The organism is Oryzomonas japonica (assembly GCF_008802365.1).
In the GTDB taxonomy this organism is placed as follows: Bacteria; Desulfobacterota; Desulfuromonadia; order Geobacterales; family Pseudopelobacteraceae; genus Oryzomonas; species Oryzomonas japonica.
Map to the genome: position 1 here is coordinate 169,260 of NZ_VZQZ01000004.1, position 56,841 is coordinate 226,100.

The window sequence follows — 56,841 nt, forward strand, 5'->3', positions numbered from 1 at the left end:
GGTGAACCGGCTGGCCCGCGCGGTCTCCCACGAGGCCCACAGGTTCACCGGGTTCGTGCGTTTCCGGGAGGTGGCGTGGCCTGTGGGGGATTCGTGGGGTGAGGGAGATGGGGAGAAGGGCACTACGTTCCTCTACGCCCGGATCGAGCCGGCGGTCGATATCCTCGCCTTCATCGCCCCCTTCTTCACGGAGCGGCTCAACGACCGCGACTGGATGATCCACGACCTGCGCCGCTCGCAGGCGGCGGTGTTCAACCGGGAGACGTGGCGGTTGGTCAGGGAGGTGGAATTGACCAGCCCGCCCGGCTACACCGCCGACGAGGAGGTGTGCAGCCGCCTCTGGCGCAGCTACTTCCAGCGCATGGCCATACCGGAGCGCCACAACCCCCGGCTCCAGCAGCAACTCGTGCCGTTGCGTTTCCGCGCCCACCTGGTTGAGTTCGGCGGGGAGGAGTCCTGAAGCCGTGACGCCTTCACGGCTCCTCTCGCCCGGCATGCCTCTGACGTCCGTGTCTCCACCAGAATAGTTCCAATAATGGCCGTTGACACATCATATAGTGCTGTGATATTGATGATGCGCTAAATATAGCCGATAAAGACAAAAAACGAATACCGGATCACGGTGCCCGCAAGGGCTTGATAGGGAAGAGGGGTGCAGCTCGAAGAGCCATTCCCCCGCGGACCCGCCGCTGTAAGCGATGACGAAGGGTATTATACGTCACTGGTCGAAAGATCGGGAAGGCGCCCGGAGGATGAATCGCGAGCCAGAAGACCTGCCCTGATCTCAGCACTCGAAAATTCCCCGTGGTAAGGGAAGAGTGAATCCATTACCAGACTTTGAATACGAAAAGTCCGCTTGATGCTTCGGCACATGCGGACTTTTTTTATGCCGTAACCCGTCGCGCCAAGCGCGAAACAGCCACGGGGAGCAATCCCGGGAAGGCGGGCGAGTAGGTGGCCCTGAGCCGGAAGACCGCTCCATTCGCACCTTCGAGAGAGGAATGTCATGAAGAAGAACGTTGTAAACCTGTTGTGCGTACTGTTGCTGGCTACCCCGGCCTTTGCCGAACCGCCCGATGCCGTCCTGCCGGAGATCGTGGCAACCGCTTCCCGCTGGGAAGAGTCCGTGGAGCGCGTCCCGCAGGATATGGCCGTCATTACCCGGGCCGATCTGGAGAAACGGGGCGTCCCTTTTGTCGTTGACCTCTTGAGGCTCCAGCCGGATGTGCAGGTCGTGCAAAACGGCGGCCCCGGTACGAACGCCACCCTGCTCATGCGTGGCGGCGGCAGCAATCAGGTGCTGGTGCTGGTCGACGGCATCAAGTTCAACAGCCCCTCCACCGGTTCCGCGGACCTGTCCACGTTGCTGACCACCGATATCGAGCGCATCGAGATCATCAAAGGCCCCCAGAGCACCCTCTACGGCTCGGAGGCCATGGCCGGCGTGGTCAACATCATCACCAAAAAAGGGGAAGGCAAACCGAAGGCCGACCTGAGCGTCGAGGGGGGCTCGTTTTCCACCGTCAGGACGGCAGGGTCGGTTTCCGGTGGCACGGACAGGACGAGTTACCGGCTGTCCGCCACCTACTTCGATACCGACGGCATCCCCACAGCCAAAAACGGCTCAATGCCGAACGGCACCACGAACAAGTCGGTATCGGCCCGGCTCGGCGCCAACCCGGCCGACAACGCCTCCATCGAACTCAACCTGCGCTACGGGGCGGACAAGACGCAGCTCGACAATTACGCCTTCGGAACCGGGCCGGTGGACACTCGGAACTACATCCAAAAGCACGAGAACTATCTCGTGGCCGCCACCGGGAAAATCTTTCCCTGGGAGAAGTACGAACAGAGCCTGACCCTCTCATATCTCCGCGATAACCTGAACACCACGGACCCTGTCACCGCCTACAATAATTACCGGATCAACGCGACCACCGAACTCCTGGACTGGCAACACACGCTTGATCTGCACCCGTTGACCATAACCGGGGGATTTGCCTACCGCTACGAATCGGCCAACAATGAGGGGGCGTTCGACGAGTCGATTGACAACAGGGCCGGTTATCTCAACGCCAAACTCGGCCTGATCGACGATGCCCTGATTCTCAACGCCGGGTTGCGCTATGACGACCATTCGGCCTTTGGCGATGCCGTGACCTACCGGACCGGCGTGCTCTATAACCTCAAGCCGCTGGCGATGAGATTCAAGGCAAATCTCGGCAGCGGATTTCGGGCGCCATCGCTGAATGAGCTTTACTATCCGAACTACGGCAACCGCGATCTGAAACCGGAAAGAAGCATCGGCTACGACGTCGGTGTCGAAAAGGACCTGCTCGGCAAGAAGCTGGTGATCGGCGCGACCTGGTTCTGGCAGCGTTACCATGACCTCATCCAGTCGGACCCGACTACCTTCACTGCCGTCAATATCGGAAACGCTCTGACCGAGGGGGTGGAGGTCACGGCAACCGCCCTTCCTCTCGCCGATCTGAAATTGAATGCCGGTTACACCTACCTTAACGCGGTCGACAAGGACACCGGTGCCTCTCTTACGCTCCGCCCACGGAACAAATTCACGTCATCCGTTGAATATACCCTGGCCAAACTGACGGTGATCGGTGAATACCGGTATGTTGCCAAACGGTACGATGCGACGCTGAACCGTGACCTGTCCCCCTATGCCCTTGTCAATCTGAAGGGCTCGTATCTCCTGCACAAAAACCTTTCGCTCTTTGCACGAATCGACAATCTTTTGGACAAGTCGTACGAGGAGGCCGGCGGCTATGGCACTCCCGGAATCTCCGCCTTTGGCGGCGTCAAGGTTGCGTTTTAATGGCGCGGAAGCTGTGCGGCGTAACGCGGTGGGCTCTCTGCCTGCTCGTCCTCTGCGGATGGCATCGGGCCGCGTATTGCACTCCTCGGCCCCCGCAGCGGATCGTCTCCCTCGCCCCGGCCATGACCGAGATCATGTTCTCCCTTGGGGTGGGGGAACGGATCGTGGGGGTGACCACGGTGTGCGACCGGCCCGACGCGGCCCGGAGCAAGGCGAAGGTCGGCGGCATGGCGAACCCGTCCATCGAGGCGATCGCCGCCCTGAAGCCGGATCTGGTGGTCATGACCAGCGACGGGAACCCGAAGGCCGTGGCCGAACGGCTGGCCCGGCTCGGTATCCGAACCTATGTCTTCACGTCCCGGCGCCTGACCGAACTGCCCGGCGGCATCCGGGAGATGGGCCGGGCTTTGGGGGCCTCTCCCGCCGCCAACCGCCTTGCGGGACAACTGGAGACGGCAATCCGGGACGTCGCGGCGTCGCACTGGGGGAAGCCGCCGCAAACAGGCGCAGGCGGGGGGGGCAGAAAGGCGATCTTCGTCATCTGGCCCAGTCCCCTGATCGTGGCCGGGCCCGGTACGATCCTGGACGATGCCATGCGGATGAGCGGTTTGCACAATATCGCCGCCGACGCCAAGGCCGCCTATCCCCGCTTCTCCCTGGAGGCGGTCATCGAACGGAGGCCCGATGTGATCCTGATCGGTAAGGGGCACGACGACATGCGGGCGCTTTCCAAGGGATTCCTGAAGAGTATCGGCATGCTCGAAGCGGTGCAGAAGGGGCGGGTCTGCTTCATGGACGACGCCCTGTATCGCCCCGGCCCGAGGATACCCACGGGTCTGGCGGAGTTGGACCGTTGCGGGAGGATGCCGTGAAGCGCGCCCGTGGCACCGCTCTCGTGGCAACGGCACTGTGCGTTGCCTCGTTGTGCGTCATCATTATCTCGATAGCCAGCGGCCCGCGACTGTTGAACCCCTTCACCATGGACCGGGAAACCTGCCGGACACTCCTCGCCATCAGGCTCCCCCGGACCGCCGCCGCCCTGCTCATGGGGGGCGCCCTCGGGGCGTCGGGCGCCATTCTCCAGGGGATCTTCCGCAACCCCCTGGCTGACCCGTACATCCTGGGCATTTCCAGCGGCGCATCCTTGGCCGCCTCGTTCGGGCTCATGTTCGGCCTCTCCCTGTTCGCGCTCAGCGTTCCCCTGCTGGCGTTTCTGGGGGCCATCGCAACGGGCGTCGCCGTCGTCATCCTGGGGCGCGGCTGGAAAGGGTTGCAGCCCGACCGGCTCCTTTTGGCCGGTGTGGGCGTCGGGTTCTTCCTCTCCGCCCTGCTCATGCTGGTCATGACTATTTCCGTGGACGATGGCCTCAGGCGGGCCATCCTCTGGATGTCCGGCGATCTCTCCCTGGTGGATTGGGGGCTGCTCCCCGTGGGGTTTCTCTTCATCCTTGCCGGGTTGGGTCTTGCCGTGGCACGGCGCAAGGGGCTGAACGCCCTGACCCTGGGGGACGACATCGCCTACAGCCTGGGCTTCAACCCGGCGCGGGAGCGGCTCGCTCTCTTCATTGCCGCGTCGCTCATGACCGCCGCGTCGGTCGCCCTGGGGGGCGTTGTCGGCTTCATCGGGCTCGTGGTCCCCCATGTAGTCCGCCGCCATGTGGGCTCGGACGCCGCCGTGGTGCTGCCGCTCTCGGTGGTTGCCGGGGGGACCCTGCTCTGCGTCGCCGACGCCGTCGGCAGGACCGTCGCCGCGCCGCTGGAACTTCCCGCCGGGGTGATCGCCGCGCTTATCGGCTCCCCCTATTTCATCTTTCTCCTGGGGCGGAGGAGGATCTGCTGATGCCGGAGGATGCCGCCATGACCACGCTCGAATTCGCCAACGTCTCGTTCTCCTACAACCCGCACGGATTTATGGAGCAGCTCTCCTTTGCCGTGGCCGGTGGGGAACTGGTCGGTCTCATGGGGCCTAACGGCGCGGGGAAGTCGACGATCCTCAAGCTTGCGGCGGGGCTTCTCTCCCCGCAACAGGGGGAGGTGCTGGTGGGCAAACGGGCGATCCGCTCCTATGGCGGGAACGAGCGGGCGCAGCTCGTGGCCTACCTCCCGCAGACACTGGATACCCAGGTCCCGTTCCGTGTGGCCGAACTCGTGGGGATGGGGGCGTACCCCCGTAGCGGGGAGGCGGCGCTCACCGTGGGGGAAGCGCTCCACCTCACGGGGCTGGGGGGCAAGGCGACGGCGTTCCTTACCGAACTGAGCGGCGGGGAGCAACGGCGGGCCTATATCGCCATGACCCTGGTCCAGGGGGCGCGGGTGCTGCTCCTGGACGAGCCGTTGGCGAGCCTGGACATCAGGTACCAGTTCGACCTGTATCGGCTTCTGAAGGACATTGCCCGGGATAAAGGCGTGTCCGTATGCCTGTCGCTGCACGATATCGGCATGGGGGCCCTGCTGGACCGGCTCCTCCTGCTCAAGCGCGGGCGGGTGGTCGCCGAGGGCGATCCGGGCAGCGTCCTCACGGATGAGATGGTGCGGGACGCCTTCGACCTGGACGATGCCGCCGACAGCTACACGGCGGCGCATCGCGCCGTGGGCCTGGCCCTTGAGCGGCAACCCCGGTGAGGACGAGATGACGGCCAAAGGGCTCGGCACCTGCCTGATCGGGTCGCTCCTCCTCCACCTCGCCCTGGGTATCTTGGCGACGCGCAGGCCGCCCGGGACGCCTGCCGCGGTGCGTGCCGTCGAGGTCTTTGCCGTCGAGCCGTCGGACTCACGGTTGCCGAGGACGGGGGCCTCGAAGCCCGCGCATAGCGGTAACGCTCCGCAACGGCCCGGCCCGGAAACGGACCGGGAGCAACCGCGGCCCCCGGTCGTCAAGCCTGCTGCCTTCCATGACGACCGGAGTGCAGGGGCAAAAGTCCCTATGGCGGCCGCCCCTCCGGTGCCGCCGGCTCCCCGCGCCGTATCCGTCGGCATACCAGTTGGCATACCGGCCGGCCCGCTGCCCGCCCGTCCCCCCGGGGAAAAACCGGGAGGCGCGCCGCCCGGGCCGACCGGGCAGGAGCCGGCAGCGGGGCGGGTCATGGCGTTGGGGGATGTGGGGGCGCCGCGCTTCATCCATCGGGAAGCGCCGCTCTACCCGCTCATTGCCCGTAGGCTGGGGAAAGAGGGGCGGGTCGTCGTGCGGCTGTCGCTGGATGCCCAGGGAAGGGTACAGGGGATCGAGACCGTCGAGGCAAACGGTTTCGGTTTTGCCGAAGCGGCGAGCGCCGCCATCAGGAAATCGTCCTTTGCGCCGGCGGTGAAAAACGGCAGAGGCGTATCGTCCCAGGTCCTGGTGCCGGTGCGGTTTGTTCTGCACGAAGGTGAGTGAAGCCCGCAGCGACCTCAGAACGTGGCGTGTCGGGGGACGGTTTCGGTCAGCGCCTGAACTGGAGCAGGAACAACGCCTCGCGGTAGGCCGGCAGGAGGGCGCGGCAGGCGGGGGAGAGGGCGTCCCACGGTTTGGGGTTGCGCAGGCCCCGCAGCAGGGCGCGTTCCGTGCGGGTCAGCACCGGGGTGGCGCCCCCCAGGCGCGGGGCGATATGCACCGCACCCAGGCTAAACGGGGCGACGGCCCGGGAGAGGCAGGGGTTGAGCATGACGAGGGAGCCGCGGTCCACGGGGCAGGGGCCGGAAACGTTGCGGCCCGCGTAGAGGATGAAGTTGCCGGGGGAGCGCCGGGAGGCCTCCAGGGCCGTGAGCCGTCCCGCCTCCAGCCCCACATCCTCCAGGGCGTCGTGGTGGGCGAACAGGAGCGGCTCCAGGCCGCTTTGGCGGACCAGGTCCAGCAGCCCGCCGACCCGGAAGGTATGGACCCGGGGGTGGAGCAGGGCATCGGCCAGCCCGTTGTCGAAGGCGGCCTCGTCGGACGCCTCCACGAACCGGCGCAGGCGCGACCCCGGTTTGGCCCGGGTGATGAGCCGCCGCGCCGCGGCCGGGTCGGTAATCCCCAACAGGCGGAAGGCGCGGCGGATGGACTCCTCTTCCCGGCGGGCGTAGCGGCTGTAGACCATCAGCCGCAGCACCCCTCCCGGTGCGAGGCGTCCCGCCAGGGCTTTGAGCCCGGCCAAGGGGTCGTCCAGGTGGTGGAGCACGCCGTAGGCGTCGATCAGGCCGAAGGGGCCGCCGGTCAGGGGGGCGTCCAGCAGGTCGCCCCGGCAGAAGGTGACGTTGGTGCGGCCGTGGAGCAGGCAGTGCAGCCGGGCGCGGCGGAGGCTGCGCTCCGACAGGTCGAGGGCGGTGATGGCGGCATGGGGGTTGGCCAGGCTAAAGGGGTAGGGGGAAAAGCTGCCGCATCCTGCGATCAGGATGCGCTGGGCCTCGGGGGGCGGCAGGGCGCCGTTGAAGCGGGCCCATACGGCGGTCAGGTTAAGGGCGTAGGTATCGCAGCGGCGCACCGAGGCCAGCAGGGGGTAGTGGGGATAGGGGTAGAGCTCGTAATGGGTGCGTACGTCGTCGGCCATGCCCCACTGTAGCAAGTCTCGCGGTTCCTGACAAGCGCGTGCTGCCCGGGGTGGCGAGTCAGGACGGCACGGGGGTCACCCTCGGAGGCTCGCTTCCTCCTGCTCCACCAGGGCGACGAGTTCCTCGTACATGGCGATCATCACGCCCGATTCGAGCCATTTGCGGGCGATGTGCCGCATCAGGGCGAAGCCGTGGACGATGGTGCCGGCAAAGATGCAGATGCCGCACAGGCGGGTGGCCTCGTCCTGCATCAGCCAGCAGCTGACCACCGCAACCACCAGCATGGTGGATAAAAAGGCCATCTCGATGCCGCGGAACGGATTCTCGAACACCTTGGTCACGTCTATGTAATAGCGGGTCAGCCCGGTCACGTGGCGCATGAATTCGCCGATCTCGCTGCCGGTGCATTTGAGATGGGCGTAGCTGAGAAAGCGCGAACTGGCGTGCTCCCGTCCTGCCGTCATGCGTTCACTGACATATCGGTCAATGGCTTCGTCGATAAGATTGGTATTCATGGTAATGCTCCCTGGTGCAACGGTGTTGAACATGACTCCTGTCGCTTGCCTATCATTTTGAATCAAAGTCGCCATGATATACAAGGATAATTAACGGATATACATAATGCGTGCCGGGATGGGGCAAATTGTTAAACCTAATGATGCCGAACGGTTGCGATGATGTTATGCGGTGTGAGGGGTGGGGGACGAGGTAAAAATGATGCAGGGGTGCATCATTCTGGCGGGGGTTGCCTTTTTTCTCGGCACCAGGTTCAACGTCTGCGTCTTGTGGCGGGATAGAAGTAAAAAGCCCCTCCGGTGAGGGAGGGGCTGGTGTGACGGGCTCTGTTGAGCGGCTGCTATTTGCCGATGGTGGCGTTCTCGATGATCACGCTGTAGCGATAGCCGTACCCGAAGTCCCGGTCCTTGGCCAGGGTTCCCTTGACCGTAATCACGTCGCCCACCTGGGCCGTTGCCGTGGTGGTGCAGACCAGATTATGGGTCCCCTTGGCCTGGGAGCCGCTGCCGTCCTGGATATGTATCCAGTTCTTCTTCATGATCTTGGGGGTGACCTTGACCACCTTGCCCCTGATGGAGACCTGCTTCTTGTTGAGCTTGGCGCTGTTGCGGTACGCCTCGGCAATGGTATAGGCATTGGGGCCGTTTGCCTTTTTGACCGAGATCTTCACCTCCTTGGCCTTTACGGCAACCTTGCTGCCGAGGGGGGCCGTCTGCGCCTTTGGCTGAACCGCCGGTGCCGCCGGCACTTTTGCCGGCGCCGCCGGTGCGGCGGCTTTCGCCTGGGGGATGACGCCGTTGGAGAAGATGATGGAAGCAAAGGTGCGTTTGAGGGTCTTGCTCTCGAAGTCCTTCATGACAAGGCCTTCCTTGAAGCTCATGCGGTCGCCCACATTCACCCTGGTTTCCGCCACGGCCAGCCAGACCTTCTCGCCGTTGTTCTTCTGGAGGTAGATATAGCTGTAGCCGCCGCTGTTCATGGCCTGCAGCACCTTGCCCGAGATTTGAGCCGATTGCTGGTGGGTCGTGGATTGGGCGGGATAGTCGATCTTCGGGTGGCCGGCTGGCACGTTGGGGGTGGAAGTTGCGGCCAGGGCGGCGGAGGCGGCGCAGTAAAAAACGATGAGCGCAAGAGACAGAAAATAATTCTTTTTCATGTGGTCCTCATTTTTGAATTTACCAACTCGAATTTTTTGATACTATCACGAAAGCATGATAACTGGCAGTTCAAAAATAGAGGGGACAGAATACTATGCAACGCAAAGCGGTCGTTCTTTATAGCAGCGGTCTTGATTCAACCACCTGTCTGGCCATGGCCCAGGCCGAGGGTTTCACCCCGTACGCCATCAGTTTTTCCTACGGTCAGCGGCATAGCCACGAATTGGAGGTGGCCAAGGCCAATGCGGTGCGCCTGGGGGCGGCCGAACATCTGGTGGTGGATTTCGATCTGCGCCTGATGGGGGGGAGCGCCCTGACGGCGGATATCGCCGTGCCCAAGGCGGGGGTGGGGGACGAGATCCCGGTCACCTACGTGCCGGCCCGCAACACCATCTTTCTCTCCTTTGCCCTGGGATGGGCCGAGGTGCTGGGGGCCTTCGACATCTACATCGGTGTCAACGCCCTGGATTATTCCGGCTACCCGGACTGCCGCCCCGCCTATATCGAGGCCTACGAGACCATGGCCAACCTGGCCACCAAGGCGGGCGTGGAGGGAACGGGGCATTTTCGCATCCATACGCCGCTCATCGACCTGACCAAGGCCCAGATCATCAAAAAGGGGATGGAGTTGGGGGTGGATTACGGCCTGACCCATTCCTGCTACGATCCGACGCCGGAAGGGCTCTCCTGCGGGGAGTGCGATTCCTGCAGGCTGCGCTTGAAGGGGTTTGCCGAGGCGGGGCTGAAGGACCCGCTCGGGTATGTGAACCGGTAGGATTTGCCCGCCACGGCGCGGCGACTCAAAAGGCGCATCCCATCGCGGGGTGCGCCTTTTGTGTTGTGCGGGACAGTGAACCTGCGGACTACTTCGTGGTGGTGAAGCGGTCGTGGAAAAAGCCCTTGATGGAGTGTCCCGTATCCCTGAACCACTCACCCATGGAACGGCCGGTCTTCCTGGCGGCCTGGCCCGATTCCCTGCCGCCTTCCTTGAAGGCCCGTCCGGTGTCCGTGCCGAGCTTCTTGAAGCCCTGACCGACCTCCTTGCCCCCTTCCTTGAAGGCGTGGCCCACCTCTTTGCCCCCCTCTTTCATGGCCTTTCCCGTGTCCTTGCCCATTTTCTTCAACCCTTGGCCGACCTCCCTGCCCTTCTCACGGATGGGGGTGTTCGCGCGGCAGGGAACGGCAGGCAGCGCTATGAGCAGTATGGCGACAATCCATCTTCCTCTCATGGGCGTCTCCTCTTCACTCAAATTCTATCAGGGATGGGGGGAGAGGTCAAAACATCATCGCGGGTCAGGACGGTACCGTTAGAAACAGGGCTGGTCGGTGCTACACAGGTTCGTTTCGCCGCCGGGGGAAGGGGGGAGGTAGACGGCAATCCGGTTTTTCCCGTCGTTTTTGGAGCGGTAGAGGGCTTTGTCGGCGCGGTCCACCAACTCGGCCGCCTCGGTGAGCCCAGGGGCCAGGGACGCTACGCCGATGCTTACGGTTGTGTGGATCTCCTCCTGGCCGTCTTCGCCGGTCACCGCGCTCTTTTCCACCAGTGAGCAAACCCGTTTCGCCAGTTCCAGGGCCGTGGCACCGTTGGTGTGGGTTGCAATGATACAGATCTCATCCCCGCCATAGCGGGTGATGATGTCCGTATCCCTGACGGATGCGACCAGCAGGCGCCCCAGGTGCTTCAGGACCATATCGCCGGCCAGGTGGCCACTGGTGTCATTGATCTGCTTGAAATTGTCGATGTCGATGAGAAGAAGCGAGAGCGGCAGCTTGTACCGTCGCGCCCGGTCGAACTCCTCTTTCAGCCGCTGTTCGAAATAGCGGCGGTTATGGACGCCCATGGTCGCATCGGTGATATTCTCCTGCTCCAGCAGGGTGATACGGCGGATGCCCCGGGCCGTTTGATGGGAAAGGTAGTTGACGAGCAGGACAAAGCATGCGCCCAGGAAGAAGACGACCGAGACGATGAGGTCGGAAAACCGGCAGGTGCCGCGCCACAGCTCAAAGGCGTAAAAAAGATACCCTGCAATGAAGAAGATGATCAGGCTGGTCAGGGTATACCAGTTGTGTCGGATCTTGCTGCTGGATGGCAACCCCCGGATGAGCCCCTGAACCGGTACCAGGGAAAGGGTCAGGATGCAGGCCCCCAGGATGATTGGGGAAATAACGAGGATTTTGATCGAAATACACGGCATGGCGGTCCCTGTTGGGCATGGAGCATTGGGAAAATATTTCGCGACACTAAAACCGTGTAGAGTGTGACTGAATATCGCTTACACCACTCCACCCATAAAATCAACAAAAATGGTACGTGACATGGCAAACTCCATATGGCCTAACATGATGATATAACTCGATAAATTGCTGTTTCTGTTGGGTGGAGCGAGGGGGGGGGATGATAAGATGGTCCGGCGGTATGTGCCGGCTGCCGGGGGAAGCGATCATGGGTGAGGGGCGACGGCCCGGCTGGCCTCAAGGGTGCGCCGGGCCGCCTCCGTACCCGTTAGCCCTGGGCCGCCTGGACGGCGGTGATGGCGGCGACGTTGACGATATCGTCCACGGAGCAGCCGCGGGACAGGTCGTTGACCGGCTTGGCCAGCCCCTGGATGATCGGGCCGACCGCCTCGGCGCCGGCCACCCGTTCCACCAGCTTGTAGGCGATATTGCCGGCGTCCAGGTCCGGGAAGACCAGCACGTTGGCTTTGCCGGCCACGGCGCTGCCGGGGGCCTTTTTCTCGCCCACCTTGGGGAGCAGGGCGGCGTCGGCCTGGAGCTCGCCGTCGATCTGCATATCCGGCTTGAGTTGCCGGGCGATTTCCAGGGCTTTGGTCACCTTGTCGCAGTCGGGATGGGTGGCGCTCCCCTTGGTGGAGAAGGAGAGCAGGGCCACCCGGGCGTCCACGTCCAGGAAGGCCTTGCAGTTGCCGGCCGTGGCCACGGCGATCTCGGCCAGGGCCTGGGCGTCCGGGTTGGGGTTGACGGCGCAGTCGGCGAACAGGATGATGCCGTTCTCACCGAAGTTCTCGTTCTTGGTGATCATGAGGAAGAAGGAGGAGACGGTCTTGATCCCCTTGGCCGGGCCGACGGTCTGGAAGGCCGCCTTGAGCACGTTGCCGGTGGTGCCGGTGGCTCCGGCCACTTCCCCCCCGGCGTCGCCGTTACGCACCATCATGCCGGCGTAGTACAGGTTGTCCGGCGCGGTCAGGAGGGCGCGGGCCTCCTCGGGGGTCATGCCCTTGGCCTTGCGCAGTTCGACGAAATCGGCCACGTACTGTTCCAGCTTGGGGGATGTGGCCGGGTTGAGCAGCTCTACCCCGGTCAGGTCGACCCCTTTTGCCGCGGCATCGGCCAGGATCCTGGCCGGGTCCCCCAGGATGACGATCCGCGCCAGCCCCTCCCTGGTCACCTTCTCGGCGGCGAACAGCATCCGCTCGTCGTAGCTCTCCGGCAGCACCACGGTCTGTTGGTTCTTCCGGGCCTTATCCTTGATCTGGTCGACAAGATGCATGAGAATAACCTCCTCGGTTGTGAATAGAACAGAGGTATATGTATAGTTGAAACCATGGCAGCGGTCAAACAAAAAAGCCTGACCAATCAGGCTTCCGTAATTTGAATAACCCGAGTTTTAAATAGGTCACTATAAAACACAGGTTGTTCAAAAATAGTCAGATCGTAGCACCCGCTAGACAAGCCCCGCGGAGGCGTAGCAGCGCTACGCCGCACAATTTCACTGGTGAAATTGGACCGAGAAGGCGCCCGAAGGGTGAGGCCAAAGGCCTCAGTCACAAGGTGGCTTTTGAGGATGGCGGCGAGCTGGCTGTTTTTCAACAACCTGCTAAAATTTTACCCCCATGGCGTCGGCTACCGTATGGATATCCTTGTCCCCCCGGCCCGACAGGCAGACCACGATGCTCTTGTCCTTGGACAGGGTGGGGGCCAGCTTCAGGACGTGGGCGATGGCATGGGACGACTCCAGGGCCGGCATGATCCCCTCCTCCCGGGTCAGCACATTGAACCCCTCCAGGGCCTCGTCGTCGGTGATGGAGACGTACTCGGCGCGCAGGGTTTCCTTCAGCCAGGAATGCTCCGGCCCCACGCCGGGATAGTCCAGGCCGGCGGAGATGGAGTGGGCAGGCGTGATCTGGCCGTGCCCGTCCTGGAGCAGGTAGGTCTTGTTGCCGTGCAGGATGCCGGGGGAACCGGCGCTGAGCGAGGCCGCGTGCTTGCCGCTCTCGATGCCGAAGCCGGCCGCCTCCACCCCGACCATCTTGACCTTGTGGTTTTTCAGGAAGGGGTGGAACAGGCCCATGGCGTTGCTGCCGCCGCCGACGCAGGCCACCAGGTAGTCGGGCAGGCGCCCCTCGATCTTCTGGTGCTGCTTCTTGACCTCGAGGCCTATGACCGACTGGAAGTCGCGCACCATCTGGGGGTAGGGGTGGGGGCCGGCCACGGTGCCGATGACGTAGAAGGTGTCCGCGATGGTGGTCACCCAGTTGCGCATGGCCTCGTTCATGGCGTCCTTGAGGGTCGCCGTGCCGGCGGTGACCGGCGTGACCGTGGCCCCCAAAAGCCGCATGCGGAAGACGTTGAGGGCCTGGCGGCGGGTATCCTCCTCGCCCATGAATACCTCGCACTCCATGCCGAACAGGGCGGCGATGGTGGCGGTGGCCACCCCGTGTTGCCCCGCCCCGGTCTCGGCGATGACCCGTTTCTTGCCCATGCGTTTGGCCAGAAGCCCCTGGCCGATGGTGTTGTTCACCTTGTGGGCGCCGGTGTGGTTCAGGTCTTCCCGCTTGAGGTAGATCTTGGCGCCCCCCAGTTTTCGGGTCAGTTTTTCGGCATAGTAGAGCGGATTGGGGCGACCCACGTACTGACGCAGATAGTACTGGAATTCTTCCTTGAATTCCTTGTCGTGGCGGTAGTGCTCGTAGGCCTTTTCCAGTTCCAAAAGTGCCGGCATGAGGGTCTCGGGGACGTAGCGCCCGCCGAATGCACCAAAGTGTCCATATTTATCGGGGAGTTTCAAGGAACAGCCTCCTTAGCCAATCTGATGAATTCTCGTATCTTGTCCGCATCCTTCTTGCCCGGCCCGGATTCCACTCCGCTGGAAACGTCCACAGCATAGGGACGCACCTGGCGGGCCGCCTCCACCACATTCAGGGGCGTCAGTCCGCCGGCCAGGATGATGCGGTTGGACTGGGCCACGCAGGCGGCGATCTCCCAATTGAAGGTCTGCCCGGTGCCGCCGTGGGCGGCCGGGGACCAGGCGTCCAGCAGAAACGCCGCCACCCGGTAATCCCGCATCGATTCCAGGGAGGTGATGTCCTTCACCCGGAAGGACTTGATGACCCTGCGCCTGACCGAGTCGCAGTACCCCGGCTTTTCCTCGCCGTGCAGCTGGACGAGGTCCAGGCCGCACAGATCCACGGTGGCATTCACCTGCTCCAGGGGGTCGTTGACGAACAGGCCCACGGTCTGCACAAAGGAGGGCAGATGGCGGATGATGGCGGCGGCCTGTTCGGGAAACACGTGCCGGGGGGATTGGGGGTGAAAGACGAAACCCAAGGCGTCGGCCCCGGCGTCGATGGCCGTCAGGGCGTCCTCCAGGTTGGTTATGCCGCAGATCTTGACTTTTATCATATGGTTTTTGCCACGATCAATCCTGCTACGGAAACAGACACAATCAAATCTGCCACAGAGACACGGAGACACAGAAGAGGACGTCAAAGCCAAAAAGATTTTACATGGATGAACAGGATGAAGGGGATAAAACCTTGAATACGGTTACCGACAAAAGCCTAAAAACTGTTTATGCTTTTATCCTGTTCATCCCCTCCATCCTTGTAGATACGCTTTTGACTTTCTCTGAGTCTCCGTGTCTCTGTGGCAGATTGTCCGTTATTTACAATTCAACCTTGGGCAGCCGCTCCAGCGCTTCGCGGATCTTCTGCTCCGGGTACTCGTAGTCCTCCAGGTTGCCCGAGAGATAGGCGTCGTAGGCGCCCATGTCCAGTTGGCCGTGACCCGAGAGGCCGAACAGGATGGTCCGTTCCTTCCCCTCCTCCTTGGCCATTACCGCTTCGTCGATGGCGGCGCGCACGGCGTGGGACGACTCGGGGGCCGGGACGATCCCCTCGCTGCGGGCGAAGAGCAGGGCGCCCTCGAAGCAGGCGTTCTGCTTGTAGGCCTTGGCCTCGATCTGCCCGGCGTGGTGCAGTTGGGAGACCAGGGGGGACTCGCCGTGGTAGCGCAGCCCGCCGGCATGGATGCCGGGGGGCATGAAGTCGTGCCCCAGGGTGTACATCATGGAGATGGGCGCCATCTTGGCGGTATCGCCGTAGTCGAAGGCGTAGATCCCCTTGGTCAGGGTCGGGCAGGAGGCCGGTTCCACGGCCAGACAGCGCACGTTTTTGCCGGCGGCCCGGTCGGCGATGAAGGGGAAGGCCAGCCCGGCGAAATTGGAGCCGCCGCCGCAGCAGGCGATGACCACATCCGGGTAGTCGCCGGCGATCTTCATCTGCTCCCGCGCCTCCTGGCCGATCACGGTCTGGTGCAGGCAGACGTGGTTGAGCACGCTCCCCAGGGCGTAGTTGGTGTCGGCGTGGGTGGCGGCGTCCTCCACCGCCTCGGAGATGGCGATCCCCAGGGAACCGAGGCATTCCGGGTCGTGGGCCAGGATGGCGCGCCCCGCGTTGGTGAACTCCGAGGGGGAGGGGATGACCTGGGCGCCCCACAACTGCATCATGCTTCTGCGGTACGGCTTCTGGGTGCAGGAGATCTTGACCATGTACACCGTGCACTCAAGCCCGAACAGGGAGCAGGCCAGGGCCAGGGAGCTGCCCCATTGGCCGGCGCCGGTCTCGGTGGCCAGGCGGCGGATGCCGGCCTGCTTGTTGTACCATGCCTGGGGAATGGCCGAGTTGGGCTTGTGGGAGCCTGCCGGGGAGACCCCTTCGTACTTGTAATAGATCTTGGCCGGGGTGCCGAGCGCCTTTTCCAGGCGATGGGCGCGGTAGAGCGGCGACGGTCTCCACAGTTTGTAAATCTCCCTGACCTCGTCCGGGATGTCGATCCAGCGGTTGGGGGACATCTCCTGCTCGATCAGCGCCATGGGGAAGATGGCCAGCATGTCGTCCGGGGTGATCGGCTTGAGGGTCTGGGGGTTGATGACCGGGGCCAGGGGGCCGGGCATGTCGGGGATGATGTTGTACCACTGACGGGGGATTTGGTCTTCGCTGAGGAGGATCTTGGTGTTCATGTGGTTGCTCCTGAATTGAAGTCAAACCAGGGAGAGGGGGGAGGTTCTATGGGACTTATGGGTCTCATGGAACTTATAGGACTCATAAGTCCCATGAGACCCATCCCCTCCAATCTCTCCCTGGCAAAATTTGCAGCCGCTACTCCAGATTATCCTCGATCCTGATGAAGCCGGTCTTCTGGCTGATGACGTCGAAACGGTCGATCTCCGCCAGGGCGGCCTGCACGGCCCCTTCCCGGGCCTCGTGGGTCATGATCACGATGGGCACCGGCGCCGCGTCGTCGGCCTGGTGCGAGGTCTGCACCATGGATTCGATGCTGATGCCGTGCCTGCCGAGAGCCCCGGAGATGGCGGACAGCACGCCCGGCTGGTCCAGGGCGCTGAAACGGAGCATATACTTGCTGACGATCTCGGACATGGGCTTGAGCGGCAGGGTGGCCACCTGGTCGTCCATGAAGCCCAACGGCGCCATCCTGCGTCCCGCGCCGGCCATCATGCTGCGGGAAAGCCCGATCAGGTCGCCCACAATGGCGCTGGCGGTGGGGTTCTGCCCGGCGCCCCGGCCGTAGAACATCACCGGACCTACGAAATCGCCGTGCAGACGGATGGCGTTGAACACGCCGTTCACCTCGGCCAGCGGGTTCTGCAGCGGGATCATGGTGGGGTGGACCCTCGCCTCCACCTGGCCGTTGTTCAGCTTGCCGATGGCCAACAGCTTGATGCGGTAGCCGAACTCGCTGGCGAACTTGACGTCCAGGGCGCTGATGCGGGAGATCCCCTCAGTGTAGATGCTGTTGAAGTCGATGCGCGTGCCGAAGCAGAGGGAGACCAGAATGGCCAGTTTGTGGGCCGTATCCACCCCCTCGATGTCGAAGGTCGGGTTGGGCTCGGCGTAGCCCAGTTTCTGGGCCGCCGCGAGCATGTCGGCGAAATCCGCCCCCTCCTGGGTCATGCGGGTGAGGATGTAGTTGCAGGTGCCGTTCATGATGCCGAACACGGAATCGATGCGGTTGGCGGCCAGGTTCCCCTTGATTGAGGTGAGCACCGGGATGCCGCCCCCCACGGAGGCCTCGAACTGCACCTCGACCCCTTTGCGGGCCGCGGCGGCGAAGATCTCGTCGCCGTGCAGGGCCAGGAGCGCCTTGTTGGCGGTGACGATGTGCTTGCCCTTCTCGATGGCCTTGAGCACAAAGGTCTTGGCCGGCTCGTACCCACCCATCAGTTCGATCACCACCGAGATTTCGGGGTCGTCGAAGATGGCATTGACGTCGGTGGTCAGGCAGGCGGGATCGACCGTGACGCCGCGGTCGCTGGTGATATCCAGGTCCGCGATCCTCTTCAGTGCGATGCCGGCTCCGACCTTGCTGCGGATGACGTCCGCGTTCTGCTGGAGCAGCTTGACCACCCCGGCCCCGATATTGCCGTATCCTATCAGACCTACCTTGATGTCGCTCATTGACTAAACCTCGTACTCGTATGAAATCAAATTCCGCCACAGAGATACAGAGACACAGAGGAAACCAAAAGATTTTTAAAATAGATTACGAGAAGGGGCACTTTTGTAATTTGAATACGATTCAAGATCTGAATTACGAAAAGATTTTCTCTGTGTCTCTGCGTCTCTGTGGCAGATTTGAAGTATTTATTCTTCCGCCGGTTCCTCGGTCTTGGCGCACGCCTCGATCTCGTCCAGGATGCCGTTCACGAAGGCCGGCGAGTCCTTGTCGCCGAAACGGCGGGCGATCTCGATGGCTTCGTTGATGGTGACCTTCTTGGGGATGTCGCTTCTGAACATCAGCTCAAAGACGGCCAGACGCATGACGTTCAGGTCCACCCGCGGCATGCGGGCCAGTGCCCAGTTCTTGGAGCGGGCCTTGATGGCCGCATCGATGGCCTCGCGGTGCTGCTGCACCCCGGTCACCAGCCCCTCGGCAAACTCCCTGATCGAGGCCGGGGTTTCATGCTGCTCCTCGCGGAATGTCTGCAGGGTTTCGCGCAGCCCCGTGGTCGTATTGGCATCCAGGGCGTACAGCATCTGCAACGCCAGTTCGCGTGCTTCCCGTCGGATGCCCATTATTTGAGGGCCTTCAGCAGGTTGGCGGTTTCAATGGCCCCTGCGGCGGCCTCGAAGCCCTTGTTGCCGGCCTTGGTGCCTGCGCGCTCAACGGCCTGCTCGATGGTGTCGGTGGTCAGAACGCCGAAGATGACCGGCACGCCGCTCTCCAGGGAGACCATGGCCACGCCCTTGGATACCTCGGCCGAAACGAAGTCGAAATGGGGGGTGGAGCCGCGGATCACCGCGCCCAGGCAGATGATGGCGTCGTACTTGCGGGACTCGGCCAGCTTCTTGGCGGCCAGGGGGATCTCGAAGGCGCCCGGTACGCGGGCCACGTGGATGTCCTTGTCGCTGGCGCCGTGGCGGATCAGGGAATCCAGGGCCCCTTCCAGCAGGCGGTCGGAGATGAAGCTGTTGAAACGGGCGACGACGATACCGACTTTCAGGCCTTTGGCATCGAGGTTACCTTCAAAGAATTGTGGCATGACGATCTCCTTGTGCAGGGTGCCGAAAAACCGCTCCATTCGGGTGATTTTCCACAACCGGGATGTGTGGTGTAAAGAAACACAAATGTTAGCATAATTTTTTGCGACAAGGGAGAAAAAAGTGCACTCAAAGCCCTGCGATACGGCCATGGAAGGCGATGGCCCCGTCGTAGTCGGCCACCAGGAACTGGGGTCTGAGATTCGGCGCATGGCGTTGGGCGGCGGTGATGGCGTGGCCGCAGACCAGTTTCAGCAGGCTCGGGTCGAAGTTTGCGGCGATGGCGATCTCCCGGGCGGTGTTGGCCGGGGCGATGGTGGCGGTGATGGCCTCGGGCAGCCCCGCTTCACCGGCCCACCCCTGGAGGGTGGACAGGTCCAGCTCCGAAGCGGCGGCGTGGGTGTTTTCGTGGCCGCAGGCGATCTTGAGCAGCTTGGCGAACTGGCAGGCCACGAACGGTTGGTCATAGCCCCGTTGGGCGCAGGATTGCAGGGCATAGGCCACGTGGTCCCCCATCATGACGAAGGCCTCCTCCGGGAGGGCTGTTGCGGGATCGGCGGCGCGGTTCAGGTGGTGCTGGGCCGCCAGTTCGCTGGTGCGGCCGGTGGAGAGGACCACGTTTTGGCAGCCGCAGGCGCGGGCCACGTCCAGGGCCGCGTCGATGGTATCGGTCCACGCCTTGGCCGACAGGGGGCGGACGATGCCGGTGGTGCCCAGGATGGAGAGCCCCCCCACGATGCCGAGGCGGGCGTTCAAGGTCTTCTGCGCCCGCAGTTCGCCGTCCGGGATGCTGATGGTGACGTGGAGCGCGGGTGGTGCATCTTGAGGCGTGAATCGTGAATGGCGAAGCGTGAATGGTGAATCTTTAAGCGTGAATTGGGCGTCGTGAATCGCTTCGCGTACCGCCTGCTCGATCATGCGGCGGGGCACCGGGTTGATGGCCCACTCTCCCGGCCCTACGGCTAGGCCCGGTTTGGTGGCCTTGCCGACGCCGGTGCCACCCTCGATGACAATCTCACGCCCGCTTGTGGAGGAGTGGGGCGGGGCGGGGATGACCGCCACCCTGGCGTGCAGTTCGGCCCCGTTGGTCACGTCCGGGTCGTCCCCCGCATCCTTCACCACGAAGCAGGAGGCCTCATGGGCGGTGAACCGCTGGCCGTGCAACGGGAAGGTGGCCGAGACCCCGGCGGGCAGGTCGATGGCGACCTCCGCAACCTCCGCCTGGCGCACGAGCATCAGGGCCGCGCCCTTGGCGGCGGCAGCGGCGCAGGCGCCGGTGGTGTAGCCGTGTCGCAGCGTTTTTTTCATCTGGTACCTTGTAGGTTTAAATATTTCGGAGATTTTCTGCCCTCCTAGTTTAGGAGGGCTCTCTGGGCGCTTTGCACTAGCCAGGTTGTTCAAAAATAGTCAGATCGTCGCACCCGAAGAAGGCCCTGAGGAGGCGTAGCAGCGCTACGCCGCACGAAAGGGGCTTCGAGGATGAAGGCCTGATGGCTGTTTTTCAACAACCTCCTACGCCCCTGCGGCAATGATCGCCAGGGCGTTCACCACCGCCGCCGCCACGTTGGACCCCCCCTTGCGTCCCATGTTGGTGATGAAGGGGATGGAGCCGTCCGTGGCCGCCAGGGCGTTCTTGCTCTCCTCGGCACCCACGAAACCGACCGGCAGGCCGATGATCAGGGCCGGATGGGCTGTACCTTCCCCGACGAGGCGCAGCAGTTCGAACAGGGCCGTGGGGGCGTTGCCGATGACGAAGATGCGGTTGTCCAGGGTTGCCACCGCCTTGCGCATGGCCGCGATGGAGCGGGTGATGCCGTCGTGCCGGGCCGCCTCGGCTACGTCCGGGTCGGCCACGTGGCAGGAGACACGGCAGCCGAAAGGGGCCAGGCGGGCCTTGCCGATGCCGGACAGGGCCATGTTCGTGTCGGTGACGATGGCGCAGCCGCTCTTGATGGCCGCCACCGCCTTTGCCACAGCCCCGTCGGAGAACACCATGGAACCGGCATACTCGAAATCGGCGCTGGTGTGGATGCTGCGGCGCACCACCTGCCACTCGGCCTCGGGCCAGCCGTGCTCCCCGGCCTCCTGGTCGATGATGCGGAACGATTCGGCCTCGATGGCCTCCGGTTTCATGGTCAGGGAGTCCATCAGCGCCACCCCAGGAAGTCCAGCGCCTCGTCGATGCGCTCGCACTCCACCTCGGCCAGCTTGCGGTGCACCCCTAGATGCGGGCCCATCTCCATGATCAGGCCGGGGTGGCGTTTCTGGGCCGCCTCGATCTCCTCGGGCAGGTCGTGGACCACATGGGCGCCCATGAAGAGAAAATAGGGCATGAGAAGGATGCGCTCGGCCCCGCGGTTCACGCAGGCGTCAATGCCGTGCTGGATGTTCGGTTCGTGCATCTCGCGGAACGAGACCTCCACGATCTCGAAGCCGGATATTTCCTGCACCATCTTCGCCACCTCGCGGGCGGCGTCGTTTGCCTGGGGGATGCGGCTGCCGTGGGCCATAAGCAGAATTGCGGTTTTCATTGTTCCTCGCTTTTGTAGGTGAGTGGGGATGATGGGTGGTTTTCTCCCCTCCTAGTTTAGGAGGGGCCGGGGGTGGTAGCCTTTAATCCCAAGCAACTGCTCGACCACCCCCTGGCCCCTTTAGGCCCCAGAGGGTCCTCCTTATCAAGGAGGGGGAACTCCAACTCCTCCACCTCTGCCTCCCCCAGGCGCTGCATGAGGGTGGCAATGAGCCGTTCCGCCGGGGCCACGTTGCCGCCGGGGGCGGCCTTGCCGTGGGTCCGGGGCGGGTGCAGTTCGGGGGTGAGCCCCTTGATGGGGAGGCCGGGGTTCATGACCTTGTTGAAACGTTGGGCGCGCCCCTCGTTATTGACGTAGATCCCCTCCTGCTCCACCCAGGCGGTGGTGGGGAGGAACACCCCGGCCCGTGCCGTGAGCCTCGTAGGCCGCCAGTCGGCGGCGGCCAGCACGTCGATCACCGGCGACAGGTCGCGGGGGAGGTCGGCCTCAAAGGAGATGATCCCCCTGATCCGGCTGTCGGCCAGGGCCGTGGAGAGCGCCACAGTGTTGTGTTGCCGGGCCAGTTCGGCGCAGCCGAAGGCGTTGGGGCCGTCCAGGATAAAGGCCAGCTTGGCTGTGCGGGGGGGTGACTGCACCGCCTCCACTCCTTCCGTGGTGGCGCCGCAGATGACGACCGGGCGCTTGGCTTCCGCCAGGGGCACTGCGGCCAGGGTGGCGACGTGCTCGAATGGGAACGGAAGTTGTCCCCTCACCCGGCCTTCGGCCACCCTCTCCCCTGGGGCGAGGGTATGATTTGTGCCTTCCCCCTCGGGGAGAAGGTCGGGATGAGGGGCAATAACGTACACCTTTGCCCCGCTCCGCCACGCTTGGCGCACGGCCAGGGCCATCATGGGGGCCTCATTCAGCAGGTCGCATCCCACGAGGGCGATCAGGTCGGCCTTGCGCACGTCCTCCTGGGAGGCGCTGCTCTCCGCCGTCAGCAGAGCCACCGCCTCACCGGTCAGGTGGGCCTGGTCCGGGGTATCGAAGTAGCAGAGCGCCCCGGCACCCAGCAGTTCCGCGAGGCGCGCCGCCATGATGTTTCCCCCCAGGTCCATGCGGGGCGAGCCCACGATGGCCAGGGCCTGGGGGCCGTGCAGTTCCAGAAAATCGTCGATGCGGGTCGCCAGGGCATCCAACGCCTCGTCCAGGGTGACCGGCGTGCCGTCCACCAATGCCTGGCGGGGGCGGTCCGGGGCGTTGACCATGGTGTTGGCAAAGCGTCCCTTGTCGCACATGAACCAGCCGTTGACGCGGTCGTTCCTGCGGGCCGTGGTCTTGAGCAGCTCCCGGTAGCGGGCCATGGGGACGGTATTGCACCCCAGGGAGCAGTGGGGGCAGATGGAGGGGGCCATGTCGTAGTCCCAGTAGCGGGCGCGGAAGCGGGCGGTCTTGTCGGTGAAGACCCCGGTGGGGCAGATGTCCACCAGGTTGCCGGAAAAGGGGGATTCCAGCGGTCCCTCCTCCTGGCGGCCGAAGTAGATCGTGGCGGCCCTGCCCATGACGCCGAAGTCGGTGCCCCCGGCGTATTCCTGGTAGAAGCGGGCGCAGCGGTAGCACTGGATGCAGCGGTTCATCTCATGTTCGATGTACTCACCCAGGTACTGGTTAACGTGGGTGCGTTTTTTGCCGTCGTAGCGCCGGATGCCGTGCCCGCCGGCGATGGTGTAGTCCTGCAACTGGCATTCGCCCCCCTCGTCGCACACCGGGCAGTCGTGGGGGTGGTTGATCATCAGCCACTCGATGACGCTCTTGCGCATGGCCACCGCCTCGGCGTCGGTGGTGGAGACCACCATGCCGTCCTGGGCGGGGAGCATGCAGGACATCTGCACCCCCTTGACCGGGCCGTCCAGCAGTTTCACGGCGCAGACCCGGCAGGCGCCGGCCTTGCCCAGGGCGGGATGCCAGCAGAAATGGGGGATGGGGATGTCCACCGACTGGGCGGCTTCCAGCACCGTGGTGCCCTCGGGGACTTCAACCGGTATGTCGTCGATAATGAGTTTGATCATTTCCAATGTTCAATTCCCCAGAGGGCACTTCCCCCCGGTGATATGTTCCCGTACCTCGTCCTCGAACAATCTCAATAGCCCTTCCACCGGACCCATGGCGCCGGGGGCCAGGGCGCAGAAGGCGTAGTTCAGCTTGTGGACGTGTTCCCGCAGGATGTCCATGTCGGCCATCTCCCCGCGACCCGCTTCGATCCGTTCCAGGATATGCTGCACAAAGGGGAGCCCTTCCCGGCAGGGGGTGCACCAGCCGCAGGACTCGCGGGCGAAGAAACGGACCAGGTTGAGGGTGGCGGCCACCATGCAGGTGGTCTGGTCGAAGACCACAACCCCGCCGGTGCCCAGGCGCGAACCGGCCTTGGCCACCGGGTCGAAGTCCAGGGGCACGGTCCTGTGGTCCCTGGTGAAATAAGGGGTGGACGCGCCGCCGGGGATACAGGCCTTGAACGTGCTGCCGGCCCGCATGCCGCCGCAGTGGGTGTCGATGATCTCCCCCAGGGTGGTGCCGATGGGGAGCTCCAGGCAGAGGGGCTTCTGCACATGGCCGCTGACGCAGAAGAGCTTGGTGCCGGCCCCCTCCGGGGTGGCGGCCAGGGCCTTGAACCAGGCCGGGCCGTGGGCGACGATGGCCGGGATGTTGGAGAGGGTTTCCACGTTGTTGACCACCGTGGGCTGGCCCCACAACCCTTTGACGGCGGGGAAGGGGGGCTTGGAGCGGGGATTGGCCCGGATGCCCTCCAGGGCGTTCATGAGGGCGGTCTCCTCGCCGCAGATGTAGCGGCCGGCCGACTGGTGCACGTCCAGCTCCAGATTGAATGTGCTGCCGCAGATGGCGCTGCCCAGAAAGCCGGCCTTGTGGGCTTGGGCGATGGCGCCCTTCAGGTTCTGGGCGGCCAGTTCATAGCCGCGCCGGATGAAGATGAAGGCGCGTTCCACCCCCAGGGCGTAGCAGGCCAGGGCCATCCCCTCCACCAGCAGGTAGGGGTTGCGCTCCAATAGCACCCGGTCCTTGTAGGTGCCCGGCTCCATCTCGTCGCAGTTGCAGATCAGGTAGCGCGGCCCCGGCAGGTTGCGGGGGACGAAGGACCATTTCTTGCCGGTGGGGAACCCGGCCCCGCCGCGCCCCCGCAGGCCCGAGTCGATCACCGTCTGCTGCACGGCGTCGGGCGAGAGGTCGGCCAGGGCTTTTTGCAGAGCCTGAAATCCACCCTCGGCCCGGTATTCGTCCAAGGTCACGGCCCGGTCGGGGCGATTATGTCTGAAGAGGATATCGTTCATGGTTTGCTCGTGCTTTAAATTACCATCATAGTCCCGGCATGGCAAGCGCGGCACACCGAATTCACCTCCCGTGTTACCGGCGCCCCGTAACCGGTCATGCCATATCGTCCCCAGGTACTGAAATGTACCGCTAAATGACGTATATTCTGCAAGTAACGTGGTAAGAGGTTTGTTGCTATTTAATAGAAATTTAATGTAAATTTTGCTAAATGAATTGGAATGATGTACGTTTAATAACATAAAATTTACGTGCCGTGAGGGGGGCGCCATGACGTTGTTCAGGAATATCAATCTGGTTTGGAAATTCACGATCTTTGCCGGACTTGCCACGCTGTTTCTTCTGATTGCCATGGTGGTTTCCTACCGGGGCATGCGGGGGACGAACGAACGTTTCGAACTCTATGCCGACAAGTACCAGACCCTCGGCTCCACCGTGGGCGAGATGCAGGCCCAGGGGCTCCAGGCAGAACAGGCTATCCGCAACGTGATCCTCAATCCCGGCGATGACAAGGCCCTGGCCAACTACAAGAAAGCCTCAGCGGAGTTTCTCAAATTACACAAGGAGGCGACCGCAACCGCCGCAGGAATCAAGGATTATGCCAAGAGACTAGAGCAGGTGCCGCCCCTCTGGCAGGAGGCGGCGGTCATCAAGGATGAGATTATCCGTCTGGCCAGGGACGGCAAGCAACCGGAGGCGATAGAGCTTCTGGTGCAGAAGGAAACCCCCCAGTGGCGCCGGATAAAAGACCGGATCATCGAGACCCAGAACGACATAAAGAAGGATATGAAGGCCGAGCGGGCATCCCTTGATGCATTCACGGTGAAAACTTTTACCATGACCGTTGCCACCCTAGTGTTGACCGTCGTGCTGGTCAATGTGCTGCTGCTCGTTTTCTGGCGGGTCATGCAGGGCTCGTTCAATGAATTGACTGGCCGTCTGCGGGATATCGCCTCCGGCGAGGGAGACCTGAGCAAACGCATCGAGATCAAGGGGAAGGATGAGATGGCCCAAGCGGCCCATTGGCTGAACCAGTTCATGGACAAGCTGTCCCAGACCATATCCGGAGTAGCTGGCACCACCTCCACCCTGGCCTCGGCCACCTTTGAACTGAACAGCACCGCCGAGCAGATGGCCGCCAGTACTGAGGCGGTTGCAGCCCAGGCGGGCACCGTGGCGACGGCCAGTGAGGAGATGGCTGCCACGGGCCAGGATATCGCCAGTAATTGCAATATGGCCGCCGAGAGTGCCAACCGCGCGGTGGCAACGACCCAGAGAGGGTTCGAGGTGGTCAGGAACACCGTTAACGGCATCCGCGAGCGTGGTGCACGGACCAAGGCCAACGCCCGGACAATCGCCTCCCTGGGCGAACGTTCCGATCAAATCGGCCAGATCGTGGGCACTATTGAGGACATTGCCGACCAGACCAACCTACTGGCGCTGAACGCCGCCATCGAGGCGGCCCGGGCCGGCGAACAGGGGCGGGGGTTTGCCGTCGTGGCCGACGAGGTGAGGGCCCTGGCTGAACGTACCACGCGAGCCACCAAGGAAATCGGCGAGATGATCCGGGCGATCCAGCAGGAGACCAGGAGTGCCATTGTCTCCATGGAGGAAGGGGTTGTCGGCACGGAGAAGGGCGCCCAGGAGGCGGCTCAACTGGAGACATCGCTGCAGGAGATCCTGGAGCAGGTGAACGCCGTGACCATGCAGGTAAGTCAGATCGCCACGGCAACGGAGGAACAAACCGCCACGACCAACGAGATCACCAATAACATTCAGAAGATTTCTGAGGTGATCATGGACGCGTCCCGGGGGGCCCAGGACACGGCTGCCGCATCATCCGGCCTTTCCCGCCTGGGAGAGGACTTACGCAGTCTGGTGGGCCACTTCAGGCTGGCCTAGTTGTGTAAGTTGTAAGCCCCCTTATGCGGGGTGTGCCGTCATGGGTCAGCGGGGCGGGGAGTGCGGTGGTCGGCGATGATGGCTGCGGCCTGTTCCGGTGAGACCGGGCCGAAGAGCCGGTCCCCGATCATCAGGGCCGGGGCGTTGCCGCAGTTGCCGAGGCAGCAGCAGGGGAGCAGGGTGACGGCGTTGTCGGCGGTGGTGGAGCCCGCCTCGATCCCCAACATCTGTTCCAGGTGGCGCAGGAGGGTTTCGCCCCCCATGGCCCAGCAGGAGATGGAGTCGCACACGTGGACCACCGTTCGTCCCACGGGGCGGCGGTAGATCATCTCGTAGAAGGTGGCCAGCTCCTCCACCTGAAGGGGGGAGAGCCCCAAAATGGCGGCGGCCTCGGCCACGGCCTCGTCGGTCAGCCAGCCGTAGTGGCGCTGCAACTCCTTCATCACGTCCACCGCCGCTTCCCGGGGGGTGATAGCGTGGGCCACGCGCTGTTCCAGTTCCTGTCTCAGGTGTGTTGGGATCATGGTGCTAGATTATAGATGCTTTGCGGGCCGTGGCAAGGGGAAATCACGGCAGAAAATGCGCGAAGACCTGATTGGAGAGGAGCATGCCGCGCCGAGTGAGGCAGACCCGGTCCCCGGCCGCTTCCAGCAGCCCCTGGGCGGTCAGCTTGGCCAGGGCTACCCCGAAGGTTTCATTCAGGCCGATCCCGAATGCCTGCCGGAACCCGCTCTCCCCGATGCCGTCCGCCATGCGCAGCCCCAGGAACATGAATTCGGCCATGGCGTCCTGCCGGGTGAGGCGCTGCTCCTCCCCGTGGGGCAGATGCCCCTGGGCCACGGCATCGGTATAGGCGTCCAGGTCGGCCGGGTTGCCGAAGCGGACGCCGTACCCCTGCCGCAGGAAGGAGTGGGCCCCGCACCCCAGCCCCAGGTAGCCGTCCCGGCGCCAGTAGCCGCTGTTGTGGGCCGAGCGGCGGCCGGGGAGGGCGTAGTTGGCGATCTCGTAATGCTCGTAGCCTGCGGCGGTCAAGACGTCGTCCGCCTCCTCGAACATGGCCACCGCCAGGTCCTCGTCGGGGAGGAGCGGGCTGTCCACGTCGTAGCGCTGGGCAAAGGGGGTCCCCTCCTCCACGGTCAAACCGTACACGGAGATATGCTCCGGTCCCAGGGCCAGGGCCTGTTCCAGTTCGCTGCGCCACATGGGGAGGGTCTGCTCCGGCAGGGCGTGGATCAGGTCGATGCCGATGTTGGTAAAACCTGCCATCCGCGCGGCCCGGAAGGCCTCCCTGGCCTCTGCTGCGCTATGGATGCGCCCCAGGGCCGCCAGCATGGGGTCGTGGAAGGACTGCACCCCCAGGGAGAGGCGGTTGACCCCGGCGCTGCGGAAGGCGGCCAGCCGCTCCATGTCCACGGTGCCCGGATTGGCCTCCAGGGTGATCTCGGCTTCCCTATCCAGGCCGAACAGGTCGCCCGCCCGTTTCAGAATCCGGCCGATTTGCCGGGGATCGAGCAGGGAGGGGGTGCCGCCGCCGAAGTACACCGACTCCAGCGGCCTCTCCGCTGTGAAGGTGTGGGCCGCCAGGCCCATCTCCGCCAGCAGGGTACGGGCGTAGACGTCCAGGCCGGCGGCGGTGGACTCTTGGGAGACAAAGGCGCAGTAGGGGCATTTGCGGCGGCAGAAGGGGATATGGAGGTACAGGCGTGTGAACATATTATATAGATTGTGTAGGGACCGTGATGTTTCTGTTCCGACTAACGGGATTGTTGCCGGTGAGACGGTTAAGGATTGCAATTTTAACCGGATTGGGTACAATGTGTCCACTTTCAAATTACTTTCAAGGAGATTCGTCATGAAACGTGCAGTTGCCATCCTGGTCGCCTTTGTCGCCGTAGCGTTCGTAACGGTTGCGGCCCAGGCTGAGAGCAAGGGCGAGCAGATCTTCAAGCAGAAGTGCACCATGTGCCACGTCGTCAAGGGTAAGGGCGGTTCCATCGGCCCGGAACTGACCAAGATCGCCGCCAAGCTGAAGGAAGGCGACCTCAAGGTCCAGTTGGAAAACCCCAAGAAGAGGAACCCCTCCACCACCATGCCCTCTTTCAAGACCCTGCCCAAGGCCGATATGGACGCCCTGCTGGGGTATTTGAAGACCTTGAAATAACCGGTGCATCGAAAGGCCTGCCGCGAGGCGGGCCTTTTTTCTTTGGAGGCTTATGCGACTGAGGGAGGATCAGATACACCGCCTGGCGGAAAAGGTGTACAACGACTTGGCCGCCGAGGGACTCATCACGCCCAAGGGCGAGCGGAGCGCCGTGGTTGCCGGGATCGCCAAGGCCATAAGCCACGATTTGACCCGCGAGCAGCTGCTGGAACGTGACGCCGAACGGCTGCTGGACGAAACCGTCGCCGCCATGGGGCGGGGCGCCGCGGAGATCGACCGGCGCAAGATGCTCAGGATGATCAAGGGAAAACTGGCAAAAGAACGGAAGATCGTACTATGAGCCTCTCCGAAGACCGCGTATCCAACATGGCCCACGAGGTCATCAACTGTATCTGGCGCGACGACCTGGCCGATGTGACCGACGAAAGCCGGGCCCTGGCACGGGTCAAACAATCCCTGGGCGCCTTCTTCGGCGCCGTCGAGGAGATCGACGGCACGGTGCGCGCCAAGCTGAGGAACCATGCCCAAGGAAGCCGGGACTGGGAACTCCTCTACCAGAAGTTCTATCAGGAAGAGTTGGCCAAGCGGCATCTTTAAGAGGTTGTTGAAAAACAGCCATCAGGCCTTCGTCCTCGAAAGCCCTTTTGTGCGGCGTAGCGCTGCTACGCCTCCGCAGGGCTTTCTGCGGGTGCGACGATCTGACTATTTTTGAACAACCTGAGTTTTTCAACAGCCTGTTAAGACCTACACAAAACGGAAAGATCACAGCCCATGCTCGATCCCGAACTGACCGCCCAGCTCAAGCGGGTGCTGACCTCGATTGAACAACTCCTGCCACGACCGATTCCACGCATCGACTGGTCCGTCACCGCCGCCGCCAACTGGCACCGCCATTCCTTTGCCGGATACCTGGAACCGCTGGACGTGGTGGAGAGCATCCGCCTGGACGACCTGCTGGGGATCGACGAGCAGAAGAGTGTGGTCGAGGAGAATACCCGGCAGTTCCTGGCCGGGTTGCCGGCCAACAACTGCCTGCTGTGGGGGACCCGGGGCACCGGCAAGTCGTCCCTGGTGCGGGCCATCCTCAACAGCTATGCCCCCCGGGGGCTGCGGGTGATCCAGGTGGACAAGGACGATCTGGTGCATCTGCCGGATATCGTGGACGCCATCACGACGGAGCCGTACCGCTTCCTGGTGTTCTCCGACGATGTCTCCTTCGAAACCGGGGAGTCCAGTTACAAGATGTTGAAGAGCGCCCTGGACGGCTCGGTGTACGCGCCGCCGGAGAATGTGCTGATCTACGTCACCTCCAACCGCCGCCACCTGCTGCCCGAGTACGAGAGCGACAACCGCGGGGCCATGCTCTATAATAATGAAGTCCACCACGGCGAGGCGGTGGAGGAGAAGATCTCCCTGTCCGGCAGGTTTGGGCTCTGGGTGGGCTTCCATCCCTTCAGCCAGGACCAGTACGTGGAGGTCGTCCGCCAGTGGGTCGGCAAGCTCTGCGCCAAGCGGGACACGGCGTCCATCTGGGATGACGAGGCCCGGCAGGCGGCCATCCTCTGGTCCCAGCAAAAGGGGGACCGCAGCGGGCGCATCGCCTACCAGTTCGCCAGCCATTGGGTGGGAAAGCGGCTTTTGGCCCGAGGCTAGGCACAAGAGAAAGAAAGGCGACTTCCGCCACAGAGACACAGAGGTCCACCGAGAACAGCCAGACAGAGTTAAACCGTAGGGGTACATCGAATCTATTACAGCAGGGCCATGGGCACCCGTCCGCGGCCTTTTTTCACGAAAGGCAGGTACATATTGCAGCTCCCGTATAAACCGTTCCTTATCGCCATCACCGGCGTTTCCCTCTTTTCGCTGTCCGTGGTCTCATCCCGTGCCGACGATCTCCTGTCCCAGGCTGCCGCCCAGTTTCGGGAAAAGGATTACAACGACGCCTACGCCCTGGCCAAGAAAAGCGCCGAATCGCCCCAGCGCACCTTTCTGCTCGGCGTGACCGCCCTGCGCCTGGGCAAGGCCGACGAGGCCCTGCCCCTGTTGGCCGGTGTCGAGCAGAAGCTCCCCCTGGCGGGGGACTATGCGGCCCTGTACCAGGCCGAGGCGCTGCTGAAGCAGAAACGGTACACCGAGGCCGCTGCCAAGGCGCAGGCCATTGCCAGGACCTACCCCGGCTCCCAGCTGACCCGCCGGGCCGACAAGCTGGCCGCTGACAGCCTGTTCGGGGCCGCCGACTACCATAGGGCGTTCAAAGCGTACCAGGCCTTTGTGGAGCGGTACGCGGCCGGTAGCGACTCGGTGGACGCCCTGTTCCAGGCGGCCCGCAGCCGGGAGGAAAACGGCGACAAGAGCGGCGCGGCCCAGAACTATCGCAGCATCTGGCTGAACAATCCGACCGCACCCCAGGCGAAACAGGCGTGGGACCGGCTCGCGGACCTGGAGAAGAACGGCGTCAAGAGCGCCCCGTTCACCCCCGAGGAACTCCTGCGCCGCGCCTCCAGCCTGTACACCCAGAACGAGTTCAGCGCGGCCCTGAAGGCGTTGGCGGCAATTCAGACCGATGGCCAGCCCGAGGGTTTTGCCAGCCGGGTGGATTTCCGAACCGGCATGGTTCAGTATCGCCTGCGGAACTTCAAGCTGGCCGAGAAGTCTTTTCTGCGGGCAACCGCTTCCTCCCTGCCGAGCATCCGTTCCGAGGCGCGTTTCTGGCGGGCCAAGTCGTTGGAGCGCCAAGGGCAGGAGCAGAACGAGCAGGCTTTTGCCCTCTACAGGGAGTTGGCGGGCGAAGGGAAACGGCAGGAGTTTGCCGACGACGCCCTGATGGAGGCGGCCGGCCTGCGCAAGAACATGGGGAGCTTTGCCGAGGCGGCGCGCCTGTACGAACAGCTTGCCAAAAACTTCCCCGGCTCCAAGTTCCTGTCCCGCTCCACCTGGGAGGCCGCCTGGTGCCACTATCTGACCGGCGAGTATGCCGTGGCCGCCGAAGCGTTCAAGGCGCAGCTCAAGGATAACAGCGTGCGGGAAAAGGCGCTGTACTGGCTGGCGCGGACCCTGGAAAACACCGCCCCGGCCGATGCCGCCCTCTATTACCGCCAGCTTCTGGACGAATGCCCGGCCGGTTTCTATGCCACCTGGTACCGGGACCGGAAGGGGATCGCCGACCCGCGTGAGCCGTTGGGCAAGCGCAACGCCCTGACGGAGCTGCCCCTGCCTGCCGGCTTCGAGAAACCTCGCCTCCTGGCGGCACTGGGGATGCAGGACGAAGCCCGGGTCGAGATGGCGGCCGCCCGCAAAAAAAACGGCGACAGGAAGGCCCCCTTTCCCGGCCTGGCCCGTATCTATTTGGAGATGGGGGAGTACGGTTCCGCCATCGCCCTGTTCCTGCAAAACCGGCCGATAAAGTGGGAGAAGGCCAGCCTGCCGCTCTGGACGGTCGGGTATCCGGTGGCCTATGCGGATCACATCGGCCAGCAGGCCGCCGCCAACTCCCTCTCGGAAGGGCTGGTCTACGCCCTGGTCCGGGCCGAAAGCGGTTTTTCGCCGACCATCAGATCCGGGGCCGGGGCCATCGGCCTGATGCAGCTCATGCCGGCCACGGCCAAGCAGACGGCGCGGGAAAAGGGGAGTTTCAACCCCCAACGGCTGGTTGCGGCCGATTACAACATAAAGCTGGGAACGAAGCATCTCCGGGAACTGCTCAAGGGGTTTGACGGGGATGTGGTCTACTCCATCGCCGCCTACAACGCCGGGGCAGCGGCGGTCGAACGGTGGAGGAAGAACTTCAAGGGGCTGAAGAAGGACGAATTCATCGAAAGCATCCCCTATCAGGAGACCCGGGACTACGTGAAGAAGGTCTACGCCTCGGCCGCCACCTACCGGCAATTGTACGGCATCAAGTAGACCCGCCCGGCATAGTCTGTATATGAGAAAGGCCTTCCCCCAACGGGAAGGCCTTTCTCATTATATCCTTGCTAGAGAAGGGGGGGGAGGGGATGATCGCCCTCCTCGTCCCGGTACTCTTCGAGCCCCTCGAAGAGGGTCGCCAGGATGGCCGGGTCCAGTTGATTGCCCGACATGGATGCCATGATGCCGCGGGTGTCGCTGTAGGAAAATCCGGGGCGGTAGGGGCGCGAGGAACGCAGGGCGTCATACACGTCCGCCGCCGCCACGATCCGGGCTTCCAGGGGGATGGCGTCTGTCGCGAGCCCTATGGGATATCCCCTGCCGTTATAGTATTCGTGGTGGTGCAGGATGATGTTGACCACGACCGCCGGCATGTTGGCGGCCTCGGCCACGGTCGCCCCCCAGAGGGGATGCTTGCGGATCACCTCCATCTCCCCGTCGGTCAGGCCCCGCTCGGCATTCAGGATGGCTTCCGGGACGCCGATCTTGCCGCAGTCGTGGAGCCAGCTCCCCACCTTGAGGTCGTGCTTTGCCTCCATATCGAGGCCCATCCGGCGGGCGATAATCTCCGCATAGGTTGCGACCCGCTCGCAATGCCCCTTGGTGAGCGGGTCCTTCAGTTCGATGGTCTGCCCCAGGGCGTGGAGAAGGAACTCCATGTCCTCGCTGGAAGCCAGCATCATCCGGTAACGGCGCGCCCCGTCGCGCACGGCGGCAACCATCTCCGCATCCTGCCACGGTTTGGACAGGAACCGGAACACCTCGCCGCCGTTGATGGCGCCCACCGCCATGGCGAGGTCCGCCTTGGAGGTCATGAGAATCTTGACGATACTGTGGGAAAACTCCCGCATGCGGCTGAAGAGCTCAAGCCCGGTCATCTCGGGCATGTAGTAGTCCGAAACCACGATGGCGATCGGCGTTTCCCTGATGATCGCCAGGGCCTCGACGGGAGAGTCGCAGGAGAGGACATTGGCGCCTATGCCGGTCAACAGTTCGGCCGTATAGCCCAAAATGGCTTTATCGTCATCCACGACAAGAACAACTTCCTGCATGCAGCTCCCTCCAAAGACTCATATTTGGGTCACCAAAATAGGGCTCCGGCGGGCGGCAGTCAATAATAATTAACTTAATGATTATAGGCTAATGTTTCTTGCCAATTGCATTTTGCGGGGTAGTTTCGTATACTTCAGCACTTCAAAAATTGTGGGGGAACAGATGATTCAGATCGATTTCGACAAGATGGGCGGCCTGATCCCGGCCATTATCCAGGACCACGTCTCCGGCGAGGTGCTGATGGTGGCCTTCATGGACAAAAAGACCCTGGACCTGACCCTGGAGAGCGGCAAGACCTGGTTTTTCAGCCGCACCCGCAACAAGTACTGGATGAAGGGCGAGGAGTCGGGCAACACCCAGGAGGTGGTGGAGGTCCTGACCGACTGCGACGCCGACAGCGTGGTGATCAAGGTGAAGCAGAACGGCCTGGCCGCCTGCCATACGGGCAACCGCAGCTGCTTCTATGTCAAATGGGAGAACGGCCAGTGGGTGGAGCACAGCAACCCGCTCTTCGACCCGAAGGAAGTATATAAGAAGGGGTGAATGCGGAGGGATGAATGCGCCCTTTCCGCAATCCCGGTATTGACCCTGGCATGCTGTCGTGCGGCGTAGCGCTGCTACGCCTCCCTGGCATCCCTTGGTCGCCTTGGCCTTGCGAAAAAATCGCATCCACTTGGAAAATCAAAATCGACATCATGCGAGGTTGATATGAACAATGTTCTGAACTTCGGCATTCCCAAAGGGAGTCTTGAGAATGCCACCGTCGAGCTGTTCAAAAAGGCCGGCTGGCAGATCAGCATCTCCTCCCGCAGCTACTTCCCCGGCGTTGACGATAGCGAGATGAACTGCAAGCTGATCCGCCCCCAGGAGATGGGCAAGTACGTGGAGCGGGGCACCATCGACGCCGGGATCGCCGGCCGCGACTGGGTGCGGGAGAACGAGGCGGACGTGGTCGAGGTCTGCGAGATGGTCTACTCCAAGGTGTCGCGCCGCCCGGCCCGCTGGGTGCTGGTGGTGGGCAGCGACTCCAAGGTCCAGGGGCCGGAAGACCTGCACGGCGCCACCATCTCCACCGAACTGGTCGGTTTCACCAAGCGCTACTTTGCCGAGCGCAACATCCCGGTGAACGTGGAGTTTTCCTGGGGGGCCACCGAGGCAAAGGTGGTGGACGGCCTGTGCGACGCCATCGTGGAGGTGACCGAAACCGGCTCCACCATCAAGGCCAACGGCCTGCGCATCGTCTGCGACCTGATGGAGTCCGTGCCGGTCCTGCTCGCCAGCACGTCGGCCTGGGCCGATCCCTGGAAACGGGAAAAGATCGAGCAGATCGCCACCTTGCTCAAATCGTCCCTGGCCGCCGAAGGGATGGTGGGCCTCAAGATGAACGCCCCGGCCAGCCGGATCGAGGCCATCACCAAGGTCCTGCCCAGCCTGAAGAACCCGACCATCTCGCACCTGTACAACTCCGACTGGCTCTCCGTGGAGAGCATCATGTCCGAGAAGGAGGTGCGCCGCGTGGTGCCGGAGTTGTTGAAGCTGGGGGCGGAAGGGATTATCGAATATCCCCTCAATAAAATCATCTAGCGTAGAGGAACGCGCCCTTTCCGCAATCCCGGCGTTGACCTTCGGCATGCTGTCGTGCGGTGTAGCGCTGCTACGTCTCCTCGGCATCCCTCGGTCGCCTTGGCCTTGCAAAAAAATCGCGTTCCGTAGGTAGAATCTAAGGAGAAACTTTATGTCAACCTGTACCAGAACCGGCGACGACTGCCGCTGCACCTACACCCCGGCCTGCCCGCGACGCGGCAACTGCTGCCAGTGCGTGGCCTTTCACCGCGAACGGGGCCAGGCCACCGCCTGCATGTTCACCCCGGAAGGCGAGAAGAGCTACGACCGCTCCCTGGCCAACCTGATGCGGGACCGCAAGATTTCCCTGTAAAAGGGGGCTGCCCAGTTTTCCCCCTCCTTGATAAGGAGGGGGCAGGGGGTGGTTGAGAATTTGATTTACAGGCTACCACCCCCGGCCCCTCCTAAACTAGGAGGGGAGAAATGCTACCACCTACCCCCTCCTGAGCCAGGAGGGGGATTTAAAATCGGTACCCCATACTATGCTCACCTTTACTATCACCCATATCGACCATTGCCGCAGGCTGGAAAGTTTCCTGCGCACCCTCATGCCCAGCGCCTCCCCCGGCTATTGCCGCAAGCTGATCAAGAACGGCGCGGCCAAGCTCAACGCCGCCGCCGCAACGCCGGACACCCTTTTGACCGTGAACGATCGGGTGACCCTCAAGGAGAGCGCCGCCACCGCCTCCCTCATCAGCCAGACCCGCCCGGCGCTGGACCTGCTCTACGAGGACGATCTGGTGGCCATGGTCAACAAACCGGCCGGCCTTCCCATGCACCGCACCGCGGAGCAGGAGGCCAATCTGGTGGACGCGGGGATGGCCTACATGGCCTGGCGCGGCACCCCGTGCAAGCTCTACCCGGTGAACCGCCTGGACCGGGGCACCTCGGGGGCCGTGATCCTGGCAAAGAGTTCCTCGGCAGCCGGCATGTACGGCCGCCACGTCAAGGAAACCGGCTTGGACAAGCTCTACCTGGCGCTGGTGGCGGGGATTCCCGACGAGAGCGGCGTCATTGCCGAGCCGCTGGACGACAAGGAGTCGGAGACCCGCTACCAGATTTTGCTGCACGGGGAGGGGAACGCCCTCTTGGCCGTGACCCCCATCAGCGGGCGCATGCACCAGATCAGGCGGCACCTGGAGATGATCGGCCACCCGGTCTTGGGGGACAAGCGCTACGGCATGGGCGAGCTAGCCGATTACGACGGGTTTGCCCTCCATTCGTTCCGTACGGTCGTGGAGCGCCCGGAGGTGGGACCGCTGACGGTCTGCGCGCCGCTGCCGGAGGGTTTTTGGGGGCTGGCGCAGCGGTATCTCGGGCAGCCGCCGGAGGCGGTCATTGCGCGGCTGGATACGTGTCTGGCTGGGGGCGGGGCAGGGGCGTAATTGCTGGATTCTCTATTTGCCTATAAGCTGAACTAAGGCGGTCGGTGCGAATATATGCTTGCGCTACGACGCAAACCGCCCCACCCGAAAGAAGAAACAATGAAGAAATGCCCCTTCTGTGCCGAAGAGATCCAGGACGCGGCGATCAAGTGCAAGCACTGCGGCGAGTTCCTCGACCCGTCCGCCCGGCTGCTCTCCAAAGGCACCGGCGCCAAGTGGTATTTCCGCAAAGGCTTTATCGTCATCGCGCTCTTGAGCGTGGGGCCGTTCGCCCTGCCGCTCATCTGGTTCCGCCCCAATACGTCGCGCACCTGGAAGATCGGGCTCACCATTGCAACCCTTGTGCTCAGTTGGTACCTGTACCAGGCGACCCTGGAATCCATGAAAAGCCTGAGTGAGTATTACCGGCTGCTTAACGGGCTTTAGGCCGCGAGGGCCGATGGGGGTAATGGATTTCTCTGTGCCTCCGTGTCTCAGTGGCGGATGTCAATTGCTAATTTTTTTATGCCGCGTAAATCATTCGATTTGTGCACAAAATGTGTCAAACGTGAGATTCCACACCAGGCTGTGGGTATTTTCCGGTTGATCGATGGGGCAGATTGGATTATAAACATATAATTTTAATCCATTCCTAAGGAGGAATCACGATGAAAAGAAGTACTGCTGTTTGTGCCGCAATTCTTGTTAACCTTATGTTTGCCGCCGGTGTCATGGCTGCCGACCCGCTGCAGAAGACCGACGACGTGCTGAACAAGTCCGCCGCAACCGTGGATAAGGCCGCTAAGAAGAAAGCCGATGCAAAAGCCAAGGCAACCGATGTGAAAGCCAAGGCTGGCCAGAAAGAAGCCGATGTGAAAGCAAAGGCCGCCCAGAAAGAGGCAGACGTGAAAGCCAAGGCTGCCAAGAAAGAGGCCGACGTCAAGGAGAAGGCAAAGGCCAAAACCGATGCCGCCAAGGCCAAGAAACAAAAGGTCGACAGCAAGGTAGACGCCACCAAGAAAAAGAAAGACGCCGTGGCCAAGGATGCCAAGGATCTCAAGGAAGGCACCATGAAAGATATGCAGGACATGAAAAAATAAGCGTTCAGTATTGGCACTGATCGCTGTAGGGGAAAAGCCGCACATCTTTTGTGCGGCTTTTTCTGTTTTATCCCTGCCCGTTATGTAGTACAAAGCAGACAGCATACACCGAAGGAGGGGCAATCATGAGTGGACAGACCATTTTCATTACCGGGGCATCGGCAGGCTTCGGCGCTGCCTGCGCCCGCATCTTCGCCCAACCGGGCAATCGTCTGATCCTGACGGCCCGACGCATCGATCCGTTGCTGGCCTTGCAGAAGGAGCTGGCCGGCACGGCCGATATCCACATCATCCCATTGGACGTGCGCGACCGGGAGGCGGTGAAGGGGGCGGTCGATTCTCTGCCGCCGGCCTTCCGCGAGATCGACGTGCTGATCAACAACGCGGGCCTGGCCCTGGGGCTGGAACCGGCTCACCAGGTCAATCTGGACGATTGGGATACCATGGTGGACACCAATATCAAGGGGTTGATGTACTGCACCCGCCTGATCCTGCCCGGTATGGTGGCCCGCAACCGGGGGCACGTGGTCAATATCAGCTCCACCGCCAGTTCATGGCCCTATCCGGGGGGCAATGTGTACGGCGGCACCAAGGCATTCGTGACCCAGTTCTCCCGCAACCTGCGCTGCGACCTGCTGGGGACCAAGGTGCGGGTGACCTGTATCCAGCCCGGCATGGCCGAGACCGAGTTTTCCAAGGTGCGCTTCAAGGGTGACGATGCCAAGGCGGCCCAGGTGTACGAAGGGGTCGAGGCCCTGACGGCCGCAGATATCGCCGAGACGGTGCTGTGGGCGGTCAACCGCCCGCCCCACGTGAACATCAACACCCTGGAGGTCATGTCCATCGACCAGGCCTGGGCGCCGTTCGCGATCCACCGGGAGGGGCTGTAGGGGCGTAGTGCATACGCCCCGGATTGGGCGAACATCGGTTCGCCCCTACGATTCGCATATTCAACCGCAGGATGAAGAGGATAGAGCATGGCTAAGGAATTATACGTAGGACACCTGCCGGAAGAGGTGACGGAAGAGGACCTGTACAAGCTGTTCTCGGTGATGGGGATGGTCACCTCCGTGCACCTGATCATCGACCCCGAGACCAAGGAGTTCAAACGCTGCGGCTATGTGCGCATGGCGGCGAGTGTGGACCCCCAGGAGGTGGCCGAGACCCTGGACGGCGCCTATCTGATCGACCGGGTCATCACGGTCAGTATCGCCCGTGAGCAGAAACCGGACAAGCCGGGCACAGCGGGCAAACCGGGCGGGGCCGGAAGACGGGGACCAGGCGCCGGGGCCAAAACCGGGACCGGGGCAAAGTTCGGCGCTAAACCGAAGCCGGCAGCGGGCGCGAAGCCGGGTGCCGGAACACGGTCTGCCGCGGGGCCGAGGCCTGCTGCGGAGGCAAGACCCGGAGCGCGATCTGAGGCCGGAGCGAGGGGCAGCGCGGGAACGCGGTCTGCTTCGCGAACAAGGTCTGATGCGGAATCAAGGGTTGGCGCTGGAACAAGGTCCGACGCTGGAGCACGATCCGGTGCCGGTGCGAGATCTGATGCCGGGGCGAGGCCCGGCGCAGGGGCAAGGCCGGGCAGCGGCGACCGCAGCGGCAGGCCCTCCCGTCCGGGCGGCGACAGGAAAGGGCCGCGCAAGGGACGTTAAGCAAGACAAGAGTACATCTGCCACAGAGACACGGAGAAAACCCAAAAAGGAGCCTGAATAGTTCCCTCCCCTCGCTGGGGGGAGGAACATTCTGGTTCTGTCTTTGACGTTCTCCGTGTCTCTGTGTCTCTGTGGCAGATTTTGATTCCAAGTTACGGCACCAGCACCCCGGCCCCTCTGATCCTCCCCGCCCGCAGGGCCGCCAGCGCTTCGTTGGCCTGTTCCAGGGGAAAACGTTGCACCTCGGTCCGTACCGGCACCTGGGGTGCCAGCTTCAAAAACTCTTCCCCGTCGCGGCGGGTCAGGTTGGCCACGGAGGCGATGCTCCGCTCCCCCCACAGGATGTCGTAGGGGAAGGACGGTATGTCGCTCATGTGGATGCCGCCGCAGACCACGATCCCCCCCTTGGCCACCGCACGGAGCGCTGCCGGCACCAGTTCCCCCGCCGGGGCGAAGATGATGGCCGCGTCCAAGGGCAGCGGCGGTGCATCAAAGGAGCCGCCCGCCCAGCAGGCCCCCATTTCCCGCGCAAATGCCTGTCCCGCCGTGTCCCCCGGCCGGGTGAAGCCGTAGACCTCCCGTCCCTGCCAGGTCGCCACCTGGGTCACGATGTGGGCCGCGGCCCCGAAGCCGTAGATGCCGAGCCGTTTTCCCTGCCCGGCCATGCGCAGGGAACGGTAGCCGATCAGCCCGGCGCAGAGGAGCGGGGCGGCCTGGGTATCGGGATACCCCGCTGGCAGCGGGAAGCAGAACCGGCTTTCGGCGGTGCAGTAGTCGGCAAAGCCGCCGTTCTTCTGGTAGCCGGTGAACAGCGCCCGGTCGCAGAGATTTTCCCGCCCCGACTTGCAGTAGTCGCATTCCCCGCAGGTGCCGCCCAGCCAGGGGACCCCGACCCGGTCGCCGGGCCGGAATCCGGCCACGCCCTCCCCAAGGGCCTCAACGACCCCCACGATCTGGTGCCCCGGTATCAACGGCAGTTTGGGCTCAGTCAACTCCCCATCCACCACGTGCAGGTCGGTCCGGCAGATGCCGCACGCCGCAACCTTCAAGAGCAGTTCTCCGGCCGACGGCTGGGGAACCGGCACCTCCCGCAGTTCCAGCGCACCTCCCTGACGTTCCATGACCATTGCTCGCATGGTTTACTCCCCCAATAGCTGGTGGGCCAATTCGCCCAGTTTTTTCACGCCCTGTTCGATCCCGTCGTCCCAGGTGGCGGTGGAGAGGCGGATGAAGTTGCGGTACTTGTTTTCCGTAAGGGTGAAGAGCGAGCCGGGGGCGATACCTATCCCCTGTTCCAGGGCCCGGTGGTACAGGGTGATGGAGTCGATTTGCTCCGGCATCTCCACCCAGAGGATAAAGCTCCCCGCCGGGTGGGTCATGCGGGTCCCCTCGGGGAAGAAGCGGACCACGGCGTCCCGCATGAGGGACATATTGCGGCTGTAGAGGCGGCGCACCGTCCGCAGGTGATGGTCGTAGCCGCCGGTGGCCAGGAATTCGGCGACGGCGAGCTGGGTGGGGGAGGAACAGGCGAGGTTCATCATCATCTTGAGCCGTTCCATGCGCTCCTGATAGCGCCCGGCAATGGCCCATCCCACCCGGTAGCCGGGGGAGAGGGTCTTGGAGAAGGAGGAACAGTAGATGACGAGCCCCTTGCGGTCGAAGGACTTGGCGGCCACCGGGCGCTCGTTGCCGAACACCAGGTCCCCGTAGATGTCGTCCTCGATCAGGGGGATCTCGTGGCTGGCCAGGAGTTCCACCAGTTCGCGCTTGCGTTCGACCGGCATGAGGCTCCCCAACGGGTTGCCGAAGTTGGGGATCACCAGGCAGGCGCTCACCCGGTTGTGTTCGATGGCGTAGCGCAGCGCCTCGATGCTGATCCCCTCCCGCGGGGTGGCGGGGATCTCCAGGGCCTTCAGCCCCAACTCGGCGATCATCTGGAGGAAGTTGAAATAGAAGGGGGATTCCACCGCAATGGTGTCGCCGCTGCGGCAGGTCGCCCGCAGGGCCAGAATGACCGCTTCGACGCAGCCTGCGGTGACCAGCACCCCGTCCGGGGTGACGCTGATTCCGGTCTCCAGAGAACGCCGGGCGATCTGCACCCTGAGCCGCTCCCAACCAGGGGGCATGAGGTAGGATACGCTCAGGTCGCCGAACCGGCGCGTCTCGCTGGCCAGCATCCGGTTCAGCTTGTCCACCGGCAGGTGGCGCGGGTTGGGGATCGCGCCCCCCAAGGGCAGGAGGTCCCGGTTCATCATGTTGCGGATCACCTGATGGCAGAGCTCGCTGATGGTGACCGTGGCCGGCCTGATCCGTGCCGAGGGGGAGTGGGGGAGGGAGGCGATCTCCGGGGCGCGGGCACGCACGTAATAGCCGGACTGGGGGCGGGCCTCGATCAGTCGCTGGTCTTCCAGCAGGGCATAGGCCTGCATGGCCGTATTGATGCTGACGTCGAAGCGCCGGCTGAGTTGCCGGATCGACGGCACCCGGTCGCCGGCCCGGAAGGTGCCCTGCCCGATCAGGCCCGCCATCTCTACGGCGACCCGCTCGTAGAGCGGCGCCATGCTGTCCGAAATCGTGGTCGCGTTTATCATGGTGCCAGGATACCTTACTGTATTGGTAAGAGAATAGGTACAGTTGAGCTGGTTTTGTTTGGATACAGATACTGTATCATGCAACTGTTATGGTTACAAATCAGAATTTCTGTGCCTGTTTTTTTAACGTGGGAAGGGGTAAGGTCGCAGCATCAGAAGAGGAGGTGGGGTCATGGAGTGTTGTCTGGCAGAGGGAGAATTGCTGCGTCTCAACGGTGGGCCGGCGGGATTGCGGGTACGCTGTTCGTCGGGAACGGTGTGGCTGACCCGGGGCGATGCCGCGGATTACCTCATCGCTGTGGGGGATTGTTTCGACGTGGCTGCGGGGCAGGCCGCGCTGGTGGAGGCCCTGAAGCCGGCCGAGATCCGTCTGGGCGAGTTGCCCGTGGCTGGCGGTGTGCCCCATAAGGCCCCCATCGGCTTGGCGGCGTGCTGACCCCGGTCGCATTACGGGGAACACCCTGCCGTAACGTGGATGGGGCACAGGCGATTTGGGGTGTCTGAGCAACATCATGGGTACGAACGATCCAGTATCTCCCGTATCTTCCGGAGCAGTTCCATCGGCTGGACCGGTTTCATGATCAACTCGATATCTTCCCCGGTTACCCCGCGATTCAGAATGAAGTCAGCGGTATAGCCGCTGGAATACAGCACCTTGACATCGGGCTTGAGCAGAACTATCTCTTCATATGCTTCCTTGCCGTTTTTCTTCGGCATGATCATGTCCATCAGGATCATGGCTACCTTGTCCCCGTGCTCGGTAAATTTATCGACCACATCCTGCCCATCCACCGCCTCGATCACGTCATAACCGAACCTTGTCAGCAGGGATACCACGAGATTGCGAACATCCACATCATCCTCGGCCACCAGGATGGTTTCGGTGCCACCCTTGGGCGGGGCGACCGGCACGATTGTTTCCGCCTGCCCGGACTGTTCGATCCCATGGATCGGCAGGTATATCCTGAAGGTCGTGCCCTGACCCGGTTCGCTGTAGACATCGATGAAACCGTTGTGCTGTTTGACGATCCCATACACGATCGCCATGCCGAGGCCGGTGCCTTTCCCGACCTCCTTGGTGGTATAGAACGGCTCGAAGATCCTTTTACAGGTTTCCTTGTCCATGCCGATGCCGGTGTCGGATACGGTCATCACCGCATAACTGCCCGGCTCGGCACGACCGGATTCATGGTCGGTTGAAGCCTCGACCGTCTGGAATCCGGTTTCTATGGTCAACAGGCCGCCTTTTCGCATGGCATCGCGGGCATTGGTCGCCAGGTTGATCAGGACTTGCTCTATCTGTCCCCAGTCGGCATAAATTTTGAGCCTGTTTTCACAGATTATGGTCTTGAGTTGTATGTCCTCTCCAATGATCCGTGTAAGGAATTTCTTAACATTTTCTATGATGTCGTTGAGATTGACCGGTGTGAGGGCCATGACCTGCTTGCGGCTGAAAGCCAGGAGGCCTTTCGTCAACTGCGCCGCCTTCTCCGAAGCGGCAAGAATATGATCTATCTCGCCTTGTTGCCGGTCATCCAGCTTGACGTCCATCTTCAGCATGTTCCCATAGCCACTGATTACCTGCAGGATATTGTTGAAGTCGTGGGCAACCCCGCCTGCAAGCTGTCCCACCGCCTCCATTTTCTGCGATTGCCGGAGTTGCTCTTCCAGGTGGATACGCTCGTTGAGCATTCTGGATACTTTGATCGAGCTGAAGCTCAGGGATGAAACCATGCTGGTAAGTTTGGCGTAGAACTTCATGCCCGCATCGGCTGCTTCCCGGCTGAAACGCGGCACCCGGTCGAGCGCCGCAAGGTATTCCGCCTCATCGAAGCCGTAACGCCGGGCCTGTTCCCGGAACAGTTCCACATCGGGTACTTCATCCTCATAGAAAAATTGCCCGATGAATACGTTTCCCATGTGCTTCCCCCCGACCACAAGAGGGGTTACCATGTCCCACATGTTGTTCTTGCAGCGATAATGCCTGAATGTCCCTACCGGTACGCCATGGGTGAGATTGATGTCGCTTTCGATGCAATTCTTGAGCGTGTCGGGATGACACCGGTGAAACTTGGTACAGATATCCTGCCAGCCGACAGCAACCAGGACCTTTCCCGAAACATCGAGCACGGCACCCAGCATGCCGGTAATCCGGTAAAAATCTTCCAGCATGGATTGCAGCATTTCGCAATCGATAATTTCGGAGAGTTCCAGGGCGCCGATATCGCCTTCCGGCTCCAGGATGGCGCGGAGTTTATTTTTAACCGTGTCTTCACTCCTCTGGAGGGCCTCCTCCGTCTTCCTGCGCTCCTCAACCTCCTCCTCGAGCATGGCCGCCTGTTCCTGCAGGGATTCCTGGGCCATCTGGCGTTCCGCCAATTCCTCTTCGAGCTGGAGTGTCTGTTTGTGCAGATTCTCTTCCAGTGACTTGTGTTCGGTGATATCCCGCAATACGGCGAGCAGCTTCTCCGGATTCCCGGCTTCGCCTTTAACCGGTGTAACGATGACCTCCCACCATTTCGGTGTGCCGTCCTGGGTTGGGCAATACCCCTCAAAACTCCCTTGATGGCCCTGCCGGGCGTTGGCGACGGCAGCCCGTGCCGCGTCGCGGTCTTCCCCGTGCCAAAAGTTTTCGTAGGGCATGTTCAGAAACTCATCGATATTTTTGATGCCGAGTCGGCGCTGCCCTTCGGGGCTCATGTACTGCAAGCGCCCCTCCGGATCCAGGAGTTTGATGCAATCGGTGCTGCTGTCGATAATGCTTTGATTCAAGGCGCTGCTTTCCCGTAATGCCTGGACCGTCCTGGTCAATTGGGTGTTCAGTTCCCGATTCTCGGCCAGGGATTTTGCAAGGCTGGGCATGGTAAGGACTTTAGGAATCTGGGGGATGAAGTAGATGGCGGAAGCGATGGATATCACGGCGGTAAATGCTTTGACATACCCTTCTTGCCAATAGGCTGGGTCATAGATCGTATAGGCAGCGAAAAAGTGGGTCGTGCCACATGCCAGAATGAACGCCGCAAAACTTATCAGCATTCCGTAGTAGGTGATGCCACGCCGCTTGTAGGCGTAATAAAGCATTGCGAACGCGATGGCATAATAGGCGATTCCGGTTGCTATATCGGAAACGACATGGAGCCGGACCAACCCCGGTTCCCATGAGAAGCAGAAACCGTGGGCCATATAATCATTGGTTACCTGGTGGTGGGCCACGCGACACCTCTTTTTATGAGAACGGCGTTTTGGGTCGTTTGTTCCATTATACTGTTATTTACTAGAAATTGTTGGTTTGTAAAGCCTTTTCAGTTTTTTGACCGCATTCTCTTTTAAAAAATAACGGTGGCCTGGCGCACGGTTGATGTACGGTCTCTGGCCGCCCCGGTTCGCTCCTTCACCAGATATGTTCATCGATGCCAGAGAGCACATCTTGCATGTGGCGCCGTTGTTAGGAATGTGGTTTCGGCTATTTGACACATATGATGGTTTTCTTTTGATCTCGCCCGGGAAAAACGGCTCACCGTCCCGGCGTGGCCGTTTATTTTGTGCCGGGACGGGAAAAGCTCCAGCAGAAGCCAGTTTAGTCTTAAATTTCAATGATAAACATATGATGTGACGACAAAGACGACACCGGTGGCCTGCTTGATATCGTGTATACAGTGAACACAGTAAGGAAATTTAATGGTATTGTAACAAACTTTTATTACGCGATATGGCGGCGACATCCTGTCGCTCCGCTATCACTCCATGACTATGAGGAAACCAGTATGAAGTTGAGTCACAAGTTTTTTATCGCCAACGTAATTGTCGTTCTTTTGGCCGTCGCGGCCACATCGTCGCTGGGTCTTTATGAGATGCGCAAGGAATTCATCCGCAAGGCGTCCGTGGACCTGGAGGCGCGCATGAAGACCTTCCACCAGCTGCTCAAATTCAAGGGGGCGGAACTGCGGGTGGCGGACGGCAAGCTTAAGCAGGGCGATTATGTCATCAACGACAATTTTGAACTGCCGGACAGCATCAAGGAGATCTTCGGCGGGGCCGCCACCATCTTCATGGGCGATGTCCGCGTCTCCACCAACGTCATGAAGCCGGACGGCAGCCGCGCCGTGGGCACCAAACTCCAAGGTCCGGCCTATGATGCCGTCATCAAGGAGGGCAAGCCGTACCGCGGCGCGGCGCCCATCCTGGGCGTCCCGTATTTCACCGCCTACGATCCGTTGAAAAACGCCGCCGGCGAGGTGGTGGGTGTCCTCTATGTGGGAGAAAAGCAGAGCGAGTACCTGGCCGTCTATGACCGCCTGAAGTATGTCACCGCAGCTGTGGCCGCCCTGCTGGCCGCCCTGTTTTCCTTCCTCTCCTTCCTGTTTGTCCGCAGGGCGCTGCAGCCCTTGGGGCGGATGGTTGCCCTGATGCACGATATCGCCCTGGGTGAAGGGGACCTGACGGTCCGGCTGAACATCACGGCGAACGACGAGATCGGCGAGGCGGCCGGGTATTTCGACCGGTTTGTGGATAAGCTGCAGGCGGTCATACGCAAGGTGGCCGACAGCACCCACGATGTGGCTGCCGCATCCGCTGATCTGCACGATACCGCCACCCAGATCGCCACCGGCGCCGAAGAGTTGGCCTCCCAGGCCGCTACCGTATCGACCTCGGGCGAGGAAATGGCCGCTACCTCCCACAGCATTGCCGACAACTGCAATGCCGCTGCCGGTAACTCACACCATGCAAGCACCCTCGCCAGCAGTGGGGCCGGGATCGTCATGCAGACGGTCGAGGGGATGCAGAAGATCGCCGCCAGGGTTCAGGAAACGGCCCGCCAGGTCGCAGGGCTCGGCGCGCGCTCCGATGAGGTCGGCGCCATTGTGGGCACCATCGAGGATATCGCCGACCAGACCAACCTGCTGGCGCTCAACGCCGCCATCGAGGCCGCCAGGGCCGGAGAGCAGGGGCGCGGTTTTGCCGTTGTGGCAGACGAGGTGCGCGCCCTGGCCGAACGGACCACCCGCGCCACCAAGGAGATCGCCGGGATGATCCGGGCGATCCAGGGGGAGACCCGAACGGCGGTGGATTCAATGGAAGCCGGTGTACGGGAGGTGGAGGCGGGGACCACCGAGGCCGCACGTTCGGGGAGCGCCTTGCAGGAAATCCTCGATCAGGTCAACGAGGTGACCGGCCAGATCAACCAGATCGCCACCGCGGCCGAGCAGCAGAGCTCAACCAGCAGTGAAATCAGCAACAACATGCACCAGATCACCGAGGTAATCAACGCCACGGCCCAATCGACCCACGACACCACCAGGGCCGCCGACAAACTGGCTCACTTGGCGGATGAACTGAGCAAGCTGGTCGGGCAGTTCAAGCTCTCCTGAGCTCCGCTCTCCCGGGGACTTTCCCCAAGAGAAGAGGCCGCACGGCAGTGAACCGTACGGCCTCTTTTTCCTGTTGCGGGAGCTTGAAGCCGGGTCATTCGGAGATGTAGATGTTATCGCTATCCTCGTTGAGCCATTTCAACTGTTCCTTGAGTTGCTGCAACTCCTGGTCGGTGTATACCGCCGACCCCTTGTCGATCTCCCTGTTCAGTCTGTCGATCCTCTGCTGGACCGTATCGGCCCGGTCGGTGGGGCAGTTCATGGCCACCAGCAGGCACTCGTCCTTCTGCGTTTCCTGTATCGCTTTCATATCCGGGTCCATGGTTGCGCCCGTATAGTCATCAGCCAGGAGCGGCACGGCCGAGAAGACCATGGCTGCCGCCAGCACTGAAAATATTCCGCGTGTCCTTGTCATGGCACACCTCCATCCGTTGTCATGTGTTTCATATGCATATATGGTAACCAATTCGTGTACCGATGTAAATGATAATGATAATCTTTATCATAAGCGTTGTCTGAAGCCGTAGGGAGACGGCACGAAGCGGCGTGAGCTGACAAACAGGCTGGCCTGGGGGTGGGCTGTTTGGGGGGCAGAGATTTCATCCGCTCCGGCCAGGTGAACCGCGCGGGTATGAAAAAATAGCGGCTGTGGAGTGAAGGCGCAGGATAAAAATTGACTACGAAGCGCTTCTGGTAGAATAATGGCCGGCCATGCGCCCTCTGGATTCAGTGCGCTCGATCGACGGCCTTTTTTTCCCATGGTATCCTTGTCCGGTAACCCAGAGTTCGGGATGAACGCCAATGGCGATTAGTTTGTTTATATCTCTCCAGATCTTTCTGGCCGGCATCTGCACCTATACGGCCATCCAGCATTGCACCCTGGCGCAGCACCGGCCGCAGCGCCGCGTCCATTACCTGTTCGCCGCCATATCCTTTCTCATGGCGCTGTTCGCCTTGTCCAGCATCCAGACTTTCCGGATAGCGGACGTGTCCCCCAACTTTCAGGCGCTCCGCCTGAACCTGGCCATCTTCAACCTGTATATCGCCCTGTGGCCCTGGTTTATCGCCGAGTATACCGGGGTGCGCCCGCGGTGGGTGCTGGCCGGGATCACCGGGATGTTCGCCCTGTTGTTCCTTGCCAACCTGACTCAGCCGTACACTCACACCTTTTCGGAGTTCCGCGGGGTGGAGCGGGTGCCGCTCCCTTGGGGCGAGAGCATCTACCGTCCCCTGGGCACCAGGGGCATCTGGAAGCCGATGATCGTGGCGGCCCTTCTCTCCACGTACGCCTACGGATTCTACGCCCTGGCGGTCCGCTTCCGCCGGGACCATCGGCGCACGGCCCTGTTCATGATGGCTGCCGTCGGGTTGTCCCTGGCCGGTTCCGTGGTCGGTTTCCTGTTCCGGCTGGGGGTGGGCGGCATCCCTCCCCTCGGGCCGTTGGCGTACCTGGGCATGATCATCGTCATGGGGCTGATCCTGAACTATGAAATCCAGGAGGACCGCCGGCATATGCAGACGGTCCTGGACCATGTGCCGGCGCAGATCTTTATGAAGGACCCTCTGGGGCGCTATGTGATGGTCAACCGCCGTTTCGAGGAGATGTTTCATGTCACCAACGCCACGGTGTGCGGGAAGACCGATTACGATATCTTTCCACCGGGTGAGGCCGGTGCCATGCGCGCCGCCGACCGGGAGGCGCTCGCCACCAACCGTTCCCTGGAGTACGAGACGAGCGGCTCCTCGGACGGGCAGCCCCGCATCTTCTCCGCCATCAAGGTTCCGCTGTACTACTCCGACGGTTCCCCCTTTGCCATCTGCGGTATCGCCACGGATATCACCGAACGCAAGCGGCAGGAGGAGGACCTGAGGCAGGCCAAGGAACAGGCCGAATCGGCCAACCGGGCCAAAAGCGAGTTTCTGGCCAACATGAGCCATGAGATGCGGACCCCCATGAACGGCATCATGGGGGTGGCCAGCCTCATGACGCTGACGGATTTGAGCGACGAGCAGCAGGAGTATCTGGAATGCATCCAGCTCTCCTCGGAAAACCTCCTGACGCTCATCAACGACATCCTGGACCTTTCCAAGATCGAGGCCGGGAAGGTCGTGCTGGAGCTGGCCCCGTTCAGCCTGAGGGGCTGCATCAGCGATGCCGTCCGGGTCCATATAACGACCATCCACGCCAAGGGTCTGACGCTGAAGACCGATATCCCGGCCCAGGTGCCCGATGCCCTGACCGGTGACCAACTGCGGCTGAAACAGGTACTGATCAACCTGATCGGCAATGCCGCCAAGTTTACGGAACAGGGGGAGATCAAGGTTTCCGCCGTCCTCCTGGAGACCTGCGACGATACGGCCCTCATCCGGGTCAGCGTAGCGGATACCGGCATCGGTATCGACGCGGCCGCCATCGATGCCATCTTCGCCCCCTTCAGCCAGGCGGATTCATCCACCACCCGCCGGTACGGCGGCACCGGGCTCGGGCTCTCCATCAGCAGGCGTTTCGTAGAGCTCATGGGAGGGAACATCCGGGTGGAGAGCAGGGTCGGGAACGGCAGCCTGTTTCAGGTGACGATCCCGTTCGCCGTCAACGAGTCCCGCCTGGAACGCCACGACCGCAGAAACGACGATTCCGTGCAGTCCTGGGCAGGCCCGCCCCTGCGCATTCTGTTGGCCGAGGATCAGGAGAGCAACCGGGGGTTCACCGTCAAGATCCTGCAAAAGATGGGGCACACCCTGGAGGCGGCCCGGGACGGCAGGGAGGCGGTGGAGAAGTGGAACCGGGGGAGTTTCGACGTGATCCTGATGGATGTGCGGATGCCGGTCATGGACGGCATCGAGGCTACCGGCATCATCCGCGGGCGCGAGGCGGCCAGGGGAGGGCATATCCCGATCATCGCCCTGACGGCCCATGCGTTCAATGAGGACCGGGCGCGGTTCCTCGCCCAGGGGTTTGACGGCTATGTGGCGAAACCATTGGAGATCGGGGTGCTGAACGAGGAGATCCGGCGGCTGGCTGTGGGGGGCGGGGTGGAGTGACGGTAAGCAATCCACCAAGCATGAACCCCTTCTTATGGAGCCTTTTTCCGTTGGATTCTACCAGGGCAATCTGCTATGAATACATACTGAAATGCCGGGCTGGCAAATGCACCTGCAACTAAATTAACAGATAGGAACCAATGTTCGAGCAAACCTTCAGAAACATCGACGACGCCCTGAGAAAAGAAGCGGGTTGCACGACAGAGTTGGACTACACGGAGCAGACCTCCTGGCTGCTGTTCCTGAAATATTTGGATGACCTGGAGCAAGAGAGGGTGACGGTGGCCGCGTTGGAGGGCAAGAAATACTCCTTCATCCTCGACAAGCAATACCGCTGGGATAGCTGGGCCGCACCAAAAAAGCGGGACGGCAAGCCCGACCACAACAAGGCGCTTACCGGCGACGATCTACGCGACTTTGTTGACCGCAAGCTGTTCCCCTATCTGCACGCCTTCAAGCAGAAGGCCAGCGGGCCGAATACCATCGAGTACAAGATTGGCGAGATCTTCGGCGAGATCAAGAACAAGATCCAGAGTGGCTACAACCTGCGTGAGATCATCGACCATATCGACGAACTGCACTTCCGGTCGCAGGCCGAGAAACACGAACTGTCCCATCTCTACGAGGCCAAGATCAAGAACATGGGTAACGCGGGGAGAAACGGCGGCGAGTACTACACCCCGCGCCCGCTGATTCGTGCCATCGTGCAGGTGGTTAAGCCCAAGGTAGGGGAACGCGTCTACGACGGCGCCTGCGGCTCTGCGGGCTTCCTATGTGAGGCCTTCGACTACATGAAGGGGTTTAGCGGCCTCACCACCAGCAATTTCAAGGCGCTGCAAACGCGCACCTTCTACGGAAAAGAGAAGAAGTCCCTGGCCTACGTCATTGCCATCATGAACATGATCCTGCATGGCATCGAAGCGCCCAACATCGTCCACACCAACACCCTGGCCGAGCCCCTTGCCAATGTTCAGGAGAAGGACCGCATGCATGTGATCCTGGCGAATCCTCCCTTCGGCGGCAAGGAGCGCAAGGAAGTGCAACAGAACTTCCCCATCCGCACCGGCGAAACGGCCTTCCTCTTCCTCCAGCACTTCATCAAGATGCTCAAGGCCGGAGGACGGGCGGGCGTGGTTATCAAGAACACCTTTCTCTCCAATACCGACAACGCCTCGGTGAGCTTGCGAAAACTCTTGCTGGAGAGTTGTAACCTGCACACCGTCCTCGACTGCCCCGGCGGCACGTTCCAGGGCGCGGGCGTCAAGACCGTGGTGCTGTTCTTCGAGAAGGGCGCGCCGACGCGCAAGGTCTGGTACTACCAGCTCGACCCCGGCCGCAACCTGGGCAAGACTAACCCGCTCAATGACGACGATCTGGCCGAGTTTATCAAGCTGCAAAAGACCTTTGCCGTCTCGCCGAAGAGTTGGAGTGTTGACATTTCCAGTATCGACACCACTACATTTGAACTCTCGTCCAAGAACCAAAACGTTAACGAGGAAATCTTGCATAGAACCCCGCAGGACATCATGGAAGAAATAGTGTTGTTGGATGATGAGATTTCCGAGGTGCTGGAAAATATCAAGGCGTTACTATGAAGACTGGCTGGCAAACAAGCACCTTAGGTGATGTACTCGATGTCCTTCGTAACGGAGTCAACTGTAAACAAGATAAAAGTGGTATCGGAGAGAAAATTTCCCGCATAGAAAGTATATCTGGTGCATGGTTTGACATTGAGAAGGTCGGCTATGCCAACCTCAGTGAGCTAGATAAGCACCGGTATCGTTTAAAACGTGGCGACATCCTGTTTAGCCATATTAACAGCCCTGCTCATGTAGGAAAAACAGCAATATTCGATTGTGATGAACCCGTGTATCATGGTGTGAACCTACTGCTTATGCGCCCCAAAGAGGTGGTCACATCTGACTATTTGAATCATGCACTGAAATATCTTTTCCAAAGTGGCTATTGGCACGGTGTATGTAAACAGTCAGTTAATCAGGCAAGCGTCAATCAGCAGGATATTTCAAAGGTTGAAATTAGTTTCCCGAAGTCGCTCCCAGAACAACACCGCATCGTCGGCATCCTCGATGAAGCGTTTGACGGCATCGCCACCGCAAAGGCCAACGCCGAAAAGAACCTCCAGAACGCGCGCGCGCTCTTTGAAAGTCACCTGCAAGCGGAATTTGCTGAGGCATGGCAAGTTGGCAAACTGGTAACGCTTACAGATTTAGCAACTGACATCACAGACGGCGACCACATGCCTCCACCAAAAGCCCCAAGCGGTGTTCCATTCATTACTATTGGGAATATTATCAAGGATACTCGCACGATAGACTTTGCCAATACATTCATGGTGCCAAAGGAATACTACGATGGACTGAAGCCCAATAAAAAACCAAAGATAGGGGACGTTCTCTACACTGTAACCGGATCATTCGGTATTCCAGTCCTGGTTTCCGATAGCCTCAATTTCTGTTTCCAGCGCCATATAGGACTGGTTCGCCCGAAGTCAGAGGTGGACAGCTCTTGGCTTTACTACCTACTGATGTCTCCACAGGTCTTTAAACAGGCAAACGATGGAGCGAACGGGGCTGCACAGAAAACGGTTTCCTTGAAGCTACTGCGAGGTTTTGAGGTGCCGAAAATATCTCTCACCCGTCAACTGTCAAGCGTTGCAAAGCTCGATGCTATTGCTGAAAACACCAAACGCCTCGAATCCATTTACCAGCGGAAACTCGCCAAGCTGGAGGAGTTGAAGAAATCCCTGTTGCACCAGGCCTTCACCGGCCAGCTTTAGGAGCGTGGCATGAACGAAGCCGAAACCAGAGCCGAGCATATCGACCCTGCCCTTAAAGCGGCTGGCTGGGGCGTGGTCGAGGGGAGCCGCATCCGGCGCGAGTACCCGATCACCCTTGGCCGCATTGAGGGCCACGGCAAGCGCGGTAAGGCGCTGACGGCCGACTATGTTCTGGAGTACCGCAACACCAAGCTGGCGGTTGTGGAAGCCAAGGCGTGGGATAAGCCGCTGACAGAGGGTGTAGGACAGGCCAAGGACTATGCGGGCAAGCTGGCTGTCCGCTTCACCTATGCGACCAACGGGCAGGGCATCTACGGCATCGACATGCAGACCGGCGCAGAGGGCGAGCTAGCGCAGTACCCGACGCCGGATGAACTGTGGAGCCGCACCTTTGCCACACAGAACGCATGGCGCGACCGCTTTGCCGCCATACCCTTCGAGGATCGCGGCGGCTACTTCCAGGGGCGCTACTATCAGGACATTGCCGTTGAAAGAGTGGTGGCGGCCATTGCCGACAACCAGCCGCGCATCCTGCTGACGCTTGCCACCGGCACGGGCAAGACCTTCATCGCCTTCCAGATCGCTTGGAAGCTGTTTCACAGTCGCTGGAACTTGACCGACTGGAAAAGTGAAGGCGAACCGACCCGCCGACCGCGCATTCTATTCCTGGCCGACCGCAACATCCTGGCCGACCAAGCCTACAACGCTTTTTCCGCCTTCCCCGAAGACGCGCTGGTACGCATAGCGCCCGACTCCATCCGGCAGAAGGGCAGAGTGCCAACTAACGGCAGTATCTTCTTCACCATTTTCCAAACTTTTATGAGCGGGCCGGGCGACACGCCCTACTTCGGCGACTACCCGCAGGACTTCTTCGACTTCATCGTCATCGACGAGTGCCATAGAGGTGGGGCCAACGACGAGAGCAACTGGCGCGACATCCTGGACTATTTCGCGCCCGCCGTGCAGCTCGGTCTGACCGCCACGCCCAAGCGCAAGGACAACGTGGACACCTACGCCTATTTCGGTGAGCCGGTCTTCATCTACTCCCTCAAGGACGGCATCAATGACGGCTATCTCACACCGTTTCGGGTAAAGCAGATTTCCACCACCCTGGACGAGTACATCTATACCCCCGACGACAAGGTGGTGGAAGGCGAGATCGAAGCCGGTAAGCTGTACGAGGAATCGGATTTCAACAAGATCATCGAGATCAAGGAGCGCGAGAAGAAGCGTGTCGAGATATTCATGGCGCAGATCGACCAGAGGGAGAAGACTTTGGTCTTCTGTGCCACTCAGGATCACGCCCTGGCGGTGCGCGACCTCATCAACCAGATCAAGACCAGCAGCGACCCAAACTACTGCCAGCGGGTGACGGCCAACGACGGCGCGCTGGGCGAACAACACATGCGCGACTTTCAGGACAACGAGAAGACCATCCCCACCATCCTGACCACCTCGCAGAAGCTCTCCACCGGCGTGGACGCGCGCAACATCCGCAACATCGTGCTGATGCGTCCGATAAACTCCATGATCGAGTTCAAGCAGATCATCGGGCGCGGCACCCGCCTCTACGACGGCAAGGATTACTTCACTATCTATGACTTCGTAAAGGCGCACCACCTCTTTAGCGACCCGGAGTGGGACGGCGAGCCGATAGAGCCGGAGGCGTGCCCCACGTGCGACTCTTACCCGTGCGTATGCGAGAAACAGCCCCCACAACCCTGCCCAGTGTGCGGAGAGCGTCCCTGTGTTTGTGAAAAAACACCACCAGAGCCATGTGATAAATGCGGCCAGCGGCCATGTGTGTGCAAGAAAAGGGCGAAGGTGAAACTGGCCGACGGCAAGGAACGCACCATTCAGCACATGACGTTGACGAGTTTCTGGCATCCCGATGGTACACCCATGTCGGCACAGCAGTTCATGGAAGCGCTCTTCGGCAAACTGCCCGAGTTCTTCAAGAACGAGGAAGAGCTGCGCGCGCTATGGAGCAGACCGGACACGCGCAGAAAACTGCTGGAAGGGTTGGCCGAGAAGGGGTTCGGTAGGGACCAACTGACCGAGATGCAGAAGATCATTGAGGCGGAGAAGAGCGACCTGTTCGACGTGCTCGCAAATGTCGCCTATGCCCTGTCGCCACTCACCCGCGAGGAGCGGGCAGCAAAGGCCAGGGTGATCATCACCCAGTACTTCACCACCAAACAGCAGGTATTCCTCGGTTTCGTTCTCTCCCATTACGTGAATATCGGCGTGGAGGAGTTGGACCAGTCAAAGCTGACGCCGCTCTTGAAGCTCAAGTATCACGACTCCATCGCCGATGCCGTGGCCGACCTGGGCAGGCCGGAGGACATTGGGAAAGTGTTTGCGGGTTTCCAGAGGTATCTGTATGAACGGCAGGCGGGGCCGTGAGATGAAAGACAGTTGGTAACGAAAAAGCCCGGCAGCTTTGACAGCTGACCGGGCTTTTTCGTTAAATGGTGGCGGCGCAGGGACTTGAACCCCGGACATCACGGATATGAGCCGTGTGCTCTAACCAGCTGAGCTACGCCGCCAAAATCATTGAGTAAGGTCTTACTTTTTAATTCATCTTCGCCATGGTTGTCAAGAAAAAATATGCCGGTCCCTGATCATTTGCTCGCCATCAATCCTTCCAGGTTGAAACCGAAGTGGAAGGAGAAGTGACTTCCCGGCCGGTCGCCGATGGAAACGTTGACGCTCCAGCACTTTTGACGGTATTCCACGCTGTAGACCGATTCGAGAAAACCGGGGCGGTCGAAGGAATAGCGGGTGGTATAGCCAAGGGTCCACGGGGTGAAAAACTTGGTGGCCAGCTTGCCCTCCAGGTATTCCACCTGATTGCGGGCCATGCGGTAGCTCAGGGCGGCGCTGTTCCCCTGCTTGTCGTCCAACTCCACCCCCGGCGCTGTGCTGGAGAAACGCTTGTCGTAGAGGTTGTAACGGGCGTCGATGGTGAACTTTGCCTGGGGATGCAGCCAGGTCTCCGATTGCAGGGTCAGGTCGGTCCAAGGGCGGTTGGCGTCCACCATGGTCAGCAGGTCGCGCCGCGTGCCCCCCGCGCTGTACCCCTGGGTCAACCTGATGAGGGAGATGTCGCGATAGGTGGTGGTGTCGCCCGTCTGGAATTTGCCCCCCAGAAAGCTGGTCACGGAGGCTGAGATGATGTTCTGCCCCACGAGGCGGTCGTTGTAGTCGTAGAAGGGGAGCCGGGACTGGTCGTGGTTCGGTGCGTAGGTGTAGGATATCTCCGGGGTGATCTCATGGCGCAGTTTTTTGAGGGATGTGCCGCCTATGTCATAGACCCGGCTGACGGATGTGGCGGCGCGGGCGCCGAGTTCGGGCAGCAGGTCGCCGTCGTTTTCCTTTGTGGTGCCGCCGGGGCTGTCCTGGGTGGTGTAGCCGCGCACGTGCAGGCCGGCATAGGCCGAGGCGTTCAGGTAGCCGGGCAGGCCGGTCACGTAGGTGAGGCGCGGAAAGGCGGTCAGACGCTGGCCGGTGGGATCGACCTCGCGGTACAGGTTGGCGACGCTGGAGTCCAGGTCGAAATAGACCGGAATCGAAGGAATCTGCTGGCGAACCCCGGCCAGGGAAACCTCCGGGAGCGT

General features: G+C 61.6%; 52 protein-coding genes, 1 tRNA gene and 1 riboswitch (2 of these 54 running past the window's edge). Of the genes, 27 read left to right on the top strand and 26 right to left on the bottom strand.

Features of this window, described 5'->3' with window-relative positions:
• The 6 genes from F6V25_RS08315 to F6V25_RS08340 form a co-directional block, all read left to right on the top strand.
• Positions 1-460: the 3' portion of a TIGR03915 family putative DNA repair protein gene (locus F6V25_RS08315; RefSeq protein WP_191966133.1), read on the top strand. Its footprint begins 347 nt before the window's first position; 460 of the gene's 807 nt are visible here — the last part of the coding sequence; the start codon falls outside the window, past its left edge; it ends in the stop codon at positions 458-460.
• A 143-nt stretch (positions 461-603) separates the two neighbouring features.
• Positions 604-795: riboswitch (cobalamin riboswitch) on the top strand.
• A 211-nt stretch (positions 796-1,006) separates the two neighbouring features.
• Positions 1,007-2,833 (top strand): TonB-dependent receptor plug domain-containing protein, encoded by a 1,827-nt coding sequence (locus F6V25_RS08320; protein WP_151128150.1) that lies wholly within the window; start codon positions 1,007-1,009, stop codon positions 2,831-2,833.
• Entirely contained in the window at positions 2,833-3,705 is an 873-nt protein-coding gene (locus tag F6V25_RS08325) for an ABC transporter substrate-binding protein (RefSeq protein WP_151128151.1), read from the top strand. The genes F6V25_RS08320 and F6V25_RS08325 overlap by 1 nt, the downstream gene beginning before the upstream one ends.
• Positions 3,702-4,673 carry a FecCD family ABC transporter permease gene (locus F6V25_RS08330; RefSeq protein WP_191966134.1) on the top strand — a complete coding sequence of 324 codons (972 nt, stop codon included), beginning with the start codon at positions 3,702-3,704 and terminating at the stop codon, positions 4,671-4,673. Before F6V25_RS08325 ends, F6V25_RS08330 begins: the two co-directional genes overlap by 4 nt.
• On the top strand, positions 4,673-5,455 hold the full coding sequence (locus F6V25_RS08335) for an ABC transporter ATP-binding protein (RefSeq protein ID WP_151128153.1): 783 nt from the start codon (positions 4,673-4,675) through the stop codon (positions 5,453-5,455). Before F6V25_RS08330 ends, F6V25_RS08335 begins: the two co-directional genes overlap by 1 nt.
• Complete coding sequence (locus F6V25_RS08340; RefSeq protein ID WP_191966135.1) at positions 5,436-6,206, top strand: energy transducer TonB; 771 nt, start codon at positions 5,436-5,438, stop codon at positions 6,204-6,206. Before F6V25_RS08335 ends, F6V25_RS08340 begins: the two co-directional genes overlap by 20 nt.
• Before the next feature lie 46 nt (positions 6,207-6,252).
• Here F6V25_RS08340 and F6V25_RS08345 read toward each other — a convergent pair whose 3' ends face one another.
• The 3 genes from F6V25_RS08345 to F6V25_RS08355 all read right to left on the bottom strand — a co-directional run bounded on the left by F6V25_RS08345 (position 6,253) and on the right by F6V25_RS08355 (position 9,011).
• Positions 6,253-7,353 carry a class I SAM-dependent methyltransferase gene (locus tag F6V25_RS08345; RefSeq protein ID WP_246167001.1) on the bottom strand — a complete coding sequence of 367 codons (1,101 nt, stop codon included), beginning with the start codon at positions 7,351-7,353 and terminating at the stop codon, positions 6,253-6,255.
• A gap of 60 nt (positions 7,354-7,413) precedes the next feature.
• Complete coding sequence (locus tag F6V25_RS08350; RefSeq protein WP_151128155.1) at positions 7,414-7,854, bottom strand: GSU0071 family protein; 441 nt, start codon at positions 7,852-7,854, stop codon at positions 7,414-7,416.
• 341 nt (positions 7,855-8,195) lie between these two features.
• Positions 8,196-9,011 (bottom strand): OB-fold nucleic acid binding domain-containing protein, encoded by an 816-nt coding sequence (locus F6V25_RS08355; RefSeq protein ID WP_151128156.1) that lies wholly within the window; start codon positions 9,009-9,011, stop codon positions 8,196-8,198.
• Positions 9,012-9,106: 95 nt separating this feature from the next.
• Here F6V25_RS08355 and queC point away from each other — a divergent pair, with 95 nt between their 5' ends.
• Complete coding sequence (gene queC / locus F6V25_RS08360; protein ID WP_151128157.1) at positions 9,107-9,787, top strand: 7-cyano-7-deazaguanine synthase QueC; 681 nt, start codon at positions 9,107-9,109, stop codon at positions 9,785-9,787.
• A gap of 88 nt (positions 9,788-9,875) precedes the next feature.
• On the opposite strand, the gene F6V25_RS08365 is transcribed toward queC, so the two are convergent.
• From F6V25_RS08365 to nuoF, 14 genes are all read right to left on the bottom strand, one after another.
• A complete protein-coding gene (locus F6V25_RS08365; RefSeq protein ID WP_151128158.1) occupies positions 9,876-10,241 on the bottom strand; it encodes a hypothetical protein in 366 nt (121 codons plus the stop codon).
• A 78-nt stretch (positions 10,242-10,319) separates the two neighbouring features.
• Entirely contained in the window at positions 10,320-11,207 is an 888-nt protein-coding gene (locus F6V25_RS08370; RefSeq protein WP_151128159.1) for a GGDEF domain-containing protein, read from the bottom strand.
• Between the two features lie 308 nt (positions 11,208-11,515).
• Positions 11,516-12,520, bottom strand: a complete 1,005-nt coding sequence (pta, locus tag F6V25_RS08375; RefSeq protein WP_151128160.1) for a phosphate acetyltransferase — start codon at positions 12,518-12,520, stop codon at positions 11,516-11,518.
• A 327-nt stretch (positions 12,521-12,847) separates the two neighbouring features.
• Positions 12,848-14,038 carry a tryptophan synthase subunit beta gene (gene trpB, locus F6V25_RS08380; RefSeq protein ID WP_151128161.1) on the bottom strand — a complete coding sequence of 397 codons (1,191 nt, stop codon included), beginning with the start codon at positions 14,036-14,038 and terminating at the stop codon, positions 12,848-12,850.
• Positions 14,035-14,652 (bottom strand): phosphoribosylanthranilate isomerase, encoded by a 618-nt coding sequence (locus F6V25_RS08385; protein WP_151128162.1) that lies wholly within the window; start codon positions 14,650-14,652, stop codon positions 14,035-14,037. The genes trpB and F6V25_RS08385 overlap by 4 nt, the downstream gene beginning before the upstream one ends.
• A 262-nt stretch (positions 14,653-14,914) precedes the next feature.
• Positions 14,915-16,270 (bottom strand): TrpB-like pyridoxal phosphate-dependent enzyme, encoded by a 1,356-nt coding sequence (locus F6V25_RS08390; RefSeq protein WP_151128163.1) that lies wholly within the window; start codon positions 16,268-16,270, stop codon positions 14,915-14,917.
• Between the two features lie 139 nt (positions 16,271-16,409).
• Positions 16,410-17,726 (bottom strand): homoserine dehydrogenase, encoded by a 1,317-nt coding sequence (locus tag F6V25_RS08395; protein WP_151128164.1) that lies wholly within the window; start codon positions 17,724-17,726, stop codon positions 16,410-16,412.
• A gap of 186 nt (positions 17,727-17,912) precedes the next feature.
• Positions 17,913-18,344, bottom strand: a complete 432-nt coding sequence (gene nusB, locus F6V25_RS08400; RefSeq protein ID WP_151128165.1) for a transcription antitermination factor NusB — start codon at positions 18,342-18,344, stop codon at positions 17,913-17,915.
• Complete coding sequence (gene ribH, locus F6V25_RS08405) at positions 18,344-18,811, bottom strand: 6,7-dimethyl-8-ribityllumazine synthase (protein WP_149306203.1); 468 nt, start codon at positions 18,809-18,811, stop codon at positions 18,344-18,346. Before ribH ends, nusB begins: the two co-directional genes overlap by 1 nt.
• Before the next feature lie 127 nt (positions 18,812-18,938).
• On the bottom strand, positions 18,939-20,117 hold the full coding sequence (gene cbiD, locus F6V25_RS08410) for a cobalt-precorrin-5B (C(1))-methyltransferase CbiD (protein ID WP_151128166.1): 1,179 nt from the start codon (positions 20,115-20,117) through the stop codon (positions 18,939-18,941).
• Positions 20,118-20,321: 204 nt separating this feature from the next.
• The gene (locus tag F6V25_RS08415) at positions 20,322-20,957 is read right to left on the bottom strand and encodes a precorrin-8X methylmutase (protein ID WP_151128167.1); all 636 of its coding nucleotides are present in this window, start codon (positions 20,955-20,957) and stop codon (positions 20,322-20,324) included.
• Positions 20,957-21,340 carry a sirohydrochlorin chelatase gene (locus F6V25_RS08420; protein ID WP_151128168.1) on the bottom strand — a complete coding sequence of 128 codons (384 nt, stop codon included), beginning with the start codon at positions 21,338-21,340 and terminating at the stop codon, positions 20,957-20,959. The genes F6V25_RS08415 and F6V25_RS08420 overlap by 1 nt, the downstream gene beginning before the upstream one ends.
• A 56-nt stretch (positions 21,341-21,396) precedes the next feature.
• Positions 21,397-23,388, bottom strand: coding sequence for an NADH-quinone oxidoreductase subunit NuoG (gene nuoG / locus F6V25_RS08425; protein WP_151128169.1), 1,992 nt, complete (start codon positions 23,386-23,388; stop codon positions 21,397-21,399).
• Positions 23,389-23,397: 9 nt separating this feature from the next.
• A complete protein-coding gene (gene nuoF, locus F6V25_RS08430; protein ID WP_151128170.1) occupies positions 23,398-24,663 on the bottom strand; it encodes an NADH-quinone oxidoreductase subunit NuoF in 1,266 nt (421 codons plus the stop codon).
• Positions 24,664-24,931: 268 nt separating this feature from the next.
• Here nuoF and F6V25_RS08435 point away from each other — a divergent pair, with 268 nt between their 5' ends.
• Positions 24,932-26,563, top strand: a complete 1,632-nt coding sequence (locus tag F6V25_RS08435) for a methyl-accepting chemotaxis protein (RefSeq protein WP_246167002.1) — start codon at positions 24,932-24,934, stop codon at positions 26,561-26,563.
• Between the two features lie 38 nt (positions 26,564-26,601).
• On the opposite strand, the gene nuoE is transcribed toward F6V25_RS08435, so the two are convergent.
• Together nuoE and hemW are read right to left on the bottom strand one after the other, a co-directional pair.
• Positions 26,602-27,087: an NADH-quinone oxidoreductase subunit NuoE gene (gene nuoE / locus F6V25_RS08440; RefSeq protein ID WP_151128171.1), complete on the bottom strand. Its 486-nt coding sequence runs from the start codon at positions 27,085-27,087 to the stop codon at positions 26,602-26,604.
• A gap of 43 nt (positions 27,088-27,130) precedes the next feature.
• On the bottom strand, positions 27,131-28,276 hold the full coding sequence (gene hemW, locus F6V25_RS08445; protein WP_151128172.1) for a radical SAM family heme chaperone HemW: 1,146 nt from the start codon (positions 28,274-28,276) through the stop codon (positions 27,131-27,133).
• Positions 28,277-28,415: 139 nt separating this feature from the next.
• Here hemW and F6V25_RS08450 point away from each other — a divergent pair, with 139 nt between their 5' ends.
• The 5 genes from F6V25_RS08450 (at position 28,416) to F6V25_RS08470 (ending at position 32,627) form a co-directional block, all read left to right on the top strand.
• A complete protein-coding gene (locus tag F6V25_RS08450; protein WP_151128173.1) occupies positions 28,416-28,724 on the top strand; it encodes a c-type cytochrome in 309 nt (102 codons plus the stop codon).
• Between the two features lie 52 nt (positions 28,725-28,776).
• On the top strand, positions 28,777-29,064 hold the full coding sequence (locus F6V25_RS17410) for a DUF507 family protein (RefSeq protein WP_151128174.1): 288 nt from the start codon (positions 28,777-28,779) through the stop codon (positions 29,062-29,064).
• Positions 29,061-29,321: a DUF507 family protein gene (locus F6V25_RS17415; protein ID WP_149306191.1), complete on the top strand. Its 261-nt coding sequence runs from the start codon at positions 29,061-29,063 to the stop codon at positions 29,319-29,321. Before F6V25_RS17410 ends, F6V25_RS17415 begins: the two co-directional genes overlap by 4 nt.
• A gap of 174 nt (positions 29,322-29,495) precedes the next feature.
• Positions 29,496-30,377 carry an ATP-binding protein gene (locus tag F6V25_RS08465; RefSeq protein WP_151128175.1) on the top strand — a complete coding sequence of 294 codons (882 nt, stop codon included), beginning with the start codon at positions 29,496-29,498 and terminating at the stop codon, positions 30,375-30,377.
• 153 nt (positions 30,378-30,530) lie between these two features.
• Complete coding sequence (locus F6V25_RS08470; RefSeq protein WP_191966136.1) at positions 30,531-32,627, top strand: transglycosylase SLT domain-containing protein; 2,097 nt, start codon at positions 30,531-30,533, stop codon at positions 32,625-32,627.
• Between the two features lie 71 nt (positions 32,628-32,698).
• Here the strand turns inward: F6V25_RS08470 and F6V25_RS08475 are convergent, their stop codons facing one another.
• On the bottom strand, positions 32,699-33,682 hold the full coding sequence (locus tag F6V25_RS08475; RefSeq protein WP_151128177.1) for an HD-GYP domain-containing protein: 984 nt from the start codon (positions 33,680-33,682) through the stop codon (positions 32,699-32,701).
• A gap of 163 nt (positions 33,683-33,845) precedes the next feature.
• Here F6V25_RS08475 and hisI point away from each other — a divergent pair, with 163 nt between their 5' ends.
• The 8 genes from hisI to F6V25_RS08515 all read left to right on the top strand — a co-directional run bounded on the left by hisI (position 33,846) and on the right by F6V25_RS08515 (position 39,422).
• Complete coding sequence (hisI, locus tag F6V25_RS08480) at positions 33,846-34,226, top strand: phosphoribosyl-AMP cyclohydrolase (RefSeq protein WP_149306187.1); 381 nt, start codon at positions 33,846-33,848, stop codon at positions 34,224-34,226.
• Between the two features lie 165 nt (positions 34,227-34,391).
• Entirely contained in the window at positions 34,392-35,267 is an 876-nt protein-coding gene (gene hisG, locus F6V25_RS08485) for an ATP phosphoribosyltransferase (protein ID WP_149306186.1), read from the top strand.
• A 151-nt stretch (positions 35,268-35,418) separates the two neighbouring features.
• A complete protein-coding gene (locus F6V25_RS08490; RefSeq protein WP_151128178.1) occupies positions 35,419-35,619 on the top strand; it encodes a hypothetical protein in 201 nt (66 codons plus the stop codon).
• Positions 35,620-35,788: 169 nt separating this feature from the next.
• The gene (locus F6V25_RS08495) at positions 35,789-36,691 is read left to right on the top strand and encodes a pseudouridine synthase (protein WP_151128179.1); all 903 of its coding nucleotides are present in this window, start codon (positions 35,789-35,791) and stop codon (positions 36,689-36,691) included.
• 99 nt (positions 36,692-36,790) lie between these two features.
• A complete protein-coding gene (locus tag F6V25_RS08500) occupies positions 36,791-37,117 on the top strand; it encodes a zinc ribbon domain-containing protein (protein WP_151128180.1) in 327 nt (108 codons plus the stop codon).
• A 221-nt stretch (positions 37,118-37,338) separates the two neighbouring features.
• A complete protein-coding gene (locus F6V25_RS08505; RefSeq protein WP_151128181.1) occupies positions 37,339-37,770 on the top strand; it encodes a hypothetical protein in 432 nt (143 codons plus the stop codon).
• Between the two features lie 125 nt (positions 37,771-37,895).
• Positions 37,896-38,660 carry an SDR family oxidoreductase gene (locus tag F6V25_RS08510; RefSeq protein WP_151128182.1) on the top strand — a complete coding sequence of 255 codons (765 nt, stop codon included), beginning with the start codon at positions 37,896-37,898 and terminating at the stop codon, positions 38,658-38,660.
• Positions 38,661-38,747: 87 nt separating this feature from the next.
• Positions 38,748-39,422 (top strand): RNA recognition motif domain-containing protein, encoded by a 675-nt coding sequence (locus tag F6V25_RS08515; RefSeq protein ID WP_151128183.1) that lies wholly within the window; start codon positions 38,748-38,750, stop codon positions 39,420-39,422.
• A gap of 152 nt (positions 39,423-39,574) precedes the next feature.
• On the opposite strand, the gene F6V25_RS08520 is transcribed toward F6V25_RS08515, so the two are convergent.
• On the bottom strand, positions 39,575-40,558 hold the full coding sequence (locus F6V25_RS08520; protein ID WP_151128184.1) for a zinc-dependent alcohol dehydrogenase family protein: 984 nt from the start codon (positions 40,556-40,558) through the stop codon (positions 39,575-39,577).
• A 3-nt stretch (positions 40,559-40,561) separates the two neighbouring features.
• A complete protein-coding gene (locus F6V25_RS08525; protein ID WP_151128185.1) occupies positions 40,562-42,013 on the bottom strand; it encodes an aminotransferase-like domain-containing protein in 1,452 nt (483 codons plus the stop codon).
• A gap of 172 nt (positions 42,014-42,185) precedes the next feature.
• Between F6V25_RS08525 and F6V25_RS08530 the strand changes: the two genes are divergently transcribed.
• The gene (locus F6V25_RS08530) at positions 42,186-42,449 is read left to right on the top strand and encodes a DUF2917 domain-containing protein (protein ID WP_151128186.1); all 264 of its coding nucleotides are present in this window, start codon (positions 42,186-42,188) and stop codon (positions 42,447-42,449) included.
• A gap of 74 nt (positions 42,450-42,523) precedes the next feature.
• Here F6V25_RS08530 and F6V25_RS08535 read toward each other — a convergent pair whose 3' ends face one another.
• Positions 42,524-45,226: a PocR ligand-binding domain-containing protein gene (locus F6V25_RS08535; RefSeq protein WP_191966137.1), complete on the bottom strand. Its 2,703-nt coding sequence runs from the start codon at positions 45,224-45,226 to the stop codon at positions 42,524-42,526.
• 551 nt (positions 45,227-45,777) lie between these two features.
• On the opposite strand from F6V25_RS08535, the gene F6V25_RS08540 reads away from it, so the two are divergent.
• Entirely contained in the window at positions 45,778-47,382 is a 1,605-nt protein-coding gene (locus tag F6V25_RS08540) for a methyl-accepting chemotaxis protein (protein ID WP_151128187.1), read from the top strand.
• Positions 47,383-47,476: 94 nt separating this feature from the next.
• On the opposite strand, the gene F6V25_RS08545 is transcribed toward F6V25_RS08540, so the two are convergent.
• Complete coding sequence (locus F6V25_RS08545; RefSeq protein WP_151128188.1) at positions 47,477-47,797, bottom strand: hypothetical protein; 321 nt, start codon at positions 47,795-47,797, stop codon at positions 47,477-47,479.
• Positions 47,798-48,183: 386 nt separating this feature from the next.
• Here F6V25_RS08545 and F6V25_RS08550 point away from each other — a divergent pair, with 386 nt between their 5' ends.
• From F6V25_RS08550 to hsdR, 4 genes are all read left to right on the top strand, one after another.
• A complete protein-coding gene (locus tag F6V25_RS08550; RefSeq protein WP_151128189.1) occupies positions 48,184-50,424 on the top strand; it encodes a hybrid sensor histidine kinase/response regulator in 2,241 nt (746 codons plus the stop codon).
• Positions 50,425-50,564: 140 nt separating this feature from the next.
• Entirely contained in the window at positions 50,565-52,019 is a 1,455-nt protein-coding gene (locus tag F6V25_RS08555; protein WP_151128190.1) for a type I restriction-modification system subunit M, read from the top strand.
• A complete protein-coding gene (locus F6V25_RS08560) occupies positions 52,016-53,221 on the top strand; it encodes a restriction endonuclease subunit S (protein WP_151128191.1) in 1,206 nt (401 codons plus the stop codon). The genes F6V25_RS08555 and F6V25_RS08560 overlap by 4 nt, the downstream gene beginning before the upstream one ends.
• A gap of 9 nt (positions 53,222-53,230) precedes the next feature.
• Positions 53,231-55,627: an EcoAI/FtnUII family type I restriction enzme subunit R gene (gene hsdR / locus F6V25_RS08565; protein ID WP_151128192.1), complete on the top strand. Its 2,397-nt coding sequence runs from the start codon at positions 53,231-53,233 to the stop codon at positions 55,625-55,627.
• A gap of 66 nt (positions 55,628-55,693) precedes the next feature.
• Here the strand turns inward: hsdR and F6V25_RS08570 are convergent.
• Together F6V25_RS08570 and F6V25_RS08575 are read right to left on the bottom strand one after the other, a co-directional pair.
• A tRNA-Met gene (locus tag F6V25_RS08570) sits at positions 55,694-55,770 on the bottom strand.
• Positions 55,771-55,845: 75 nt separating this feature from the next.
• Positions 55,846-56,841, bottom strand: the end of a protein-coding gene (locus tag F6V25_RS08575; protein ID WP_151128193.1) for an LPS-assembly protein LptD. The gene runs 1,059 nt beyond the window's last position; 996 of the gene's 2,055 nt are visible here — the last part of the coding sequence; the start codon falls outside the window, past its right edge; its stop codon occupies positions 55,846-55,848.

Excerpts from the sequence above, each read along its gene's own strand:
- F6V25_RS17410 (WP_151128174.1), top strand. The coding sequence starts at position 28,777 with ATGCGACTGAGGGAGGATCAGATACACCGCCTGGCGGAAAAGGTGTAC.
- nuoE (WP_151128171.1), bottom strand. The coding sequence starts at position 27,087 with ATGATCCCAACACACCTGAGACAGGAACTGGAACAGCGCGTGGCCCAC.
- F6V25_RS08365 (WP_151128158.1), bottom strand. The coding sequence starts at position 10,241 with ATGAGAGGAAGATGGATTGTCGCCATACTGCTCATAGCGCTGCCTGCC.
- F6V25_RS08495 (WP_151128179.1), top strand. The coding sequence starts at position 35,789 with ATGCTCACCTTTACTATCACCCATATCGACCATTGCCGCAGGCTGGAA.
- F6V25_RS08325 (WP_151128151.1), top strand. The coding sequence starts at position 2,833 with ATGGCGCGGAAGCTGTGCGGCGTAACGCGGTGGGCTCTCTGCCTGCTC.
- F6V25_RS08525 (WP_151128185.1), bottom strand. The coding sequence starts at position 42,013 with ATGATAAACGCGACCACGATTTCGGACAGCATGGCGCCGCTCTACGAG.
- F6V25_RS08450 (WP_151128173.1), top strand. The coding sequence starts at position 28,416 with ATGAAACGTGCAGTTGCCATCCTGGTCGCCTTTGTCGCCGTAGCGTTC.
- cbiD (WP_151128166.1), bottom strand. The coding sequence starts at position 20,117 with ATGAAAAAAACGCTGCGACACGGCTACACCACCGGCGCCTGCGCCGCT.
- F6V25_RS17415 (WP_149306191.1), top strand. The coding sequence starts at position 29,061 with ATGAGCCTCTCCGAAGACCGCGTATCCAACATGGCCCACGAGGTCATC.
- F6V25_RS08540 (WP_151128187.1), top strand. The coding sequence starts at position 45,778 with ATGAAGTTGAGTCACAAGTTTTTTATCGCCAACGTAATTGTCGTTCTT.
- F6V25_RS08530 (WP_151128186.1), top strand. The coding sequence starts at position 42,186 with ATGGAGTGTTGTCTGGCAGAGGGAGAATTGCTGCGTCTCAACGGTGGG.
- F6V25_RS08475 (WP_151128177.1), bottom strand. The coding sequence starts at position 33,682 with ATGCAGGAAGTTGTTCTTGTCGTGGATGACGATAAAGCCATTTTGGGC.
- F6V25_RS08390 (WP_151128163.1), bottom strand. The coding sequence starts at position 16,270 with ATGAACACCAAGATCCTCCTCAGCGAAGACCAAATCCCCCGTCAGTGG.
- F6V25_RS08550 (WP_151128189.1), top strand. The coding sequence starts at position 48,184 with ATGGCGATTAGTTTGTTTATATCTCTCCAGATCTTTCTGGCCGGCATC.
- F6V25_RS08395 (WP_151128164.1), bottom strand. The coding sequence starts at position 17,726 with ATGAGCGACATCAAGGTAGGTCTGATAGGATACGGCAATATCGGGGCC.
- pta (WP_151128160.1), bottom strand. The coding sequence starts at position 12,520 with ATGCATCTTGTCGACCAGATCAAGGATAAGGCCCGGAAGAACCAACAG.
- hisG (WP_149306186.1), top strand. The coding sequence starts at position 34,392 with ATGAACAATGTTCTGAACTTCGGCATTCCCAAAGGGAGTCTTGAGAAT.
- hsdR (WP_151128192.1), top strand. The coding sequence starts at position 53,231 with ATGAACGAAGCCGAAACCAGAGCCGAGCATATCGACCCTGCCCTTAAA.
- F6V25_RS08560 (WP_151128191.1), top strand. The coding sequence starts at position 52,016 with ATGAAGACTGGCTGGCAAACAAGCACCTTAGGTGATGTACTCGATGTC.
- F6V25_RS08555 (WP_151128190.1), top strand. The coding sequence starts at position 50,565 with ATGTTCGAGCAAACCTTCAGAAACATCGACGACGCCCTGAGAAAAGAA.
- F6V25_RS08505 (WP_151128181.1), top strand. The coding sequence starts at position 37,339 with ATGAAAAGAAGTACTGCTGTTTGTGCCGCAATTCTTGTTAACCTTATG.
- F6V25_RS08490 (WP_151128178.1), top strand. The coding sequence starts at position 35,419 with ATGTCAACCTGTACCAGAACCGGCGACGACTGCCGCTGCACCTACACC.
- ribH (WP_149306203.1), bottom strand. The coding sequence starts at position 18,811 with ATGCCACAATTCTTTGAAGGTAACCTCGATGCCAAAGGCCTGAAAGTC.
- F6V25_RS08335 (WP_151128153.1), top strand. The coding sequence starts at position 4,673 with ATGCCGGAGGATGCCGCCATGACCACGCTCGAATTCGCCAACGTCTCG.
- F6V25_RS08435 (WP_246167002.1), top strand. The coding sequence starts at position 24,932 with ATGACGTTGTTCAGGAATATCAATCTGGTTTGGAAATTCACGATCTTT.
- F6V25_RS08385 (WP_151128162.1), bottom strand. The coding sequence starts at position 14,652 with ATGATAAAAGTCAAGATCTGCGGCATAACCAACCTGGAGGACGCCCTG.
- F6V25_RS08350 (WP_151128155.1), bottom strand. The coding sequence starts at position 7,854 with ATGAATACCAATCTTATCGACGAAGCCATTGACCGATATGTCAGTGAA.
- nusB (WP_151128165.1), bottom strand. The coding sequence starts at position 18,344 with ATGGGCATCCGACGGGAAGCACGCGAACTGGCGTTGCAGATGCTGTAC.
- F6V25_RS08465 (WP_151128175.1), top strand. The coding sequence starts at position 29,496 with ATGCTCGATCCCGAACTGACCGCCCAGCTCAAGCGGGTGCTGACCTCG.
- hemW (WP_151128172.1), bottom strand. The coding sequence starts at position 28,276 with ATGTTCACACGCCTGTACCTCCATATCCCCTTCTGCCGCCGCAAATGC.
- F6V25_RS08510 (WP_151128182.1), top strand. The coding sequence starts at position 37,896 with ATGAGTGGACAGACCATTTTCATTACCGGGGCATCGGCAGGCTTCGGC.
- F6V25_RS08420 (WP_151128168.1), bottom strand. The coding sequence starts at position 21,340 with ATGAAAACCGCAATTCTGCTTATGGCCCACGGCAGCCGCATCCCCCAG.
- F6V25_RS08500 (WP_151128180.1), top strand. The coding sequence starts at position 36,791 with ATGAAGAAATGCCCCTTCTGTGCCGAAGAGATCCAGGACGCGGCGATC.
- F6V25_RS08520 (WP_151128184.1), bottom strand. The coding sequence starts at position 40,558 with ATGCGAGCAATGGTCATGGAACGTCAGGGAGGTGCGCTGGAACTGCGG.
- nuoF (WP_151128170.1), bottom strand. The coding sequence starts at position 24,663 with ATGAACGATATCCTCTTCAGACATAATCGCCCCGACCGGGCCGTGACC.
- F6V25_RS08355 (WP_151128156.1), bottom strand. The coding sequence starts at position 9,011 with ATGAAAAAGAATTATTTTCTGTCTCTTGCGCTCATCGTTTTTTACTGC.
- hisI (WP_149306187.1), top strand. The coding sequence starts at position 33,846 with ATGATTCAGATCGATTTCGACAAGATGGGCGGCCTGATCCCGGCCATT.
- F6V25_RS08515 (WP_151128183.1), top strand. The coding sequence starts at position 38,748 with ATGGCTAAGGAATTATACGTAGGACACCTGCCGGAAGAGGTGACGGAA.
- queC (WP_151128157.1), top strand. The coding sequence starts at position 9,107 with ATGCAACGCAAAGCGGTCGTTCTTTATAGCAGCGGTCTTGATTCAACC.
- F6V25_RS08545 (WP_151128188.1), bottom strand. The coding sequence starts at position 47,797 with ATGACAAGGACACGCGGAATATTTTCAGTGCTGGCGGCAGCCATGGTC.
- nuoG (WP_151128169.1), bottom strand. The coding sequence starts at position 23,388 with ATGATCAAACTCATTATCGACGACATACCGGTTGAAGTCCCCGAGGGC.
- F6V25_RS08415 (WP_151128167.1), bottom strand. The coding sequence starts at position 20,957 with ATGGACTCCCTGACCATGAAACCGGAGGCCATCGAGGCCGAATCGTTC.
- F6V25_RS08320 (WP_151128150.1), top strand. The coding sequence starts at position 1,007 with ATGAAGAAGAACGTTGTAAACCTGTTGTGCGTACTGTTGCTGGCTACC.
- F6V25_RS08370 (WP_151128159.1), bottom strand. The coding sequence starts at position 11,207 with ATGCCGTGTATTTCGATCAAAATCCTCGTTATTTCCCCAATCATCCTG.